We start from the raw sequence: 56,673 nt of genomic DNA on the forward strand, positions 1-56,673 counted from the left end.
GCAGGCGCTGGCCGCGCCAGAGCACCTCGACGGCGGTCATGGTGTGGTCGCGCAGCCGCGCCGCGGTCTCGTAGCGGCGCCGCCCGGCCAGTGCGGTGATCTGCTCGACGGCGGCGGCCAGCGCGGCATCGTCGCGGCCGTCGATCAACGCGGCGGCGCGCTGCACCGTCGGGGCGTACTGCTGGGCGGTCACGTCGCGGCCGGCCGGGCACGGCGACACTTCCCGGTCCGGGCAGGCCGGGCCGTGCGGCGCCGAGCGCGCCAGCCGCGTGGTGCAGGTGCGCACCCCGGTGAACCGGGCCAACAGGGCGGCGGTGTCGGCGGCGTCGGCGCGGGAGCGGAACGGGCCGATCGCTTGCTGGTGCCGGGGCGCGCGCACCACCGAGAATCGCGGAAATGCCTCGTCGCTCAACACAATCCACCACCAGCGGTGGGGGAATCTCGACCGCCGGTTGTACGGCGGGGCGTGCGCGGCCAGCATCCGCAGTTCGCGCACTCCGGCTTCCAGGGCGTGCGCGCATTCGATGTGGTCGACGCTCTCGGCCAGCGCGACCATCTCCTTGGTGCGGCTTCGCGGGTCGGCACCGTTGAAGTATTGAAATACCCTGCGCCGCAAGTCGATTGCGGTGCCGACGTAGAGCACCTCACCGGTGGGCCCGCGGAACAGGTAGACCCCCGGCCGGTGTGGCAGCCGCTCGGCCAGCACCCGTTTGCGGCGCTGGGCGTCGGTGACGCCGGGCAGGTACGAGCGCAGGTCGGTGTAGGTGTGCACGCCCTGGTTGCCGACCCGCTCGATCAGCGCGTGCAACACCTCGACGGTGGCGCGGGCGTCGTCGAGGGCCCGGTGTGTCGGCTGGTTGGCCACCGCGAACAGCCGGGCCAGGGCGGCCAGCCGCACGCTGGGCGCTTCCTCGCGGGTGAGCACACGCCGGGCCAGCCGGACCGTGCACAGCACCTGGGGCCGGGTCCACGGGATCCCGCACCGCTCGGCGGCGGCCCGCAGGAATCCGACGTCGAAGCGGGCGTTGTGGGCCACCAGCACCGCCCCACGGGAGAACTCGAGAAATGCCGGCAGCACCGCGCCGATGGTCGGGGCGTCGCACACCATCGCGGTGGTGATGCCGGTGAGCCGCACGATCTGCGGCGGGATGTCGCGCTGCGGGTCGACCAGCGTGGCGAACTCGCCCAGCACCTCGCCGCCGCGCACCTTGACCGCGCCGATCTCGGTGATGGCGTCGGTGGCGGCGCCGCCGGTGGTTTCCAGGTCGACGACCACGAACGTGGTCTGTCGCAGCGGCAACTCGGCGGCCCGCTCCACCTCGGCGAAGCTCAGCTGCCCGGGGACGCCCATGGCCGAGACGTTAAGCGTTTGCACCGACATGTCGGTGGCAGCCGATAACCTGCGGGCAGATCGGCTACTCGCAACGAAAGGACCAGGCAGATGGCACAAAGCAGGCCAGACGACCCGGGCGGGGTGACCATCGACTGCGACGATTGCGCGGTGCGCGGGCCCGGGTGCCGCGACTGCGTCGTCAGCGTGCTACTCGGGGTACCGGAGACTTTGCTGGACGACGAGCGGGCGGCGCTGGAGGTGCTCGCCGATGCCGGCATGGCGCCGAGGCTTAGGCTGGTGCCGATTCACCGTCAGCGCCCCGGGGTGGCCTGACGGCCCGAAGTCTTGCTGATTTCTTAATGTTCTGCTGTTGGACATTGCCTATACCGTTTCGTAACCTGTCTGAGACCTAAAGCAGATGTGGCGGTTTTGTCGACGGATAAGGACACGAAATCTTGGGGTCGGGGCTAGGCGATGGATGCTGGACTGAACGTGCCCTCAAGCGGTTTGCTGTTACCGCGATAGCTGGGTTCGTTGCTTTCTCCGGCATAGCCGCCGCCACTGTGCTGGCCGACCCGGCTGAAGACGCCGTGGCAAAGCTCAACGAGCTGTCCCGCCAAGCTGAGCAGACCACCGAGGCCATGCACAGCGCCCAGCTAGACCTCAACGAGAAGCTGGCCGCGCAGCGTGCCGCCGAAAAGAAGCACACCGACGACCAAGCCGCCGTGGAAGCCACGAAGTCGCGGTTGGCAACCTTCCAGTCCTCCGTCAACAAATTTGCTGCGGCCATGTACATGGGTGGCCGCACCGATGGCATGGATGCCATCCTGACCGCCGAGTCGCCGCAGAACCTGATCGGCAAGCTGGCCGTGCAGCGGGTGATCGCCAGCGAGATGAAAGCCCAGATGGCCAGTTACCGGGCCGCCGGCGAGCAGGCCGCCAAAGCCGAGCAGGCGTCGGCGAAATCGGCCGCCGACGCCAAGACGGCGGCCGAGCAAGCGGCGGCGGTCCGCGCCGGTCTGCAGGCCAAGCAAAGCAAGTTGCAGCTGCAGATCGCCGTCGTCAAGTCGCAGTACCAGTCGCTGACCCCGGGACAGCGCACCGCGCTGGCCGACCCCGGGCCGACGCCGCCGCCGGCGGCCACGCTGGCCGCGGCCGCTCCCGCACCCGAAGCGCTGCGCCCGGGCGGCGGCCCCGACGGTTCCGCGCCGGAGGCCTTGCCGGGCGGCGGGGGCGGTAGCGGCGAGGGCGCCATCGCTGTGCAGGCGGCCCTGACGCAGGTGGGCCAGCCCTACGCGTGGGGCGGTGCCTCGCCCGGCGGGTTCGACTGCTCCGGGCTGGTGATGTGGGCGTTCCAGCAGGCCGGCATCCCGCTGCCGCACTCCAGCCAGGCGCTGGCGCACGGCGGGCAGCCGGTGGCGCTGTCGGACCTGCAGCCCGGTGACGTGCTGACCTTCTACTCCGACGCGTCGCACGCCGGCATCTACGTCGGCGACGGGCTGATGGTGCATTCCTCTACTTACGGTCAGCCGGTGCGGGTGGTGCCGATGACCTCGTCCGGCCCGATCTACAACGCCCGCCGTTACTGAGTCGCGCCGCCGGCTGCTGGCGGGCATCCTTGTCGCCCAACTGATCCTCGCCGCGGCGGTGCTGATCCGTCCGTCGGCCCCGCCACAGGCCGGACACACCGTTCGGGTGGTCAACCTCGGCGGTTCCGGCAGCGAGCCTCTACTCGCCCGCGTCGCGGCGGAGATTCCCACGGCAGTCGATGCGGTGCAGACATTCTGGGGCGCCGACTGGCCGCGGGAAATCGTCGTGGTGGCCACCGGCTCGCAGCGGCAGTTCGAGGCCCAGGCCGGCGGCGGTCCCGCGGCGCAGTGGTCCGACATCGCGGCGGTGGCCGTTGCCGACCGGGTGGATCCGGCCCGGCGCGAAGCGGTCGGTCAGCGCATCGTGTTCGCCCCCGGCGCGGCCGCCATGAGCGATCCGGCGCTACGAATTGTGTTGCGCCACGAGCTTTTCCACTACGCGGCGCGGGCGGACACGGCGCTGGACGCGCCCCGCTGGCTCACCGAGGGCGTGGCCGACTTCGTGGCCCGCCCACCCGTCGCGGTGCCCGGCACTCGTCCGGCGGCCTTGCCGTCGGACGCCGAGCTGGACACTCCGGGGCCGGCGCGGTCGCTGGCCTACGACCGGGCGTGGTCGTTCGCCCGCTTCGTGGCCGACAGCTACGGTCCGGCGACGCTGCGCGCTTTCTACGTGGCCGCGTGCGGGGCCGGGCATGCCGACCTGCCGACCGCCGTGCACGACGTGCTCGGCACCGACCCGGCCGGGCTGCTGGAGCGCTGGCAGCACTGGCTGTCGCCGACCGGCTAGCCTATCCCGGTGTCCCGGGTCCTGCTGGTTACCAATGACTTTCCTCCTCGGCCCGGCGGCATTCAGTCCTATCTGGAGGAGCTCGTCACTCGGCTGGCCGCTGCCGGATCGCACACCGTGACGGTGTATGCGCCGCAGTGGAAGGGCGCCGACGCGTTCGACTCGCGCGTGGCCGGGTATCAGGTGGTGCGGCACCCCGGCACGCTGATGCTGCCCGGGCCCGCCGTAGACGCCCGGATGCGCCGGTTGATCGGCGAGCACGGTGTTGACACCGTCTGGTTCGGCGCGGCCGCGCCGCTGGCGCTGCTGGCCCGCCGCGCACGCCGGGCGGGTGCCAGCCGGGTGCTGGCCAGTACCCACGGTCATGAAGTCGGCTGGTCGATGCTGCCGGTGGCACGGTCGGTGCTGCGCCGCATCGGCGAGGACACCGACGTCGTCACCTTCGTCAGCCGCTACACCCGGGCCCGCTTCGCTTCGGCCTTCGGTCCCGCGGCGGCACTGGAGTACCTGCCTCCCGGGGTGGACACGGACCGGTTCCGGCCGGATGCGGCCGGCCGCGCCGAACTGCGTGCCCGCTACCGGCTGGGCCAGCGGCCCACGGTGGTGTGCCTGTCGCGGCTAGTGCCGCGCAAGGGGCAGGACATGCTGATCCGCGCTCTGCCGGCGATCCGGCGGCGGGTGGACGGCGCCGCGCTGGTGATCGCCGGCGGCGGGCCTTATCTGGCGTCGTTACGCCAGCTGGCCCATCGCTACGGGGTCAGCGACCACGTGACGTTCACCGGCGGCGTGCCCGCCGCGGAGCTGCCCGCCCACCACGCGATGGCCGACGTGTTCGCAATGCCGTGCCGCACCCGCGGCGCCGGGCTGGACGTCGAGGGGCTGGGCATCGTGTTCCTGGAGGCGTCGGCCACCGGCGTGCCGGTGATCGCCGGATGCTCGGGCGGGGCACCAGAAACCGTGCGGCACAACGAAACTGGGCTCGTAGTCGATGGCCGTTCGGAGCAGCAGGTCGCCGACGCCGTCACCGAGTTGCTGGCCGACCCGGACCGCGCCGCCGCGATGGGCGCCGCCGGGCGGGCCTGGGCGACGGCGCAGTGGCGCTGGGACACGCTGGCCGCGCGGCTGGCCGACCTGCTGTAGTCAGGCGTAGATCGCCTCGATATCGGTGGCGAACTTTTCGGCGACCACTTTGCGCTTAACCTTCATCGTCGGCGTCAGCTCACCGGTGTCCTCGGTGAAGTCGACGGGCAGGATGCGGAATTTGCGGATCGATTCCGCGTGCGAGACGGACTGATTGGCCTGCTTGACGGCGGCATCCACCTCGGCAACCAGATCGGGGTCGGTGGCCAGGTCGCCCACCGAGCTGCCCGACGCCTTGCTGTTGCGCTGCTTCCAGCCCTCGAACGCCTCGGGGTCGATGGTGATCAGCGCACCGATGAACGGCTTGGCGTCCCCGACCACCATGGCCTGGCTGATCAACGGGTGGGCCCGCAACTGGTCCTCGAGCACGGCGGGCGCCACGTTCTTGCCGCCCGCGGTGACGATGATCTCCTTCTTGCGGCCGGTGATCGTCAAGAACCCGTCGTCGTCGATGGCCCCGAGGTCGCCGGTCTTGAACCAGCCGTCGGCCATCGCCTCGGCGGTGGCCTGCTCGTTGCGCCAGTACTCCCGGAAGACCACCCCGCCGCGCACCAGAAGTTCCCCGTCGTCGGCAATCCGCATGCTGTTGCCGGGCAACAACTTCCCGACGGTGCCGATCTTCAGGTCGCCCACCCGGTTGACCGTGATGGCCGCGCTGGTCTCGGTCAGGCCGTAGCCCTCGTGGATGGTCAGGCCGACGCCGCGGTAGAAGTGGCCCAGCCGGGCGCCCAGCGGCCCGCCCCCGGAGATGGAGGCGCGGCAGTTGCCGCCCAGCGCCGCCCGCAGCTTGTGGTACACCAGCCGGTCGAACAGGGCGTGCTTGGCGCGCAGCAGCAGGCCGGGGCCGCCGCGGTCCTGGGCTTCGCTCCAGTCGACCGCGGTCTGGGCGGCCATCTGGAAAATCCGGCCCTTGCCGTCGTTTTCGGCGTTCTGGGCGGCGGTGTTGTACACCTTCTCGAAGACCCGTGGCACCGAGACCACGATCGTCGGCTTGAACACCGAGAACATCGGCACCAGATTCTTGATGTCGCTGGTGAACCCGACGGTGACCTTGTTGGTGAAGGCGGCCAGGGTGATCGCCCGGGCCAGCACGTGCGCCAGCGGCAAAAACACCAGCATCCGCTCGTCCTTGCCCAGCAGCGTCGGCAGCGACTCCTTGGCACCCCGGATCTCGTAGACCAGGTTGGAATGGGTGACCTGGCAGCCCTTGGGCCGGCCCGTGGTGCCGGAGGTGTAGATCAGCGTGGCCGGACCCTCGGCCCGCAACGCCTCGACCCGCCCGGTCAGTTCGGCCGGAGCCACCGACGCGCCTGCTTCGGCGAGCGCCTCGATCGCCTTGGGGCCGGAGCCGTCGATGTGCATCACCCGGCGCAGCGACGGCAGGTCGCCGGTGAGTTCGGTGACGATCTTTGCGTGGGCATCGGTTTCGGCCAGCACCAGCACCGCCCCCGAATCCTGCAGCACCCAACGCACCTGCTCGGCCGACGACGTCTCGTAGATCGGCACGGTGACCGCCCCGACCGCCAGGATCGCGAAGTCGAGGATGGCCCACTCGTAGCGGGTGGCCGAGAAGATGGCCACCCGATCACCGGCCTGCACCCCTTCTGCGATCAATCCGGATGCGGCCGAACGGATTTGGTCTGCCACCTCGGCGCAGGTGACGTCGGTCCAGGCGCCGTCTACCAGGCGTTGGAAGATCACGAAGTCGGGATCGTCGCGCTCATGCTCGAATACCGCAGCGACGACGTTGTCGCGCTCGCCCACGGTGAACGGGGCGGGAACACTGAATTCACGCACTCTTGTGACCTCGCTTGATGTAGGCGGCTGCGTACGGCTCAGCCTAGTAGGCGACGATGCAGGCCGGGCGACGATATGTGAAGCTAGCGCCGTGCACAGCATTCAAGTCGCCGACCAGACGTTTGTCGCCGCCGACGCCGCACGGGTCGGAGCGGCGGTTGCGGACCGGGGCAGCTGGCGTCGGTGGTGGCCTGATCTGCGGCTCGACGTCGTCGAGGACCGCGGCGCGTTGGGAATCCGCTGGGCGGTGACCGGGCCGCTCACCGGCACGATGGAGATCTGGCTCGAACCGGTGCTGGATGGGGTGCTGCTGCACTACTTCCTGCACGCCGAGCCCTCCGGCGCGGCGGCGTGGCAGCTGGCCCGGATGAACCTCGCCCGAATGACGCATCGCCGCCGGGTTGCGGGCAAGAATATGGCGTTCGAAGTCAAGGCGACGCTGGAGCGGTCGCGTCCCGTCGGGGTCGCGCCCGTGGCTTGACCCCCGGCCGGGGCGGCTCAGGGAGTACCGTTTCTGCGACAGACACTGGGGGTTAGCACCCGCGTGCGGGGGAGAGGGAAGCAGCCAGGTGGCGGAGAAGACGGCCCAGACGATCTACATCGACGCCGACCCCAGCACCGTGATGGACGTGATCGCCGACATCGGTTCCTATCCGGAGTGGGTCTCGGAATACAAGGAGGCCGAAGTCCTCGAGGAGGACGCCGACGGTTATCCGAAAGTCGCGCGCATGGTGCTCGACACCACGGTGCTCAAAGACACCCTGGTGTTCTCCTACGACTGGCCGAAAGACCGCGGCTCGGTACGCTGGTCACTGGTCTCCAGCTCTATACTGCGTTCCCTTGAGGGTGCATACTTGTTGTCGCCCAAGGGGTCTGGTACCGACGTGACGTACGAGCTCACGGTCGACCTGGCTATTCCGATGATCGGGTTGCTCAAGCGCAAGGCCGAGCGCAGGCTGACCGACACCGCGTTGAAGGATCTGAAGAAACGAGTCGAGGCTGAGTGAGTCGGCAACGCCCGTCCTGGCCCGGATCAGTCTCTTCGTCGGCAAGGGCGGGGTAGGAAAGTCCACCCTGGCGGCCGCCACGGCCGTCGCCGACGCGCGCGCCGGCCAGCGGGTGCTCGTGGTGTCCACCGATCAGGCGCATTCGCTTGGCGACGTGCTGGGCGTGGCGGTTCCGCCGACCGGTCAGCGCGACCCGGTCCGGATAACGGCCGACGCCGGCGGCGGCTTCCTGGACGCGCTGGCGCTGGACACCCTGGCGCTGCTGGAGGCGCGCTGGCGTGACGTCGTCGACGCGCTGAGTGGGCGTTTTCCCGAGTCGGAGCTGGATAGCGTTGCGCCCGAAGAGCTCTCGGCGCTGCCCGGCATCCAGGAAGTCCTCGGCCTGCATGAGGTCGGCGAGCTGGCCGCGGCCGGTCGGTGGGACCACGTCGTCGTCGACTGCGCCTCCACCGCCGACGCGCTGCGGATGTTGACGCTGCCGGCCACTTTCGCGCTCTACGTGGAGCGCGCGTGGCCGCGCCACCGCAGACTCTCCGGTGCCACCGACGACCGCTCGGCGGCGGTGGTGGAGCTGCTGGAACGCATCAGCGCCAGCGTCGAACGGCTCACGGCACTGCTCACCGACCCGGCGCTGGTCGGCGCGCATCTGGTGCTGACCGCGGAACGGGTGGTGGCCGCCGAGGCGGTGCGTACGCTGGGCTCGTTGGCGCTGATGGGCGTGCGCGTCGAGGAGTTGATCGTCAATCAGATTCTGCTGCAAGACGATTCATATGAATACCGCAACCTGCCCGAGCATCCGGCCTTCGACTGGTACGCCGAGCGCATCGGCGAGCAGCGCGCCGTGCTGGACGAACTGGACGCCACCATCGGCGACGTGGCGCTGGTGCTCACCCCGCACCTGGCCGGCGAGCCGATTGGCCCCAAAGCGCTGGCCGAACTGCTCGACAGCGCCCGCCGGCGCGACGGATCCGCGCCGCCGGGGCCGTTGCGTCCCGTCGTGGATCTCGAATCCGGATCAGGCCTACAGTCGGTGTACCGATTGCGGCTAGAGTTGCCGCAAGTCGATTCCGGCGCGCTCAGCCTGGGCCGGGTCGACGACGACCTGATCATCAGCGCCGGCGGCATGCGGCGCCGAGTCCGGTTGGCGTCCGTACTGCGGCGGTGCACGGTGCTGGACGCCCATCTTCGAGGTAGTGAGCTGACGGTGCGTTTTCGACCCAATCCGGAGGTGTGGCCGACGTGACCGCCGGCGACGATGCAGAGCGGCGCGATGAGGAGGAGCGGCGGAAGTGACCGGCGTGCACCCCGACATCGGTCCAGAATTGCGCAAACTGGCGCAGACCATCCTGGACGGCATCGACCCCGCGGTGCGCGCGGCGGCGATGCGCGCCTCGGGCGGCGGTCCCGGAACCGGCAAATGCCAGCAGGTGTGGTGCCCGGTCTGCGCGCTGGCCGCGCTGGTCACCGGTGAACAACATCCACTGCTGACCGTTATCGCCGAGCACAGCGTCGCGCTGCTGGCAGTCATCCGCGCGATCATCGCCGAGGTCGACGGATCGATGACACCTCCGCCGCCGGAAGGCCCGCCCGGTGGCGGCGTTGCCGCGGAGCCTGCGCCCGAGACCGCCGCGAAAAGTCGCTACGAGCCCATCACGATCACCGTCGAGGAGTAGTGGCGATCGCAAGCGCGGCCAAGCCGGGCGCCGCGGGTCGCCACCGACAAGCTGAGCGCCGCGCTGTGGTCGCATCCACCCTCGATCGGTACAGTTGGCGCAGAATACTATCCGGCGCGGGTGAGAGGGAGGGGCCATGTGGTACTGGCTTTTCAAGTACATCTTCATGGGCCCGCTGCTCGCCCTGTTGGGACGGCCGAAAGTCGAAGGACTGGAAAACATCCCGCAATCTGGGCCGGCGATCCTGGCCAGTAACCACCTGGCGGTCGCCGACAGCTTCTATCTGCCGCTGGTGGTGCGACGCCGCATCACCTTCTTGGCCAAGGCGGAATATTTCACCGGCACCGGCCTGAAGGGATGGTTCCTGCGCTGGTTCTACAGCACCACCGGTCAGGTTCCGATCGACCGCACCGACGCCGACACCGCGGATGCGGCATTGCGGACCGCCGAGCGACTGCTCAAGGAGGGCAAGCTGCTCGGCATGTACCCCGAGGGCACCCGCTCACCCGACGGGCGGCTGTACAAGGGCAAGACCGGGCTGGCCCGCCTGGCGCTGCACACCGGCGTCCCGGTTATCCCCGTGGCGATGATCGGCACCAACACGGTTAATCCGCCCGGCAGCAAGATGTGGCGGTTCGGCCGGGTGACCGTGCGGTTCGGCAAGCCGATGGAGTTCTCCCGGTTCGAGGGGCTGGCCGGCAACCGCTTCATCGAGCGGGCCGTCACCGACGAGGTGATCTACGAGCTGATGCGGCTTTCGGGCCAGGAATACGTCGACATCTACGCCGCCACCGTCAAGGACCGCGGCAACGGATCGGCGCCGGCGAACGAACCGCCGGCCCGCATCCCGGAGACCGCCGCGGGTTAGTCAGCCGACGGGCGCGGGCTCTCGCGTCGTCAATACCCGCGGCGCCGTCCGCGCCGCGACGGCAACTCCGGCCGTCAGGATGGTCGCCAGCGCCCACCACACATAGGACACCCCGACGAGCTGGCGCCAGCCGGCCGCCGTCGTCTCGTGGTGTTTGGGCATCAGGTCGATCGGCGTCCACACCATCACCGCCACCCCCGCAGCGCTGACCACGCCCAGCGCCCGGCTGCGGCGGCGCCACGCCAGCACACCCGTCACCAACACCGCCGGCAGCATCCACACCCAGTGGTGCGACCACGACACCGGCGAAACCACCAACCCGAACAGGGCAATACAGATCACCGCCAGAGTCGGTTCGCCGGCGGCCAGCACCCGCCGCGCCGCCCAGACCGTCAGCGCCAGCACGAGCAGGCACCCGGCCACCCACAGCACGAAGCGTTCGTGCTCACCGAGCCCCAGCCGCGCGAGCGCGCCGGCGACGTTCTGGTTGGTGTTCAGCGAGGCGGCGCCGATGCGGTCGGTCTTGGCCACGGTGTCCGTCCAGTACTCCCACGAGTCGCGCCACGCCAGCGCAAACGCGGCCAGCGTTGCCGCCAGGAACGACGCCAGCGCGGTCAGCGCGGAGCGGCCGTCGCGCCGGAGCAGGAAATACAGCAAGAAGACCGCCGGCGTGAGTTTGAGCGCAATACCCAGGCCCAGCATCAGCCCGCGCGGCCAGGGGGTGCGACGCGGCAGGCAATCGGCGAGCACCAGCGTCATCAGCACGACGTTGATCTGCCCGAACGCGAAGTTCGACCTGATCGGCTCCAGCCAGATCGCCGCCGCCGCCACGACGACCACGGCCAGCCAGGATCGCCGCAGCCAGGCCGGCCCGGGCACCACCTGCGAGCTGTCCCACACGTCGAGGCGGGTCAGCACGATCATCATCGAGGTGATCAAGAGCGCGACCGTCGTCAGCGTGATCGCCACGCTGGCGGCCGGCAGCCCCAACCAGGCGAACGGGCAGAACGCGATGGCCGCCAGCGGGGGATAGGTGAACGGCAGGTCCAGCCCGCTCGGCGTGTGGAACTTCGTGTCGCCGGCGTACAGCGGACGGCCGTCCAGCCAGGCCTGACCGCCCATGCGGTACACGTCGATGTCGATGCGGTACTGCGCGTGCCAGATCAGCTGCCAGGTCGCGTAGCCGAACAGCGCGGCGGCGACCAGCACCAACAACACCCAGACGGCGACCTGCCTGACGGCAACTCGCCCGCGCATACTGCCCACGTCGGGCGACTGCCGTCTACTCATGTCGCAGACAGCCTATCGGTGAGTGTGGCGCCACGCGGTATTGCAACCGGCGATACGTGCCAAGTGGGCGTACTTTTCTTAAGGTGCTCGACTGGTTGCGGCATGACATCATCGACCGCGGTCGATTGCCCTTGTTGTGCTGCCTGGTCGCGTTCATCCTGACGTTTTTTGTGACGCGCACGTTCGTGCGCTACATCCGTCACCGCGCCGACCGCGGCGCCCCGCCGAAATGGTGGGAGCCGCGCAACATCCACATCGGCTCGATGCACATCCACCACGTGGTCGTCGGAGTGGTCTTGGTGATGCTGTCCGGGGTTTCCCTGGTGACATTGGCCCTCGAGGGCAACCAGGCCGAATTGACCACGGCGGCAATCTTTTTCGGTATCGGCGCAGCGCTGGTGCTCGACGAGTACGCGCTGATCCTGCACCTGTCCGACGTGTATTGGGAGGAGGACGGGCGCACGTCGGTGGACGCGGTGTTCGCCGCCGTCGCGGTCGGCGGACTGCTGGTATTGGGTTTGCACCCGCTGATGTTCTTCCTGTCCTTCTGGCAGGACACCCACTCACCATTGCTGCACGCCGCGGTGATCGCCGGGCTGGTGCTCACCCCGCCGCTGGCGATCATCGTGTTGCTCAAGGGGAAAGTCTGGACCGGTCTGATCGGCATGTTCTTCGTGGTGCTGTTGGTCATCGGTGCGATCCGGCTGTCGCGTCCGCACGCGCCCTGGGCACGGTGGCGCTACACCAATCAGCAGGACAAGATGCGGCGGGCGGTGCAGCGGGAACGCCAGCTGCGCCGGCCGGTGATACGCGCCAAGCTGTGGGTGCAGAGCACCATCGCCGGCACGCCGAGCCTTCCCGACGAGCGCACCGTGGATGCGGCGCTGGACCTCGAAGTCCATGCCGCGCCGCCGCCCACCGGTCCACTGCGCGTCCTGGTGCCCGGCGGCCGCGGCTAGGCTTCCGCGTCGTGCGGTACTTCTACGACACGGAATTCATCGAGGACGGCCGCACCATCGACCTGATCTCCATCGGGGTGGCCGCCGAGGACGGCCGCGAATACTACGCCGTATCCACCGAATTCGACCCGCAGCGCGCGGGCAGCTGGGTGCGCACCCATGTGCTGCCGAAGCTGCCGCCTCCCGCGTCGCCGCTGTGGCGGCCCCGCGCCCGGATTCGTTCGGACCTGGAGAGCTTCCTCGGCGTCGGGACCGACGAGCCGATCGAGCTGTGGGCCTGGGTCGGCGCCTACGACCATGTCGCGTTATGTCAGTTATGGGGTCCGATGACCGAGCTGCCCGCGGCGATTCCCCGGTTCACTCGGGAGCTGCGTCAGCTATGGGAGGACCGCGGCCGGCCGCGGATGCCGCGACGCCCGCCGGATGTGCACGACGCTCTGGTCGACGCGCGCGATCAGCTGCGGCGTTTCCGGCTGATCACGGCCGACGCCGATGCGGGCCGCGGGGCGGCCCGCTGGGCGGCCCGCTGAGAAGTCGGCCAGTCAAACACGGCCGAGGGTTAGCGTTCGTCCTGATCAAAGGGCTGCGGCGGCCGGTTACCATGGACCGGTGAGCTGGACCATTGACCTACCGATCGACCAGTTGCCGTCGCTGCCTCCGCTGCCGGAGGATCTGCGGGCCCGGCTGGACGCCGCGTTGGCCAAGCCGGCGGCGCAGCAGCCGAGTTGGCCGGCCGACCAGGCCAAGGCCATACGGACGCTCCTGGAGGCCGTGCCGCCGATAACGGTGCCCTGGGAAATCGTGCGGCTGCAGGAGATGCTGGCCCAGGTCGCACGTGGTGAGGCGTTTTTGTTGCAGGGCGGGGATTGCGCGGAGACGTTCGTCGACAACACCGAGCCGCACATCCGGGGAAACATTCGCGCTCTGCTGCAAATGGCGGTGGTGCTGACTTATGGCGCCAGCGTGCCGGTGGTCAAGGTGGCCCGCATCGCCGGCCAGTACGCCAAGCCGCGCTCCGCCGATGTCGACGCGCTGGGTTTGCGGTCCTATCGCGGCGACATGATCAACGGATTCGCCCCGGACGCGGCCGCTCGCGAACACGACCCGTCGCGGCTGGTCCGTGCCTACGCCAACGCCGGCGCCGCGATGAACTTGGTGCGCGCGCTGACGTCGTCGGGGCTGGCGTCGCTGCATCTGGTGCATGACTGGAACCGCGAATTCGTCCGCACCTCACCGGCGGGCGCCCGCTACGAGGCGCTGGCCGCCGAGATCGACCGCGGCTTGAAGTTCATGAGCGCCTGCGGGGTGGAGGACCGCAACCTGCAGACCGCCGAGATCTACGCCAGCCACGAAGCGTTGGTGCTCGACTACGAGCGGGCGATGCTGCGGCTGTCCAATGTCGAGGACGGCGAGCCGCAGCTGTACGACCTCTCGGCGCATTACCTGTGGATCGGCGACCGCACGCGGCAACTCGACGGCGCGCATGTCGCGTTCGCGGAGGTGATCTCCAACCCGATCGGCGTCAAGATCGGCCCGACGACCACTCCCGAGCTGGCGGTGGAATACGTCGAGCGGCTCGACCCGCACAACAAGCCGGGCCGGCTGACGCTGGTGAGCAGGCTGGGCAACAACAAGGTTCGCGACCTGCTGCCGCCGATCATCGAGAAGGTACAGGCCACCGGTCACCAGGTGATCTGGCAGTGCGACCCGATGCACGGCAACACCCACGAGTCGTCCACCGGATACAAGACACGGCACTTCGACCGCATCGTCGACGAGGTGCAGGGCTTCTTCGAGGTGCACCGCGCGCTGGGCACCTACCCGGGTGGCATCCACGTCGAGATCACCGGCGAGAACGTCACCGAGTGCCTCGGTGGCGCGCAAGACATTTCGGACACCGACCTGGCCGGCCGCTACGAGACGGCCTGCGACCCGCGGCTCAACACCCAGCAGTCGCTGGAGCTGGCGTTCCTGGTCGCCGAGATGCTGCGCGACTAGGGCCTGCCCCAGGCCGAGTGTGGAGTTGTTGTACGTTTATCGCGAAATAGCGTGACACAAGCGCACATTCGGCGCTCAGAGCAGTCCCGCCAGGTTGCTGCCGATCGTCCACGCCGCGGCGGCGACCATGCCGGTGATGGCCAGCACCACCGCTATCCAGATCAGCACCATGCGCTGAGCGTGCTGGCGGGCCCAGACGAACTCGCTGATCTCGATTCCCGCGAATTGCCTTGGAGTTTCCGAGTATTCCGGTTCATCCGACCAGTCGCGAGGGAGTTTGCGGGTCGGGTGCCGTACGTGCTCGGTCGGTTGGCCGGTCCGGCTGCGGCGCACCGCCTCTGACCGGCGCTGGGCCGAGTTGCGGGGCGCGGGCACCCGGAACTCCGGCAGTTCCAGCTCGTCGGCAAGCATGTCCAGCGCAGTGCCCATCTCGAGTGCGTCCGCGAATCGGCGGGCGGGGTCGCGGGCCGTAGCCCGCGCCACGAACGTGTCGAATTGTGTTGGCACACCCGCGATTCGCGCGCTCGGCGGCGGCACGTCGGTGTCGAGTCGCTGATAGGCGACCGACAGCGCGGAGTCGCCGGTAAACGGGGTTTGCCCGGTCAGCAGCTCGTAGGTCACGATGCCCAGCGCGTACACATCGCTGCGGGAGGTGGCTTTGCCGTCGCGGACCTGCTCGGGCGACAGGTAGGCGGCGGTCCCGAGAATGACGCTGGCCGAGGTGATTCCGGCTGCCGCGACCGCGCGGACCAATCCGAAGTCGGCGATCTTGACTTCGCCGTCGTCGGAGATCAACACGTTCTCGGGCTTGACGTCACGGTGCACCAGTCCGGCGTGATGCGCGACGGCCAGCGCGCCCAGTACCGGGCGCAGCACCGCGGCAACGGCGTGCGGCGGCATCGGGCCGCGTTCGGCGAGCAGCTCGCGCAGGGTGCCGCCCTCGATCAGCTCCATCACCAGGAACGGGTGGCGCGCGTCGAGGCCCTGGTCATAGACCGCGACCAGCCCGGGATCCTTGAGCCGGGCGACGCTGCGGGCTTCCAGCCGAAACCGGGTGAGGAATTGCTCGTCGCCGGCGTAGCGCGAGTCCATCACCTTCAGCGCGACCGGTCGGTCCAGCCGTTCGTCGACGCCGCGGTACACCGTCGACGTGCCGCCGGTGGCGATCTTGGCCGCAACGCGGTAGCGCCCTTCGAGCAACGCGCCGACCAAGGGATCCGTCACGGCCTCATCGTAGGCGTCGTCGCGAATTCAGCCCGAAACCTGTACTCAGCGCGCCGGAATCGGCTCTAGACTGGGCGCGATGAGCAGCATTCCGGCCGGCGACGACGTTCTGGACCCCGACGAACCCACCTACGACCTGTCCGACGTCGCCAAGCTTCTGGGTGTGCCCGTGACCAAGGTGCACCAGCAGCTGCGGGAGGGCCACCTGGTGGCTGTGCGCCGCGCCGGCGACGTGGTGGTGCCGCGGGTGTTCTTCACCGAATCCGGCCAGGTGGTGAAAAGCCTGCCCGGTCTGCTGATGGTGTTGCACGACGGCGGTTACCGCGACACCGAGATCGTGCGCTGGCTGTTCACCCCCGATCCGTCGCTGACGATCACCCGCGACGGCACCCGTGACGCCATCACCAATGCGCGTCCCGTCGACGCGTTACATGCCCACCAGGCCCGCGAAGTGCTGCGCCGGGCACAAGCTATGGCGTACTGAGGCTTTCGGCCTCTTCGACGTGGGCCCCGGGCGCCCGATACAGCGTGTACCACGCAATCAGCGCGCAGCCGCTGGCGATGATGACGTGGACCCACGAGTACATGCCATGGGCCCCATCGGGTTTGAAGATGACCATGACCCAGGTGGAAAACCCGGCGATCGCCGCGATCGCCCGTCGCGACTGGGCCAGCGGGGCTACCACCGCCAGCGGCCAGGTGTAGTACCAGGGCAACGCGGCGGGCACGAACAACACCACGACTAGCATGGCCCACGCGATCCCGGTGAGCGCCTCGCGGTCGTCGTGGCGGAATCGCCACCACAGCAGCGGCAACGCCACGGCGATGATCACGATCCCGGCCGCCCGGGTGACTTGGAGCACCGCGTAGAAGTTGACCGGGAAGAACAACCCGCCGATCGCGTGGACCAGGTTGGCCACCGCCGTCGGCACCGTCAACCAGTTGATGATCTTGACCGAACCGGCCAGCGCGGTCAGCCAGCCCAGGCCTACTCGCGCCACCGCGGACAACACCGCGAAGACCGCCACGAAGATCAGCACCGACGTCGCGGTGGCCGCCGCGAAGGCGCGCAGCGACCGGTATCCCCGTCGGGCGCTGAGATCACGCATCCATACCCAGACCAAAAACGGCAATGCGATCCCGGCGGTGGCTTTGACCGCCACCGCGACGGCGACCAGCGTGATGCCCGCAACGTGGTGACGGTCGAGGGTCAGCGCGATGCCGGCCATCATCAGACCCACCATCAGCATCTCGTTGTGCACCCCGCCCATCAGGTGGATGATCACCAGCGGATTGAGTACGCAGATCCACAGCGCGGTGGGCGCATCGGCGCCCAGATGGCGCGCTATTCGCGGTGTGGCCCAGATCAACATCGCCAACCCGGGCAGCATGCACAGGCGCAGCACCATGGTTCCCGCGATCACATGATTGCCGACCAGCATGGTGACCAGCTTCGCGATCAGGATGAACGCGGGACCATAGGGCGCCGTGGTGATGGTCCAGATGGGACTGACGTTGTCCAACAAGGGATTCGGGTTGTCCACCGGGCCGACGGCATACGGGTCCAGGCCGTCGCGAAGCAGCGCGCCCTGAGCCAGATAGGAATAGGTGTCCCGGCTGAAAACCGGTACCGACAGCAGCAACGGCGCCAGCCAGAAGCCGGTGGTGGCGACCATCGTGTATTCGGTTGCTACGCCCGCGATTACCCTGCGCCCCAGCCGAAGCCAGGCGATCAACATCAGCGCGACGCCTAGCCACAGCAGCACGGAGGACAGCACCAGGCCGTGGCCGAAGCGCAACCAGGACAGGTGCAGCGACTCCAGTAGCGGATCGTGCGGTTTGGTGCTGCCCGCGCCGAGTCCGCCCGCGGTGATGAGCACGGCGCCGCCACCACCCAGCAGTGCCGGCCGGGCCTCAGGAGACGCGGCGAATTCGCGGAGCCGCGAAAGATATTGCGTGGCAACAGGTGTCGGAGTGGACATCTGGATCAGGCGGATCGTTTGGCGGTCAGCCTGGCCAGGTCGGACAGCCCTGCTTTGGCCGGCGCGTTGATGGGCGCGGCAGCCAAGGCGGCCAACGCACGCCCGGTCAGTGTGTCGATTTGCTCCTCCACCGCGGCCAGTGCGCCCACCCCTTCGATCACGGCGCGCACGTCGCGCACCTGCGGGTCGGTCAGATCGGTGCCGATCGATGACCGTAATAGGTTGGCCGCCAACGGATCCGACTTGTCGGCCAGTTCGATTGCGGTGCCCAGCAATACGGTGCGCTTGCCCGACCTCAAGTCGTCACCGGAGGGCTTGCCGGTTACCGCCGGATCGCCGAACACGCCGAGCACATCGTCGCGCAGCTGAAACGCCAGCCCTAGGTCGGTGCCGACCTCGTGGAACAGGGTGTGCACGTCGGGGCGGTCCGCGGCCGCGGCGGCGCCCAGCTGCAACGGTCGCGACACCGTGTACGAGGCGGTCTTGTAGGTGTTGACGGTCATTGCCGAGGCAATCGACTCGGCGGCGCTGGCCTCGCCGACGATGTCCAGGTATTGACCGCCCAGCAACTCGGTGCGGATGTCGGCCCAGACCTGCCGGACGCGGCGGCGCGCATCGGTGGGCAGATCGACCCCGGCGACGATGTCGTCGGCCCAGGCCAGGGCCAAGTCGCCGAGCAAGATTGCCGCTGACATCCCGAATCGCTCCGACGAGCCCTGCCACTCCCGGTCACGGTGCAGCGCGGTGAATTTCACGTGTGTGGTGGGCCGGCCGCGGCGGGTGGCCGACCCGTCGATCACGTCGTCGTGCACCAGCGCCGAGGCGTGCAACAACTCCAGCGCCGAAAACAGCAGCAGCACTTGCGCATCCGGGTCTGTGGACGCCACCGCGCGCCAGCCCCAGTACGCAAAGGCCGGGCGCAGCCGCTTGCCCCCGCCGAGCACGAACTCCTCCAGCGCCGCAACGAGCGCGTCGTACTCGGGTCCGATATGGGCAGCGTCCGTGCGGCGAGCGCGCAGATAGGCCCGCAACTGCTCGGTGATGGCGTCGGCGAACTCGACGGTTGCCGCTGCTTCGACGCTCAGCGCGACGCCCCTTTCTCTCGAGCCGCCCTGGGCCGACAGTCTATGTCGCCCGGCGCCTATGCTGTCGTGATGACCTGCGCCAGGTCGCCCGGCGTCTGCGACGACGCGGCGGGGCGAGGCGCCGGCGGTCGGCCTGCCGCGGCGGGAAACCTAGCCATCCGATGAGGAGCAGCCTTGTGAGTCTGAACACCATTGCGCTCGAGCTGGTGCCGCCGAACGTGGATCGCGGTTCGCAGCAGGCGGTCGACGACGCCCGCAAGGTGCTGCAGTTCTCCGCGGATGTCGGGCTCGGCGGACGGATCGGCCACGTGATGATTCCGGGGTTGATCGCCGAGGAGGACGACCGGCCCGTCGAGATGAAGCCGAAGCTGGACGTGCTGGACTTCTGGTCGATTATCAAACCGGAATTGCCGGGGGTGCACGGATTGTGCAGTCAGGTCACCGCGTTCTCGGACGAGGCCACGCTGCGCCGGCGGCTCACCGATCTGGTCGGCGCCGGGATCGAGGGCATTGTCTTCGTGGGTGTTCCGCGCACGATGCAAGACGGTGAGGGCTCCGGGGTGGCGCCGACCGACGCGCTGTCGATCTATCGCGATCTGGTGGCCAACCGGGGCGTGATCTTGATTCCGACGCGGGAGGGCGAAGCCGGTCGCTTCAACTTCAAATGCGAGCAGGGTGCGACGTTCGCGCAGACCCAGCTGCTGTACTCCGATGCGATCGTGCGGTTTCTGGCCGACTTCGCCAAGGAAACCGACCACCGGCCCGAGATCCTCCTGTCGTTCGGCTTCGTGCCGAAGGTCGAGAACCGGGTGGGGTTCATCAATTGGCTCATCCAGGACCCGGGCAACGCCGCCGTCGCCGAGGAGCAGGCATTCGTCAAGACGCTGGCCGGCAGCGAGCCGGCGGAGCGGCGCAAGCTGATGCTCGACCTCTACAAGCGGGTGATCGACGGTGTGGCCGACCTGGGTTACCCGCTCAGCATCCACCTCGAGGCCACCTACGGCGTTACCGCGGCGGCTTTCGAGACGTTCGCCGAGCTGCTGGACTACTGGGCGCCGGGGGTTTAGTCGGGCGGCCCGTCGCCCGGCTCGGCGAAGCGGGGGGAGCGGTCGCGGCTGTACCACGCCAGCCCCGCGACTATCCCAGCGACCGCCAGGGACGCCAGGCCGAGCCACAACGCCGCGCCGCGGAACGAACGGGTGCTGGGGTCGGTGTAGCGGGCCTGGGCCGTCATTGTGCTGACCACGCCCGGCTTGAGCTTCCACGCCACGATGTCGGGGTCCACCCGCTCACCGTTGGTGGACGTCACCGCGCCGGGGAAGGCGACGCTCAGCTCGACGTCGGCGTCGGGATCGGTCAGCGACGTCAGGTCCGCCCGGCCTTCCAGGATCACCAGGTCGCCGGCTCGGCGCAGTGTCAGGTTCACGCCCTGGGCGTCGGGGTTCATGTTGGCCAGCTGCGGAAGCTCGGCGAAGGTCAAATCGGAGAACACCGCCTGCGATCCCACGTAGCCGTCGCGGTCGTATTTGGAGATCGCCACTTTTTGGCTGAACGGGATGTTGGGGTCCAGCTGGGGTCCGGCGTCCTTGTCGTTGCGTGGTTTGGCGGCGGCGACGATCTCTCCGGACACCGTGTCGTCGGGGGAGATGGTCAGCGACGCCTTGACCCGCAGGCAGCCGGTGGCGAGCGGCACCACCACCAGCAACAGGGCCGCGGCAAGCAGGCGTCGGGATGTCAGTCGTCGGGCGAGGGCCTGGATGCCGCGGGCATGCACCAGGTCATCGTGCCAGACCCGTTGCTACAGCGGCAGCGTGCGGCCCAATATCGCGAATGCCCGTGGGTCCCCGGCGAAGTGGTAGCCGCGGATGATGTCGACGAAGCCGAGCCGTCGATACAAGCGCCACGCCCGGTTGGCCTCGCCGTTGGTTTCCGGCGTCGACAACAGGACGTTCGCCTCGCCTCGCCCGGCCAGCAGCCGCCGCGCCAACGCCTCGCCCAGGCCGCGGCCTTGCGCGCGTGGGTGGATATGCAATTCGGTCAACTCGAAGTAGCTGGTCATCAGCCGGGAGATCTCCGGACGCGGCAGACCGAGGCGCTGCAGTCCCGACACCACTTGTTGCTGCCACCACTGGTCGGGTGCGCCGCAGTAGCCGTAGGCCACGCCCAGTAGCGGCGCGTTGCTGAGTTGTTCGGCCGACGGGGTGCCGCCGGGTTCGACGTCAACCTCCACCGCGGCGACGGCCTGCCAGCCGTGGCGCCGAATGTGTTCCAGCCACATAGCGGCGCGCTGGTTTTCAGTGCCGGGGGGATAACGCATGGCGTCGACGTACACGCCCAAGGCGTCATCCAGACGGCGCTGCATATCGTGCGGCGACAGATCGATGAGGAATGTCGCCAACTCGCGGTGTCCTCCTCGGACGGTCAGTGGTGTCGTGCTTCCATCGCCCATTATCTTCACCGGCGGTCTCGGTGCGGACCGGCAATCTGACGTCGTTACAATCTGCTGACGAACCAGTGGTACGGCGCAGATCGACCTCGTATCATCGAAAGTTAGTTGCCCATATAACGGGTATCCTCACGTCACAGCTTGTCGGCAAGGAGGGACGAATGCCACTCTCCGATCATGAGCAGCGCATGCTCGACCAGATCGAGAGCGCTCTGTACGCCGAAGATCCCAAGTTCGCCTCCAGCGTTCGCGGCGGTGGATTGCGCGCACCCACGGCGCGGCGGCGGTTGCAGGGTGCGGCGCTGTTCGTAATCGGTTTGGGCATGCTGGTTTCCGGAGTGGCGTTCAAAGCCACCTGGATCGGAACCTTGCCGATCCTTTCGGTTCTGGGTTTCTTGATCATGTTCGGCGGCGTCGTCTACGCCATCACCGGGCCGCGGCTGTCGGCCAAGCCCGATCTCCCGGGGCCGCGCCAGCGCCGCATCAAGGGCACCGGTAGTTCATTCACCAGCCGGATGGAAGATCGGTTCCGGCGCCGCTTCGACGAGTAAGCGTCAAGTCGACCATGGGGCAGCCGCCGGCTGCCCCTTTTTCGTTGCGCCGAGACCGCGGCGTCAGCGCGAGCTGGTGGACAATCCCACGCTGCAGGCAGGCTCGGTGCCGTCGACGCAGCTCGGGCTCCCCACAACGCCCCACTTCGCCTAAATCGCCAGTGACCTGGGAATTTCTCAACTCCTTTGACTGATCCACGTCGCCGTCATCTGGTTGTCGTGGTGTGGGGGCAAGTAAATCACCCATCCGTAACCCACAAAATGGGGCGAAGTGGGGGATTGTGGGGTATGGTGGCAGAAGTCGTGGGGAGAGGCGGAGCGAAGGCTCCGCCCCGTGGCGGGAGGTGGCCAGATGTTCTTGGGCACCTACACGCCCAAGCTCGACGACAAGGGGCGGCTGACGCTGCCCGCGAAGTTCCGCGACGCGCTGGCAGGAGGGTTGATGGTCACCAAGAGCCAAGACCACAGCCTGGCTGTCTACCCGCGCGCGGAGTTCGAGCAACTGGCCCGCCGGGCCAGCAAGGTGTCCCGAAGCAATCCGGAGGCGCGGGCATTCCTGCGCAACCTCGCCGCGGGCACCGACGAGCAGCATCCCGACGCTCAAGGCCGAATCACGCTGTCGGCCGATCATCGCCGCTACGCCAACCTGTCGAAGGACTGCGTGGTGATCGGATCGGTCGACTACCTCGAGATCTGGGATGCACAGGCCTGGCACGACTACCAACAGACCCACGAAGAGAACTTCTCCGCGGCCAGCGATGAAGCACTCGGCGACATCATCTGAGGCGAATGCCCGTGCACCGTGGCCTCTGCCCGAACCGACCCTGACGTACTTCCCCAACGCCAGGTTCGTGCTCTCGGACAGGGACCTCGATGTGCGGGCGATCGCAAGCGCGGCGAAGCCGGGCGCGGCGGGTCGCCCGCAGACGGGCCGGGCGATCGCAAGCGCGGCGAAGCCGGGCGCGGCGGGTCGCCCGCGGTCTGGCGGGGCGATCGCAAGCCGGCCCATCCTCCGGGGAGGTGATGCCGTGCCTGATGCCACAGGCGATTTCGGCCATGTGCCCGTGTTGGCCGAACGCTGTGTCGCGTTGCTCACCCCGGCGCTGACCCGCCGCCACCCCGACGGATCGGGCGCACTTCTGGTCGACGCCACTGTCGGCGCCGGTGGGCATGCGGAACGATTTCTGACAGCGCTGCCGGGCCTCCGCCTGGTCGGGCTCGACCGCGACCCGACCGCGCTGGACATCGCCCGCGATCGGCTGGCGCGCTTCGCCGGCCGGGTCACGCTGGTGCACACCCGCTATGACGGCATCGCCACAGCTCTCACCGAATCTGGTTACGCTGCAACAGGTTCGGTGGACGCAATCCTTTTCGATCTCGGCGTTTCGTCCATGCAGCTCGACCGGCCTGAGCGAGGCTTCTCGTACGCTCAGGACGCGCCATTGGACATGCGGATGGACCCCGGGTCGCCCCTGAGCGCAGCCGACATCGTCAACAGCTACGACGAGGCCGCGCTGGCCGATATTCTGCGCCGCTACGGTGAGGAGCGGTTCGCGCGTCGCATCGCCGCACAGATGGTCCGCCGCCGCGCGGCCACACCGTTCACCACGACGGGTGAGTTGGTTGAGCTTGTCTACCAGGCGATTCCGGCGCCTGCCCGGCGTACCGGCGGACACCCGGCCAAGCGCACGTTCCAGGCGCTGCGCATCGCGGTCAACAGCGAACTGGATTCGCTGACTGCCGCGTTACCGGCCGCGCTGGACGCCGTGGCGGTCGGTGGGCGCATCGTGGTACTGGCCTATCAGTCGTTGGAGGACCGCATCGTCAAGCGGGCGTTCGCCAACGCCACCGCGTCGCGTACCCCCACCGACCTGCCGGTTGAACTCCCCGGCCATGCAGCGCAATTCACGTCGTTGACCCGTGGCGCCGAACGCGCCGACGACGCCGAGATTCTGCGCAACCCGCGCAGTGCGGCGGTGCGGCTGCGGGCCGTAGAAAGACTGCAGTCAGGGAGGGGGCATTGATGAAGCCCAAACGCGAAGCGTCACAACGCTCCCGCGACGACGATCGTCGCCGCGGGCAGGACAAGGCCCCTCGCCGCAAGGCCGGGCGCCGACCGGTCGAGCCGGCGTCGGGGCGGCGGCCCCGTGCCGGAAAGGCCTCGGCCCCGGCCCGCGAGCCACGAGCACCGAGGTCCGGACCGCAGACGACGCCCATACCCCGGCCCGCCGAGCGGCCGGCCCGGCCCAAGAGCACCAGCCAGGCCAAAGCCCGCGCAAAGGCGCGGAAGGCGAAGGCGCCCAAGGTCATTCGCCCTCCGTTGCGAGAGCGCCTGCTGAATCGGCTGGCGTCGATCGACCTGCGGCCGCGCACGCTGGCGGCCAAAGTGCCGTTCGTGGTGCTGATCATCGGCTCGCTGGGCGCCGGGCTGGGCGTCACGCTGTGGCTGTCCACCGACTCCGCCGAGCGGTCCTATGAGTTGGGCAGTGCCCGCAAGACCACGCAGCTGTTGCAGCAGCAGAAGGAGGCGCTCGAGCGCGACGTGCTGCAGGCGCAGGCCGCGCCGGCGCTGGCGGAGGCTGCCCGCGGCCTGGGCATGATCCCGACGAAGGACACCGCCCACCTGATCCAGGATCCTGGCGGCAACTGGGTTGTCGTCGGCACGCCAAAGCCGGCCGAGGGCGCGCCGCCGCCGCCGCTGAACACCAAGCTGCCGGACGAGAAGCCGACTCCGCCGCCGGCCCGGCCCAATTCGGTGGAGGTGCCGATGCGGGTGACGCCCGTGGTCCCGAGTCTCCCGGGCCAAGCCGGTCCGGAGGTCGTGATCCGCGACCCCAGTGGCGCGACGACACTTGGGAGTCCGCATTTACCGCCACAGGACATGCCGCCGGTGCCCGGCGCACCCCCTGCACCCGGCGTGGCTCCGGCGCCGGGTCCACTGCCCGTGCCAGGCCCGCCGCCCGTCGTACCCGTGGCCCCCGAGCTGGTGCCCCCTGCCGGCGCGGCCGGTCCGCCGGCTGCCGTGCCCGCTGTTCCCGTCGCACCGCCCGCCGCGCCGCCGCCGACCAATGGCGAGCAGTTCGGTCCACTGACGACCGTCACGACCCCGGGCGCGGCCCGGTGAAGGGCAAAAAGCGCTCGCCGCAGTCGGTACCGCGCGGCCATGACGTCCGGAAGCCAAGGCGGGCAATCGAAGCCAAGAAGGCTTCGTCGAGCCACTCGGCACGCCAACGTCGTACTCGCCAGGCCGCCGAATTGGGTGTGCGCGGCGCGTCATTCGTCTTTCGGCATCGCGCCGGCAATGCGGTCATCTTTGTGGCGCTGATTGTCGCGGCCGTCCAGCTGTTCTACCTTCAGGTGCCGCGTGCCGCGGGCCTGCGGGCCGAGGCGGCGGGCCAACTCAAGGTCACCGACGTCGAAAAAGCAGTGCGCGGCAGCATCGTCGACCGCAACAACGACCAGCTCGCGTTCACCATCGAGGCTCGCGCGCTGACCTTCCAACCGCGCAAGATCCGCAAGCAACTGGCCGAGGCCAAACAGAAAGACGCCAAGGCGCCGGATCCCCAACAGCGGTTGCGCGATATTGCCAAAGACGTTGCGGCGCGGCTGAATAACAAACCCGACAACGCGACGGTGCTGAAGAAGCTGCAAAGCGACGAGACGTTCGTCTATCTGGCCCGCGCTGTCGACCCGGCCATTGCCACCGCGATCACGACAAAATTCCCGGAAGTGGGTGCCGAGCGCCAGGATTTGCGTCAGTATCCCGGCGGCTCGCTGGCCGCCAACATCGTCGGCGGCATCGACTGGGACGGGCACGGTCTGCTGGGCCTGGAGGACTCGCTGGACGCGGTGCTGGCGGGGACCGACGGGTCGGTCACTTATGACCGCGGCTCCGACGGCGTGGTGATCCCCGGCAGCTACCGCAACCAGCACAAGGCCGTCAACGGTTCGACGGTGCAGCTGACCATCGACGACGACATCCAGTTCTACGTCCAGCAGCAGGTGCAGCAGGCGAAGAACCTCTCCGGCGCCCACAACGTCTCCGCTGTGGTGCTCGACGCCAAAACCGGTGAGGTGCTGGCGATGTCGAACGACAACACGTTCGACCCGTCGCAAGACATCGGGCGCCAGGGCGACAAGCAGATGGGCAACCTGCCGGTGTCGTCGCCGTTCGAGCCGGGCTCGGTGAACAAGGTGATCACCGCGTCGTCGGTCATCGAATACGGCCTGTCCAACCCCGACGAGGTGCTACAGGTACCGGGCTCCATCCACATGGGCGGTGTTACCGTGCACGACGCCTGGAACCACGGCGTAACGCCCTACACCACCACCGGCATTTTCGGGAAATCGTCGAACGTGGGCACGCTGATGCTGGCCCAGCGCGTCGGCCCGGACCGCTGGTTCGACATGCTGCGCAAGTTCGGGCTGGGGCAGCGCACCGGCGTCGGGCTGCCCGGTGAGAGTGCGGGGCTGGTGCCGCCGATCGACCAGTGGTCGGGCAGCACCTTCTCCAACCTGCCTATCGGGCAAGGGCTTTCGATGACCCTGCTGCAGATGACCGGCATGTATCAGACGATCGCCAACGACGGCTTGCGCATGCCGCCGCGCATCATCAAGGCGACAATCGCTCCGGACGGCACCCGCACCGAAGAGCCGCGGCCGCAAGGTGTTCGGGTGGTGTCGCCGGAGACCGCGCAAACCGTGCGCAACATGTTGCGCGCCGTGGTGCAGCACGACCCGATGGGCACCCAGCAGGGCACCGGGCCGGCGGCCGCGATCGAGGGCTACCAGATCTCCGGGAAAACCGGGACGGCACAGCAGATCAACCCGGCATGCGGCTGCTATTTCGACGACGTGTACTGGATCACCTTCGCCGGCATGGCCACCACCGACAATCCGCGCTACGTCGTCGGGATCATGATGGACAACCCGCAGCGCTCCTCGGACGGTGCACCCGGACACACGGCGGCTCCGCTGTTCCACAACATCGCCGGCTGGCTGCTGCAGCGCGAAAACGTTCCGCTGTCGCCCGATCCCGGCCCGCCGCTGACCCTGCAGGCCTGACAGCCGCCGGGGCCGTCTCCGCGATTCGTGACGTCGCCGGACAGATAAGGTGTCATGGCCGTTAACGGCGTTGATACGACGTCGTAAACAGGCAGCGGACGGAGGTGATGACGGTGCCCACTGCGCTGCGGCCCAGCGCCGGGGCCGGCGTGTCGTTGCCGGCGCTGGCAGCCCAGATCGGCGCCGTGTCCGCGGAGGGCAGCGTGGTGCCCGACGTACGGGTCACCGGGGTGACACTGCGAGCACAGGACGTGTCGGCGGGGGATCTGTTCGCGGCGTTGCCTGGTGCGACAACGCACGGCGCGCGCTATGCCGGCGACGCGGTCGAGCGCGGCGCGGTGGCGGTTCTCACCGATCCCGACGGAGTCGCCGAGATGACCACGGCGGTGCCGGTGCTGATTCACCCGTCGCCGCGCACGGTGCTCGGCGAACTCGCCGCCACCATCTACGGGCACCCGTCCGAGCGGCTTGCCGTGGTCGGCGTCACCGGCACATCCGGCAAGACCACCACGACCTACCTGATCGAGGCCGGTCTGCGGGCGGCCGGGAGGACTGTGGGACTGATCGGGACCATCGGCATCCGCATCGACGGCGCCGACGTTCCCAGCGCCCTGACCACCCCGGAGGCGCCCGCACTGCAGGCCCAGCTCGCGGCGATGGCCGAGCGCGGCGTGGACACCGTGGTGATGGAGGTGTCCAGTCACGCGCTGAGCCTGGGCCGCGTCGACGGCGTGCGCTTCGCGGTGGGCGGCTTCACCAACCTGTCCCGCGACCACCTCGACTTCCACCCGACTATGACCGACTATTTCGAGGCGAAGGCGCGGTTGTTCGACCCGTCCTCGCCGCTGCACGCCCACACCGCGGTGGTCTGTGTGGACGACGATGCCGGCCGCGCGATGGCCGACCGCGCCGACGCCGCGATCACCGTCAGCGCCGAGGGCGCGGCCGCGGACTGGCGCGCCGAAGACATCACGGCCGACGCCGGCGGCCACGACTTCACCGCCGTCGACCCCGCCGGTGTGCATCACCGGGTGCGTATCGGCTTGCCGGGCCGCTACAACGTCGCCAATACGCTTGTCGCACTGGCCATTCTGGATGTGCTGGGGGTGTCGCCGGAGCAGGCGGCGACCGGGCTGCGCGACATCCGGGTGCCCGGGCGGCTTGAACAGATCGACCGTGGCCAGGACTTTCTGGCGCTGGTCGACTACGCCCACAAGCCGGGCGCGCTGAGCGCGGTGCTGATGTCGCTGCGTCGCCCCGGCAGCCGGCTGGCCGTTGTGTTCGGGGCCGGCGGCGAGCGCGACCCGGGTAAGCGCGCGCCGATGGGCAGGATCGCCGCCCAGCTCGCCGACCTCGTCGTCGTCACCGACGACAATCCCCGCGGCGAGGATCCGGCCGCGATCCGTCGCGAAATCCTTTCCGGCGCAACCGAAGGCGCCGCAGAGGTGGTCGAAATCGGCGACCGCCGGGCGGCCATCCGGCACGCGGTCGCGTGGGCGGGCCCCGACGACGTCGTCCTGGTCACCGGCAAAGGCCACGAAACCGGGCAGAGCGGCGGCGGGCAGACCCGCCCGTTCGACGACCGGGTCGAGCTCGCCGCCGCCTTGGAGGAGCGGCGCCGGTGATCGACATGACCGTCGCCGAGATCGCCGAGATCGTCGGCGGCGAACTGGCCGACATCTCGGCCACAGACGCCGCCGGCCTGCACGTCACCGGGACCGTCGAATTCGACTCTCGCAAAATCACGCCCGGCGGGTTGTTCCTGGCGCTGCCGGGCGCGCGGGCCGACGGCCACGACCACGCCGCGGCGGCGGTGGCGGCCGGTGCGGTGGCTGTGCTGGCCGCCCGGCCGGTCGGAGTGCCGGCTATCGTCGTGACGCCCGACGCGCGCAGCGCGTCTAAAGCCGGGGTTCTCGAGCACGACACCGACGGATCGGGCGCCGCGGTGCTGGCCGCGCTGGCCCAGCTGGCCGCTGCGGTCGCGAAAAAGCTGGTTGCCGACGGGCTGACCATCGTCGGGATCACCGGCTCGTCGGGCAAGACCTCGACCAAGGATCTGCTGGCCGCGGTGCTCGCCCCGCTCGGCGAGGTGGTGGCGCCGCCCGGGTCGTTCAACAACGAGCTCGGCCATCCGTGGACCGTGCTGCGCGCCACCGAAAGCACCGACTATCTGATCCTCGAGCTCTCGGCGCGCCATCCCGGCAACATCGCCGCGTTGGCCGCGATCGCCCCACCCGCGATCGGGGTGGTACTCAACGTCGGCACCGCACATCTCGGCGAGTTCGGTTCCCGCGAGGCCATCGCGAACACGAAAGCCGAACTGCCGCAAGCTGTTCCAGAATCCGGGGTAGTCGTCCTCAACGTGGACGACCCGGCGGTGGCGGCGATGGCCGACAAAACCGCCGCCCGGGTGGTGCGGGTGAGCCGCAGTGAACCCGCCGACCTGTGGGCCGGCGCGGTCAGCCTCGACGAACTGGCCCGCCCGCAGTTCAGGCTGCACGCCGGACAACAGGCCGTCGACGTCGGGCTGGCCGTGCACGGCGACCATCAAGTCGGCAACGCCTTGTGCGCGGCGGCGGTCGCCTTGGAATGCGGCGCCAGCCTGGATCAAGTGGCGGCCGCGCTGGCCGCCGCGGGCCCGGTGTCGCAGCACCGGATGCGGGTGACCACCCGCGCCGACGGCGTCACCGTGATCGACGACGCCTACAACGCCAACCCCGACTCGATGCGGGCCGGTCTGCAGGCGCTGGCGTGGATGGCCCGCGGCGGACGGCGCAGCTGGGCGGTGCTGGGCGAGATGGCCGAACTCGGCGACGACACGATTGGTGAGCATGATCGCGTCGGCCGGTTGGCGGTGCGCTTAGATGTGTCTCGACTCATTGTCGTGGGAACCGGGAGGTCGATGAACGCCATGCACCACGGCGCGGTCATGGAGGGCTCGTGGGGAGGCGAGGCCACCATCGTCGCCGACGCCGACGCGGCCCTGGCGCTGTTGCGGGCCGAACTGCAGCCGGGGGACGTGGTGCTGGTGAAGGCGTCCAACGCCGCCGGGCTGGGCGCCCTGGCCGACGCGCTGATCGGTGCCCGATGATCGAAATCCTCATCGCCGTCGCGATTGCGCTGACGGTGTCGATTGTGCTGACCCCGTTGCTGATCCGGCTGTTCACCCGGCAGGGCTTCGGCCACGAGATTCGCGAGGACGGCCCACCGAGCCACAAGACCAAGCGCGGCACACCTTCGATGGGCGGGGTCGCGATCCTGGCCGGCATCTGGGCGGGTTATCTGGGCACCCACATCGCGGGCATGGCTTTCGACGGCGACGGCCCGTCGGCGTCGGGGCTGCTGGTGTTGTTCTTGGCCACCGCGCTGGGCGGCGTCGGGTTCGTCGACGACCTGATCAAGATCCGCCGGTCCCGCAACCTCGGGCTGAACAAGACCGCCAAGACCGTCGGGCAGATCACCGCCGCCGTGCTGTTCGGCGTGCTGGTGCTGGGTTTCCGCAACAACGACGGCCTCACTCCGGGCAGCGCCGAGCTGTCGTACGTACGTGAAATCGCCACTGTCACACTGGCTCCCGCACTGTTTGTACTGTTTTGCGTGGTGATGGTCAGCGCCTGGTCGAACGCCGTGAACTTCACCGACGGCCTGGACGGGCTGGCCGGGGGAGCCATGGCGATGGTCTGCGCCGCCTATGTGCTGATCACGTTCTGGCAGTACCGCAACGCCTGCGCCACCGCGCCGGGGCTGGGCTGCTACAACGTGCGCGACCCGCTGGACCTGGCGCTGATCGCGGCGGCGACGGCGGGCGCCTGCATCGGGTTTCTGTGGTGGAATGCCGCGCCCGCCAAGATCTTCATGGGCGACACCGGATCGCTGGCGCTGGGCGGCATCATCGCCGGGCTGTCGGTGACCAGTCGCACCGAGCTCCTCGCGGTGGTGCTCGGCTCGCTGTTCGTCGCCGAGATCGTCTCGGTGGTCTTGCAGATCCTGGCGTTTCGCACCACCGGTCGCCGGGTGTTCCGGATGGCGCCGTTCCACCACCATTTCGAGCTGGTCGGCTGGGCCGAAACCACGGTGATCATCCGGTTTTGGCTGCTGACCGCGATCAGCTGCGGGCTGGGTGTGGCGCTGTTCTACAGCGAATGGCTCGCCGCGACCGGTGGCTGAGATGACCCTGCACCCGTTGGCGCCCGGCACACAGGTGTTGGTCACCGGCGGCGGAATCACCGGGCAGTCGGTGCTCAGCGCACTCGACGAGCTGGGCGCGACGGCGACGTTGTGCGACGACAACCCGGCTGTGGCGGCCCTGACCCCGTCGGCTGCCGCCGAGCACATCACCGACTACGGCCTGGTGATCACCAGCCCGGGGTTCCCGCCGACCGCGCCGGTGCTGGCGGCGGCCGCGGCGGCGGGCGTGCCGGTCTGGGGCGACGTGGAACTGGCCTGGCGACTCGACGCGTCGGGCCACTACGGGCCGCCGCGCCGCTGGCTGGCCGTCACCGGCACCAACGGCAAGACCACGACCACGTCGATGCTGCATGCGATGCTCACCGCGGCGGGCCTGGACGCCCGGCTGTGCGGCAACATCGGCAATCCCGTGCTGGACGCGCTGCGGGAGCCGGCCGACCTGCTGGCCGTCGAGCTGTCGAGCTTCCAGCTGCACTGGGCGCCGTCACTACGCCCCGAAGCCGGTGTCGTGCTCAACGTCGCCGAGGACCACCTGGACTGGCACGGCAGCATGGCCGACTACGCCGCCGCCAAGGCGCGCGTCCTGCACGGCCGGGTGGCGGTCGTCGGGCTCGATGATCACCGCGCCGCGGCGCTGCTGGACACCGCGACCGCGCCGGTACGGGTCGGCTTCCGGCTCGGCGAACCCGGCCCCGGCGAACTCGGCGTGCGCGACGAGCAGCTCGTCGATCGCGCCTTCGCCGACAGTTTGGCCCTGGCCCCGGTGTCGTCGATACCCGTGCCCGGGCCGGTGGGGGTGCTCGACGCGCTGGCCGCGGCGGCGCTGGCCCGCAGCGTCGGCGTTCCCCCCGACGCGATCCGCGAGGCGCTAGCGAGCTTCCGGGTGGGACGGCACCGCGCCGAGCTAATCGCCGTCGTCGACGGGATCAGCTACGTCGACGACTCGAAGGCCACCAACCCGCACGCCGCCGAGGCGTCCGTGCTGGCCTACCCGCGGGTGGTGTGGATCGCCGGAGGCCTGCTCAAGGGCGCGTCGGTCGACGACGCCGTGGTCAGGATGGCGCCGCGGCTGGTCGGGGCGGTGCTGATCGGCCGCGACCGGGCCAAGGTTGCCGAGGCGTTATCGCGACACGCGCCGGATGTCCCCGTCGTGGAGCTTGTGACAGGCGAGGATGCTGATATGCATGCGACTGCTGAGTCTCCTGTGACTCCTGTGACAAGAGTTGTTGTGCCCGGCGAGCCGTCCGGCAGTCGCGTGATGGCCGCGGCCGTGGCCGCTGCCCGCGACCTCGCCGCGCCCGGCGACACCGTGCTGCTGGCCCCCGCCGGAGCATCCTTCGACCAGTTCAGCGGCTATGCCGACCGTGGCGACGCGTTCGCCGCCGCGGTGCGCGCCACGACCCGGTAGGCGGTGGTGACCAGCGCGCTGGCCCGGTTGCTGCACCGGGATCGCAAGGGTGGGGAAGCGGCCGAGGCGCCGGCCACCACCGCCGTTATGCCCAGGACTCGCTTCGGCAGCTGGCTGGGCCGGCCGATGACGTCGTTTCATCTGATCATCGCGGTGGCCGCGCTGCTGACCACGCTCGGGCTGATCATGGTGCTCTCCGCCTCGGGCGTCCGCTCCTACGACGTCGACGGATCGGCTTGGCTGATCTTCGGCCGCCAGGTGCTGTGGACGGTGATCGGCCTGGTGGCCTGCTATCTGGCGCTGCGGGTGCCGGTCCGGTTGATGCGACGGATGGCGTTTACCGGCTTCGCGATCACGATCGTGTTGTTGGTGTTGGTGCTCGTCCCCGGAATCGGCACCGTCGCCAACGGCTCCAGCAAGTGGTTCGTGGTGGCCGGCTTCTCGATGCAGCCATCCGAGCTGACCAAGATCGCTTTCGCGATCTGGGGGGCGCACCTGCTCGCGGCTCGGCGCATGGAGCGGGCCACACTGCGGGAGATGCTGATCCCGCTGGTGCCGGCCGCGGTGATCGCGCTGGCACTGATCGTCGCCCAGCCCGACCTCGGCCAGACGGTATCGCTGGGCATCATCCTGCTGGCCCTGCTCTGGTATGCCGGTCTGCCGCTGCGGGTGTTCTGCAGCTCGCTGCTCGCGGTCGTCGTCTCCGCGGCGATCCTGGCCATGTCGGAGGGCTATCGGTCCGAGCGGGTGCGGTCCTGGCTGGATCCCGGGCAGGATCCGCAGGACTCCGGCTATCAGGCCCGGCAGGCGAAGTTTGCGCTGGCCAACGGCGGCATCTTCGGCCATGGTCTTGGCCAGGGCACGGCGAAGTGGAATTACCTGCCCAACGCCCACAACGACTTCATCTTCGCGATCATCGGCGAGGAACTCGGCTTCGTCGGTGCCTGCGGGCTGTTGGCCTTGTTCGGATTGTTCGCCTACACCGGGATGCGCATCGCGCGACGCTCCGCCGACCCCTTCTTGCGGCTGCTGACCGCCACCACCACGATGTGGGTGCTCGGCCAATCCTTCATCAACGTCGGCTATGTGATCGGTCTGCTGCCCGTTACCGGGATTCAGTTGCCGCTGATTTCGGCGGGTGGAACATCAACGGCGACAACACTTCTCATGATCGGAATGATGGCCAATGCGGCGCGTCACGAACCCGAGGCGGTCGCCGCGCTGCGTGCCGGGCGCGACGACCGGATGAACCGGCTGCTGCGGCTGCCGTTGCCGGAGCCATACTCGCCGACCCGGGTGGAGGCGCTGCGCGACCGGCTGCGCGCTCGCCCGCAAAGCCCGCCGCCGCCGGCTTGGCCGGCCCGCGCCCGCACCGCCGACCGGCCCGCCCGGCGGTCTGGGGGTACCGCGCGGACCCGGGGGCGGCATGATGGAGGTGGTGATCGCCAGCGCGGCGCAGCCGGGCGCAGCGGGTCGCCACAGCACAACCGTGGTGATCGCCAGCGCGGCGCAACTGGGCGCGGCGGTGGGGCGCCGCCATGGCATGAACAGCGGCACGCACGCGGCGGGCGTGCTCGCGCACTGGAAGGTCAGCGTTACGGGTGAGGGACTCGGTCACAGAGCCGACCAGCGGGGTGAACGCCAACTCCCGGCCGGGCGGCACGTCGTTGTCGGTGGTGCTTGCCGGCGGCGGCACGGCCGGCCACGTCGAGCCCGCGATGGCCGTCGCTGATGCCCTGGTGGCGCTGGATCCACAGGTCCGCATCACTGCGCTGGGCACCCCGCGCGGCCTGGAAACCCGGCTGGTTCCCGAGCGTGGCTACCACCTCGAGCTGATCACCCCGGTTCCCTTGCCTCGCAAGCCGACTGGAGACCTGCTCCGGCTGCCGCCGAGGGTAATGCGCGCGGTCCGGCAAACCCGTGCCGTGCTCGACGGCGTCGCCGCCGACGTCGTGGTCGGGTTCGGCGGATACGTAGCGCTGCCGGCCTACCTGGCCGCTCGGCGGCGTCGTGTCCCGGTGGTCATCCACGAGGCCAACGCCAGCGCGGGGCTGGCGAACCGGGTCGGGGCCCGCTCCGCGCAACGCGTGCTGTCCGCGGTGCCCGATTGCGGGCTCCCGCGCGCCGAAGTGGTCGGCGTGCCGGTCCGCTCGGCGATCACCTCGCTGGACCGTGCGGCGCTGCGGTCGACGGCGCGGGCGCACTTCGGCTTCGCCGACGACGCGCGGGTGCTGCTCGTGTTCGGCGGCTCGCAGGGCGCGGCGTCGATCAACCGGGCCGTCGCCGCGGCCGCCGCGGACTTGGCCGCGGCCGGCGTGTCCGTGCTGCACGCCTACGGCGCCAAGAACACCCTCGACTTGCGCGCTCCGGCGCCAGGCGATCCGCCTTATGTGGCCGTGCCGTATCTGGACCGGATGGAATTGGCTTATGCCGCCGCCGATCTGGCGATCTGCCGGTCGGGGGCGATGACCGTGGCCGAAGTGTCGGCGGTCGGCCTGCCGGCGGTCTACGTGCCGCTGCCGATCGGCAACGGCGAGCAGCGGCTCAACGCGCTGCCGGTGGTCAACGCCGGCGGCGGCATGCTGGTCGCCGACGCCGAGCTGACGCCGGGCTTCGTTGCCGAGCAGGTAGCCGGGCTGCTCACCGACACGCCGCGGCTGGCGGCGATGACGACGGCCGCGGCGCGGGTGGGGCACCGCGACGCGGCCGAGCAGGTCGCACGTGTCGCGCTGGACGTGGCGTGCGCCGTGCGGCGGGAGCGGCGATGACCGCCGAGCCGTTGCCCCGCGAGCTGCAGCGTGTCCACATGGTCGGCATCGGGGGAGCCGGCATGTCGGGCATCGCCCGCATCCTGCTCGATCGCGGGGGGATGGTCTCGGGGTCGGATGCCAAGGAGTCGCGTGGAGTGCGCGCGCTGCGGGCCCGCGGTGCAGTGATCCGGATCGGCCACGACGCGTCGTCGCTGGACCTGCTGCCGGGCGGCGCCACCGCGGTGATCACCACGCACGCCGCGATCCCGAAAACCAACCCGGAGCTCGTCGAGGCCCGTCGGCGCGGCATCCCGGTGGTGTTGCGCCCGGCGGTGCTGGCCAAGCTGATGGCCGGGCGCACCACGCTGATGGTGACCGGCACGCACGGTAAGACCACGACGACGTCGATGCTCATCGTCGCGCTGCAGCACTGCGGCAAAGACCCGTCGTTCGCGGTCGGCGGCGAGATGGGGGAGGCCGGCACCAACGCCCACCACGGCAGCGGCGACTATTTCATCGCCGAGGCCGACGAGAGCGACGGATCGCTGCTGGAATACACCCCGAACGTCGCCGTGGTCACCAACATCGAATCGGACCACTTGGACTTCTTCGGCAGCGCCGACGCCTACGCGGCGGTGTTCGACTCGTTCGTGGAACGGCTCGCGCCGGGCGGTGCGCTGGTGGTCTGCACCGACGACCCAGGCGCGGCGGCATTGGCCGAACGCACTGCGGCGCTGGGGATTCGGGTGCTGCGCTACGGCTCGTCGGGCGACCAGTTGGCCGGCACGCTGCTGTCCTGGGAGCAGCAGGGCACCGGTGCGGTGGCGCATATCGAGCTGGCCGGCGAAACCCGCCCGTGGGTGATGCGGCTGTCGGTGCCCGGCCGGCACATGGCGCTCAACGCGCTGGGCGCGCTGCTGGCCGCCGTCGAGATCGGTGCTGCGCCGGATTGCGTGCTCGACGGGCTGGCCGGCTTCGAAGGAGTGCGTCGGCGCTTCGAGTTGATCGGCACCGCGGCGTCGGTGCGGGTGTTCGACGACTACGCGCATCACCCGACTGAGATCAGCGCGACGCTGGCCGCGGTCCGCACCCTGCTCGAGCAGAGCGGCAGCGGTCGGTCGGTGGCGGTGTTCCAGCCCCATTTATACTCCCGCACAAGGGATTTCGCGGCGCAGTTCGGCCGGGCGCTCGACGCGGCCGACGAGGTTTTCGTGCTTGACGTCTACGCGGCGCGCGAACAGCCGCTGGCGGGCGTCAGCGGCGCCAGCGTGGCCGAGCACGTCAGCGTGCCGGTGCACTACGTACCCGACTTCTCCGCGGTCGCCGAAGCGGTGGCCGCGGCCGCCGGGCCGGGCGACGTCGTCGTCACCATGGGCGCAGGCGACGTGACCATGCTGGGGCCAGAGATCCTCGCCGCGCTGCGGGTGCGCGCCAACCGCAGCACGCCGGGGCAGCCGGGGATGTTGTTGTGACCGAGCCGAACGATGCGCCGGCCGAGGTCGTGACCGAACCGATCTTCGCGGCCGGGCCGCCGCCGGAGGGGCCTCCCCCCGGGGAATTCGAGGGGCCCCGTCGGCGGGCTCGCCGGGAACGCGCCGAGCGCCGTGCGGCGCAGGCCCGCGCGCGGGCGATCGAGCAAGCCCGCCGCGAAGCCAAACGCCGGGCCCGCGGAGGCGACGGCGAGTCGAAACCCGTTCCGCGAGGGGCGGTTCGGGGGCTGAAGATGGCGCTGGCGACCATCCTGTTGTCGGTGCTCGTCGTCGGGCTGGGACTGATTCTGTATTTCACGCCGGTGATGTCGGCGCGCAGCATCGTCGTCACCGGAACGGGGGTGGTCACCCGCGAGGAGGTGCTCGACGCTGCCAAGGTGCGGCCGGGCACGCCGTTGCTTCAGATCGACACCGGCGCAGTCGCCGACCGGGTGGCGGCCATCCGCCGGGTGGCCAGCGCGCGGGTCCAGCGCCAGTACCCGTCGGCGCTGCGGATCACCATCGCTGAGCGAATCCCGGTGGTGGTCAAGGATTTTCCCGACGGTCCGCATCTCTACGACCGCGACGGCGTCGACTTCGCGACCGCGCCGCCGCCGCCCGCGTTGGCCTACCTCGACGTCGACAACCCCGGCCCGAGCGACCCCGCGACCAAGGCCGCCCTGGAGGTGCTGACCGCGCTGCGACCCGAGGTGGCCGGACAGGTCGGTCGGGTAGCGGCGCCGTCGGTTTCCTCGATCACGCTGACCCTGACCGACGGTCGCACGGTGATCTGGGGGACCACCGACCGCACCGAGGAGAAGGCCGAGAAGCTGGCGGCGCTGCTGACCCAGCCCGGGCACACCTACGACGTGTCCAGCCCCGACTTGCCGACGGTCAAGTAGGCGCCGAACCGCCCAAAAATTTGCGTGCGCCGCGTCGGCGCGCCTGCGCGGATAGCGCGCGCCGTGCCCATACCGTTCTGTTTGCGCGGAACTACTTGACATAACTCTAACCCTTTACTTGAGGTTTAGGTTTGCCAGGCGGTGACGCCACCAGGCCAAAGTCCCACAGGGAGGAAGACGGAATGATGACCCCCCCGCATAACTACCTGGCCGTCATCAAAGTCGTGGGTATCGGGGGCGGCGGTGTCAACGCCGTCAACCGGATGATCGAGCAGGGGCTCAAGGGCGTGGAGTTCATCGCCATCAACACCGACGCCCAGGCGCTGTTGATGAGCGATGCCGACGTCAAGCTCGACGTCGGGCGCGACTCCACCCGCGGCTTGGGCGCCGGCGCCGACCCCGAGGTCGGGCGTAAGGCCGCCGAGGACGCCAAGGACGAGATCGAGGAGCTGCTGCGCGGGGCCGACATGGTGTTCGTCACCGCCGGCGAAGGCGGCGGCACCGGAACGGGCGGGGCACCCGTCGTCGCCAGCATCGCTCGCAAGCTGGGCGCGCTGACCGTCGGCGTCGTCACCCGGCCGTTCTCCTTCGAGGGCAAGCGGCGTGGCCTGCAGGCCGAGACCGGCATCACCACGCTGCGGGAAAGCTGCGACACCCTGATCGTGATTCCCAACGACCGGCTGCTGCAGATGGGCGATGCCGCGGTGTCGCTGATGGACGCCTTCCGCAGCGCCGACGAGGTGCTGCTCAATGGCGTGCAGGGCATCACCGACCTGATCACCACGCCGGGGCTGATCAACGTCGACTTCGCCGACGTCAAGGGCATCATGTCCGGCGCCGGCACCGCGCTGATGGGCATCGGCTCGGCCCGCGGCGACGGCCGGGCGCTCAAGGCCGCCGAGATCGCGATCAACTCGCCGCTGCTCGAGCAGTCGATGGAGGGCGCCCGCGGTGTGCTGATGTCGATCGCCGGCGGCAGCGACCTGGGTCTGTTCGAAATCAACGAGGCCGCCTCGCTGGTGCAGGACGCGGCCCACCAGGACGCCAACATCATCTTCGGCACGGTCATCGACGACTCGCTGGGCGACGAAGTCCGGGTGACGGTGATCGCGGCCGGGTTCGACGCCGCCGGGCCGGGCCGCAAGCCGATCGTCGGCAGCGGCCAGGGCCAAACGATCGCGCCCGGGAAGGCCGGCAAGGTGGCCTCGCCGCTGTTCGAGCCCGCGGACGCGGTCAGTGTGCCGCTGCAGACCAACGGCTCAACCTTGGACATCGGCGGGGAGGACGACGAGGACGTCGACGTGCCGCCGTTCATGCGGCGCTAGCCCCTCGCCGCCGCACGGATACTGGGCACGTGAGCGTTCGCATCCGGCGGGTGACGACCACCCGGGCGGGCGGTGTCTCTGCGCCGCCGTACGACAGCTTCAACCTCGGCGACCACGTGGGCGACGACCCCGCTGCGGTGGCGGCCAACAGGACCAGGTTGGGCGCGGCCATCGGGCACCCGCTGGTTTGGATGAACCAGGTCCACGGCGACCGGGTCGAGGTCGTCGACGGTCCACGCGACAGTGCGGTCGACGCGACCGATGCACTGGTCACCGCGAAGCCTCACCTGGCGCTGGCGGTGCTCTCCGCCGACTGTGTGCCGGTGCTGATGGCCGATGCACGCGCCGGGGTGGTGGCCGCGGTGCACGCCGGTCGCGTCGGGGCGGCCGCCGGCGTGGTGGCCCGCACCCTGGAGACGATGCTGGCCGTCGGCGCGCACACCGAAGACATTTCCGCTCTGCTCGGGCCCGCGGTCAGCGGCCGCAACTACGAGGTGCCCGCCGCGATGGCCGACGAGGTGGAAGCGACGCTGCCGGGAAGTCGCACCACCACCGCGGCCGGTACCCCTGGTTTGGACCTTCGCGCCGGAATCGTCTGCCAGCTCAAGGATTTGGGGGTGAGCGCCATCGACGTCGACCCGCGTTGCACGGTCGAGGACACCAGCCTGTTCAGCCATCGCCGCGGCGCGCCGACCGGGCGGATGGCGTCGGTGGTGTGGATCGAATGACCGCCGTGCTGCGCAACCGGGAATCCGAATTGGCCGACGCCTTGAGCGCACTGCGCAGGCGCCTTGCGGCGGCCGCCGAGGCAGCCGGACGCAATGTCGACGAAATTGAACTTCTGCCGATTACCAAATTCTTTCCGGCAACCGATGTGGCGATTTTGTCGCGATTGGGATGCGCGGCGTTCGGCGAATCCCGGGAACAGGAAGCGTCGGCGAAGGTGCGACAACTCCAGGAGTTGCTGGGGCCCGCCTCGGCCGCGGTGCGCTGGCACATGGTGGGCCAGATCCAGCGCAACAAGGCCCGGTCGCTGGCCACGTGGGCGCACACCGCCCACTCGGTCAGCAGCACCCGGGTGGTGACGGCGCTCGAGCGGGCGGTGGGCGCGGCGCTGCAGGAGGGTCGACGCGAACATCCGCTGCGGGTATACGTGCAGGTCAGCCTGGACGGCGACGTGTTGCGCGGCGGCGTCGACATCTCCCAGCCCGACGCCGTCGACGAAATCTGTACCCGGGTCGAGGCCGCCGATGCGCTGGAATTCGTCGGGTTGATGGCCATCCCGCCGCTGGACTGGGATGCCGAGACCGCGTTCGCGCGGCTGCAATCCGAGCACCGTCGGGTCCGACAGTCGCACCCGAACGCGATCGGATTGTCGGCCGGGATGTCAAACGACCTGGAAGCGGCTGTCAAACATGGTTCGACCTGTGTGCGTGTCGGTACCGCGTTAATGGGCCGCCGACCGTTACGGTCACCGTGAACTAGTCACTCCAGTCACATCTTCATCACAGACACCGAATCTTCAGCCGCCAAGAAGGGGTCCCGAGATGAGCACACTCCACAAGGTCAAGGCCTACTTCGGTATGGCGCCGATGGAGGACTACGACGACGAGTACTACGACGACGACCGTGCTCCCACCCAGCACGGCTACTCGCGCCGCCGGTTCGGCGACGACGGGTACGACCGCTACGAGGGGCGCGACTACGACGACCCCCGCGGTGAGCCCGCCGACTACCCGCCGGGCAGCTACCGCGGCGGCTACGGCGACGACCACCGCTTCCGGTCCCGCGACTACGAGCGCACCGAGCTGGCCCGGCCGCGGTTCGGCGCGCTGCGAGGGTCGACGCGCGGCGCTCTGGCGATGGACCCGCGCCGGATGGCCATGCTGTTCGAAGAGGGCAGCCCGCTGTCGAAGATCACCACGCTGCGGCCCAAGGACTACAGCGAAGCCCGCACCATCGGCGAGCGCTTCCGCGACGGCACCCCGGTGATCATGGATCTGGTGTCGATGGACAACGCCGACGCCAAGAGGCTGGTCGACTTCGCGGCAGGGCTGGCCTTCGCGCTGCGGGGCTCGTTCGACAAGGTCGCGACCAAGGTGTTTCTGCTCTCGCCCGCCGACGTCGACGTGACTCCGGAGGAACGTCGCCGGATCGCCGAAACCGGTTTCTACGCCTACCAGTAACCGGGCCCGCTAGCCCTGGCCGGGTAGGCTGACACTCACCGCGCCGGCCACCGTCGGCGCAGTCGTGAATGTCACATCCTCATCAGTAAGGTCGGGCTCTCGTTGGCGGTGTTCTTCAAAATCCTGGGCTTTGCGCTGTTCATCTTCTGGCTCCTGCTGATCGCCCGGGTGGTCATCGAGTTCATCCGGTCGTTCAGCCGCGACTGGCGGCCCCGTGGCGCCACCGTGGTGGTCCTGGAACTCATCATGTCGCTCACCGATCCGCCGGTGAAGCTGCTGCGCCGGCTGATCCCGCAGCTCACCATCGGCGCCGTCCGCTTCGACCTGTCGATCATGGTGCTACTGCTGGTGGCGTTCATCGGCATGCAACTGGCCTTCAGCGCCGCCGTCTGACCCGGCGCTCTGCGAGTAAGACCGTTTGCGGCAGCAGCATTTTGGATTCTTAAGGCAGTGATTTCGACTGCTCTTAAAGTTTGAAATTCGGTCTTAATTATCGGGCGAATCGGCAACCGGCGGGTCTGGTGTGACAGGATGGGCGGCAGTTGCAGTACGGCTACGACACTGTTCATGCCGATCTACACTTTCCAGATCGGTTTGACCGTCCAGACTCGAGGGGGCAAACAATGCCGCTTACACCAGCCGATGTCCACAATGTGGCCTTCAGCAAGCCGCCGATCGGCAAGCGCGGCTACAACGAAGACGAGGTCGACGCCTTCCTCGACCTGGTGGAAAACGAGCTGACCCGCCTCATCGAGGAGAACTCCGATCTGCGTCAGCGGGTCGCCGAGCTGGACCAGGAACTGGCTGCCGCCCGCGCCGGCGGGGGTGGCAGCGCACAGCCCAGCCAGGCGATGCCGCTCTACGAACCGGAGCCGGAGCCCGCGCCCGCCCCGGCGCCGCAGCCTGCGCCGGCGGCCGCCGCATCGGTCAGCGAGGACCAGGCCATCAAGGCCGCCCGAGTACTCAGCCTGGCGCAAGACACTGCAGACCGGCTGACCGGCACCGCCAAGGCCGAGGCCGACAAACTGCTGGCCGACGCCCGCACCAACGCCGACCAGATCCTGTCCGAAGCCCGCCGCGAGGCGGAAACCACCGTGGCCGAGGCGCGGCAGCGGGCCGACGCGATGCTGGCCGACGCGCAAACCCGCTCGGAAGCCCAGTTGCGGCAGGCCCAGGAGAAGGCCGACGCGCTGCAGGCCGACGCCGAGCGCAAGCACTCCGAGATCATGGGCACCATCAACCAGCAGCGCACCGTGCTGGAGGGCCGACTCGAGCAATTGCGCACCTTCGAACGCGAATACCGCACCCGGCTCAAGACGTACCTGGAGTCGCAGCTCGAGGAACTTGGCCAGCGCGGCTCGGCGGCGCCCGTCGACTCCAGCGCCACCAACGATGCCGGAGGGTTCAACCAGTTCAATCGGGGCAATAACTAACAGATCGAAGGTGCCGGGCCCGACGGGCGGTAGCGTGCTTGGCAGTCTTTGGTGTCTTGCCCCGTCGGCTGGAGGTTGAGCGATGCTGATTATCGCGCTGGTGCTAGCGGTGATAGGCCTTGCCGCTTTGGTGTTCGCCGTCGTCACCAGCAACGAGTTGGTGGCCTGGGTATGCATCGCCGCCAGCGTGCTCGGCGTGGTGCTGCTGATCATCGATGCCCTGCAGGAACGCCAGCGTCGCGAAACGGGCGCCCCCGCCAACAAATCGGCAGACGCTCCCAAGCCGCTTCCCGAGGAAGCGGGCGCCGACTACGACTACGCGGACTATCCCGAGGATGCCTCCGGTGAGGCGAGCACTGCCGGCGCCGACGAAGAGACCGGGGTGCCGGCCGAGCACGACCGCGGCAGCGGCGGCGACGACCGTTAGGTCGGGGTGGCCAGCAGTTCGCGAACCTCGTCGTCGGTCACTTGATGAAAGTCGACGAAAACCTGTCCCACCGCTTCGAAATCCGGCGGCATCGTCGCGCAGACCACGTCGTCGGCCTCCTGCGCCAGCTGCTGACACGCTGAGGGCGGTCCGACCGGAACCGCGACGACGATCGCCTCGGGGCCCAACTCCCGCAATGCTCGCACGGCGGCCAACATGCTGGCGCCGGTAGCGATGCCGTCGTCCACCAGAATCACCGTTTTGCCATGAGGGTCGGCGAGCGGCCGTCCGCCGCGGTAAGCCTGCTCGCGCCGGGTCAGTTCGGTGGTCTCGCGGTCGATCACCGCGCGGACCTGCTCCTCGCTGATGCGCAGGCTCGACACCACATTGTCGTTCATCACGACGCCACCGCCGCTGGCGAGGGCGCCCATCGCCAGCTCGGACCATTGCGGCACGCCAAGCTTGCGGACCAGGAAGACGTCCAGCGGGGCGTGCAGCGCCGACGCGACTTCCCACGCCACCGGAACACCGCCACGGGCCAGGCCGAACACCAGCAGGTCGTGGTTCCCGCGGTACGACGCCAGCTCCTCGGCCAGCACCCGGCCGGCTTCCCGGCGATCACTGAACGTGCGCCGGGATGCTCGCCGCAAAAAGCCGCTCGGTCGATTCATTCGTCGTATCCGCCGTTGTCACGCCGGCCCTACCAGCCTACGGCTTCCCGCCCGGCATCTGAACGAAACCGCAGCGTGGCTTTTGAAGACAGCACATCAGGGCAATGCGAAGCGGCAAGACGGCCAGTGCAATTCGTTTCCGTGGCGTGTGCTCCATGCGGGTCGGGCAGTCGGGCTAGGGGGCGAGTTGGGCGGGGGCGACTCGGCACCCGGCGGCTTGGGCTCCGGCGTGCATGCGTCGGTCCCAAACGGCGACGATCAGGCCGGGATCGCCGACTGCCAACGCGCTGGCCAGATGGACAGTGCTGTTCGACCGTTGCGGTGAGCTCGACTGGGCGGGTAGCGGCCCAGAAGTTCTCCCAGTCACGCTCGATGTCGGCGAGCTCGGATTTGGTTAGGTCGTGATTGCGGGCCGCTGCGGCGAGCGCGGCGCGGACTTCAGGGTAGGCCAGGCGGCTGGACAATGCGGCGTCGCAGCCGTCCCATGGCGCTGAGGCCAGCGAGCTCCCAGTCTCGGTGGTGAGAAGTTTGACGAAGGCGCTGGCGTCGAAGTAGACGAGCGGCACTGGTCAGCGCCGCTGGTCGCTGACCCGGTCAGACACCGGCCGTCGCGGTCGGGGCCTGGAACGGCTCGCAGCGACGGGCCGCTGCGCGGTGGCCTTGCCGATCACGCCTTCAGTCGTGAGGCGCTCCAAAGTGCCTGCGCTGTCCAGCGCGGTCAGCCGCGCGACGGGAATCCCGCGGTCGGTGATGACGACCTCGCCACCGGCCCGAGCTCGATCGAGCCAATCGCTGAGGTGCGCGCGCAACTCGGTCACGGATACATCCATACTGTGAACGGTATATTCCCTGCACCCGTGATTTGTACATGTCACTACCGAGCGCGGCAATGACCCGGACAATCGATGTCATGCTGGCTCATCGCCTTGGTCCAAGATGCATCCGAAGATGTTGCGGCGGAAGCTGTTTGCCGTCCTAGTGGGACGTTGTTGTCGCCTCAATCGCGTGTGCTCCACGCGGGTCGGGCGACCCGCTCGTCGCCACCCGCCATCGCCTCGGAATGGAATGCGAACATTCCATTCCTCTCGGCTCAGTTGGGTGTGATCGCGGCTTCGCCGCTCAACACGCTCCATCGGCTCGGATATGAATGCGAGCATTCATATCGCTCGCCTCAATCGCGTGTCCGAGGGGGGACTTGAACCCCCACGCCCAGTAATAGGGCACTAGCACCTCAAGCTAGCGCGTCTGCCATTCCGCCACTCGGACCGACCTAAGTTGGCAGCCAAGGCTATCGGATAGGGAAGGCCCGACCCAAACCCGGCGACCCGTGTCAATGGTAGGAAAGGTGACTATGACCGTCGCAACCGGCGTTGGGCCTGACCCCGTCGACGACGTCGTCGAAGTCGTCAGCAGGCTGATCCGGTTCGACACCAGCAACACCGGCGAGCTGGACACCACCAAGGGCGAGGCCGAATGTGCCCAGTGGGTGGCCGCCCAGCTGGAAGATGTTGGCTACCAGGTTGAATACCTGGAGTCGGGCGCGCCCGGACGCGGCAATGTGTTCGCCCGGCTGGCCGGCGCCGACAGTTCGCGCGGTGCGCTGCTGATCCATGGTCATCTCGACGTGGTGCCCGCGGAGGCGGCCGACTGGAGCGTGCATCCGTTCTCCGGCGCGGTCGAGGACGGCTATGTCTGGGGCCGCGGAGCCGTCGACATGAAAGACATGGTGGGCATGATGATCGTGGTCGCCCGCCAGTTTCGCCGCGCCGGGATCGTGCCGCCCCGCGACCTGGTATTCGCTTTTTTGGCCGACGAGGAGAACGGGGGCAGATATGGCTCGCACTGGCTGGTCGACAACCGCCCCGACCTGTTCGACGGCGTCACCGAGGCGGTCGGCGAGGTCGGCGGGTTCTCGCTGACGGTGCCCCGCCGCGACGGCGGGGAGCGGCGGCTCTACCTGATCGAAACAGCCGAGAAGGGCCTGCAGTGGATGCGGCTGACCGCCCGCGGCCGCGCCGGACACGGCTCGATGGTGCACGACCACAACGCCGTCACCGCGCTTGCCGAGGCGGTCGCCCGGTTGGGCCGTCACCGGTTTCCGTTGGTGCCCACCGATACCGTCATGCAGTTCTTGACCGCGATCGGTGAGGAGGCCGGGCACAGCTTCGACGCCGATTCCCCCGACTTGGAGGGAGCGATCGAGAAGCTGGGGCCGATTGCCCGCATCGTGAAGGCCACGCTGCGTGACACCGCAAACCCCACGATGCTCAAGGCCGGTTACAAGGCCAATGTGGTGCCGGCGATCGCCGAGGCCATGGTGGACTGTCGCGTGCTGCCTGGCCGCCAGGCCGCGTTCGAGGCCGAGATCGACGAGCTGATCGGGCCCGACGTCACCCGCGAATGGGTGACCGACCTGCCGTCGTATGAGACGAGTTTCGACGGCGACCTGGTCGACGCGATGAACTCCGCGCTGCTGGCGGTGGATCCCGACGCCCGCACGGTGCCGTATATGCTGTCCGGCGGGACTGATGCAAAGGCCTTCGCGCGCTTGGGAATTCGCTGTTTCGGGTTCACCCCGTTGCGGTTGCCACCGGAATTGGATTTCTCCGCGCTGTTCCACGGCGTCGACGAACGGGTACCCGTCGAGGCGTTGAGGTTTGGCGCCGACGTGATGTCGCGCTTTTTGACACACTGCTAGCCGCAAAGACGAGAGGACTGATCATGATCACACCGCCCGACCCGTACGCGACGCTGCCCAAGCTGCCGTCGTTTCAGCTGCAGTCGAAGTCGATCACCGACGGGCAGCCGCTCGCGACGGCCCAGATCAGCGGCATCATGGGCGCCGGCGGCGAGGATGCCAGCCCGCACCTGAGCTGGTCGGGCTTCCCGGAGGAGACCCGCAGCTTCGCGGTCACCGTCTACGACCCCGACGCGCCCACCCTTTCCGGCTTCTGGCACTGGGCGGTCGCGAACCTGCCGGCGACGGTCACCGAGCTGCCCGAGGGCGTCGGCGACGGCCGCGAGTTGCCGGGCGGCGCGCTGACCTTGGTGAACGACGCCGGCATGCGCCGCTACGTGGGCGCCGCGCCGCCGCCGGGGCACGGGCCGCACCGCTACTACGTCAGCGTGCACGCGGTGGACGTGGAGAAGCTCGACCTCAGCGAGGACGCCAGCCCGGCGTTCCTGGGATTCAACCTCTTCCAGCACGCGATCGCGCGCGCGGTCATCTACGGCACCTACGAGCAGAGGTAGTCCCGGCTCGGCACCGCTAATCCGACCCCACCGCCTCGCTCAGCGCCGCGAACCCGCCCTCGCGCAGCCGGCGGGCGATCCCGTCGTGAATGTGCTTGGCCCACAAGCCCCCGCCGTAGATGAAACCGGTATAGCCCTGCAGCAGCGAGGCGCCCGCGGTGATGCGTTCCCAAGCGTCGTCGGCGGTCTCGATGCCGCCGACGCTGATCAGCACCAGCCGGTCACCGACCCGGGCGTAGAGCCGGCGCAGCACCTCGACGGACCGCCGCGCCAGCGGCGGCCCGGAGATCCCGCCCAAGCCGAGCGCCTCGACGCCCGGCGTCAAAAGGCCGTCGCGCGAGACGGTGGTGTTGGTGGCGACGATCCCGGCGAGGCCCAAATCGACCGCTAGGTCGGCGATTTCGTCGATATCGGAGTCGGCCAAATCCGGCGCGATCTTGACCAGCACCGGCGTCGAGGTCTCCTCCAGCACAGCGGACAGGATGGGGCGCAGCGATTCGACCGCCTGCAGGTCGCGCAGCCCGGGCGTGTTCGGCGAGCTCACGTTGACCACCAGGTACGACGCCAGCGGGCCGACCAGCCGGGCGCTGGCCCGGTAGTCGTCGGCGGCCTGTTCGACCGGTGTCGACTTGGTTTTGCCGATGTTGACCCCGATCGGCACGTCGGGCGCTTGGCGCGCCAGCCGGGTCGCCAGCTTGCCCGCACCCTCGTTGTTGAAGCCCATCCGGTTGAGCAGAGCCCGATCTGCGGGCAGCCGGAACATCCGGGGCGGCGGGTTGCCCGGTTGCGGTTGGGCGGTGACGGTGCCCACCTCGGCGTAGCCGAATCCCAGCGCTCCCCACGTCTTGAGCCCGACACCGTCTTTGTCGAAACCGGCCGCCAGCCCGAGCGGTCCGGGGAAGCGCACCCCGAATACCGTGCTGGCCAGTATCGGGTCGGTCGGAGCCAGCAACCGGTGCAGCGGTTGTCGCAGCGGCGCGCCGGCGGTCACACCGCGCAGTCCCGCGAACACGATCGTGTGGATGCGCTCGGGCGGCACCAGAAACAGCGCCCGGCGAAGCGCGCCGTACACCGTCAGAGCGCGGGCTGGTCGGGGCGCCCGCCCTGTTCGATGCGAGTTTTCTTGCGCCGCAACAAGACTCGTCGGCTGCCGTCGGTGTAGAGCCGGACCCGTGTCAACTCCCAGCCGCGATACTCCGCTTCGATGGACAGCCGGGTGGAGGCGCTGACCCGGGTCACGTCCGGCGGGAGCCGCAGCGGCGCCCACTCGTATTCGTCGGACATTTCGGCGTCCCAGCCTGCCGGCAACCGGCCGCGCCGCGCCGCGCTCAACGAGGGCCCGCCGCGTGCTCGATGACCTGAACTCCGGCACCCGAACCCGACACCACATACAGCGTGTCCGACGTGTCGTCGAACGCCAGCGTGTTGGGTTGCCGCACGGTTGGGTAACGTACCTTTTCGACGGGGATTCCGGTGGACAGATCGTAACCAATTACCAAATTCGCAGCGGTTTGCGACACCCAGGCCAGTCGGCGCGACCCGGCCACACCGTACGGCGACTGCTTGACCGGGTAGGCCTGCCGCAAAATCAGCGGGTCGACGCCGTAGACCAGCAGCTGGCCGCCGCGGGTGTCGGTCACCAGCACCCGGCCCAGCGGATCGGCGGCCAGCATGGTGGCACCCTGCCCGGCCCGCAATGCCTGCCCCACCGTTCCGTCGGCGTCGACGGTGGTGACCAACGTCTGCCCCCGATCCAGCGTGATCACTGTATTGCCTTGTGCCACAAGGGAATCGATGCGGCCGACGATCTTGGACCGGTTGGCGACCGTTGTCCCGGAGGACAGCGTGTAGACCGTGCCGTCGGCGGTACCCAGCACCAGCTTGTGATCGGCCCGGCGGGCGATGGCCGTGAAATCGATGTCCCGTGCCTCGCCGATCTCGGCTCGGGAGACATGGCCAGCGGACAGGTCGACGGCAAAATAGCCGCCCCGGGTGGACAGATAAGCGTTGCCCGCGCCGTCGCCGGTCAACGCGCTCGCCGGGCCGGGCAGGGCGATCACCCGCGACGGCGTTTGCCCAGCGCCCAGCACGGTGACTGACCCCGACCCCAGTAAGACCAGCGCCGCGGTGCGCTGATCGAAGATCGCCGCGTGGGGGCTGCCGCCCATTGCCCGCACAGCGCCGGCCGGAACCGTCGACACCGGTGGGGACTCGGCGGGCCGCGCGGGCTGGATCGTCGGCGGTGCTGCGTCCAGGGTCTTCGGCGAGCAGCCGAGCACCAGCCCCGCGAAAACCAGCAGGCCAGCGACGTGGCGGTGAACTGCGGGTTTACAAAAACTGGGCAAGGGGTAACTCTCGAGGTATGCGACGGGTAGCCGGATTGAATTCCAAGTCTAGGGAAGATCCCTGGTCGGGACGCGGCGCCGTCGCGGCTGCGACAAGTCGTTGGAGAGGTATGGTCGCCGCATGACCGTCGCCGAAGACCGTCAGTACGCCGACTCGGATTTCGTCATCGAGGACATGTGGACCGGCGTGTTTCCGGCCAGGGCGTTCGCCAGTGGATTCGGGCATGTCGGGGACGGCCGCAGTTTCGCCTTCCGCGTCGAGCGGCGGTGGCTGCTGGTCGAGGTCTACCGGCCGCGCCTTTCCGGGCCGGTCCCGCAGCCCGAGGACGTGATCGCCAAGTCCAAGCGAAGCGTCGTCGACATCGACATCACCGACGAGCGCAGTCTTGCCGCGGCGGTGCGTGACTCCGTCGCGGTCGCCGAGCCCGTCTAGCCTCGCCGCAGTCACCAGGTACGGTCGTCGTCGTGTCTGCGACGGCGGCGATGTCTTGGTGGCAGGTAATCGTTTTGGCCGTGGTGCAGGGACTGACCGAGTTTCTTCCGGTGTCCTCTTCGGGTCACCTGGCGATCGTGTCGCGGCTGATGTTCGACTGTGACGCCGGCGCCTCGTTCACCGCCGTCACCCAGCTGGGCACCGAGGCCGCGGTGCTGGTGTATTTCGCCCGCGACATCGTGCGCATCGTCAGGGCATGGTTCAACGGCTTGGTGGTCAAGTCGCACCGCGGCGCCGACTACCGGCTTGGCTGGTATGTGATCATCGGCACGATCCCGATCTGCGTGCTGGGCCTGGTGTTCACCGACGAGATCCGCTCCGGGGTGCGCAACCTGTGGGTGATTGCGACCGCGTTGGTGGCGTTTTCGGCGGTGATCGCGGCCGCCGAGCACCTCGGGCGACAGACCCGCCACATCGACCAGCTCACTTGGCGCGACGCCATTGTCGTCGGCGTAGCGCAGACGCTGGCGCTGGTTCCCGGGGTTTCCCGGTCCGGTGCCACGATCAGCGCCGGGCTGTTCCTCGGCCTGGAGCGCGAGCTGGCCGCCCGGTTCGGCTTTCTGCTGGCCATCCCGGCGGTGTTCGCCTCGGGGCTGTTTTCGCTGCCGGACGCCTTCCACCCGGTGAGTGAAGGGATGAGCGCCACGGGCCCGCAGCTGTTGGCGGCCACCGTCATTGCGTTCGTTGTCGGACTCTCCGCGGTGGCCTGGTTTCTGCGGTTCCTGGTGCGCCACAACATGTACTGGTTCGTCGGTTACCGGATAATCGCCGGGGTGACCGTGCTCATCCTGCTGGCAACCGGGGTTGTGGCGGCCCTATGACCGTCATCCTGTTGCGGCACGGGCGTTCCACCTCCAACACCGCACATGTGCTGGCCGGCCGTTCCGAGGGCGTCGACCTCGACGACAAGGGCCGCGAGCAAGCCGCCGGCCTGATCGACCGGCTCGCCGAGCTGCCGATCCGGGCGGTGGTGTGCTCCCCGCTTCTGCGCTGCCGGCGCACGATCGAACCGCTGGCCGCGGCGCTGGGTCTGCAGCCCGTCGTCGACGAACGCCTTTCCGAGGTCGACTACGGCGAATGGACCGGCCGCAAGATCGCCGACCTGACCAAGGAGCCGCTGTGGGCGGTGGTGCAGGCGCATCCCAGCGCGGCGGTGTTCCCGGGTGGGGAGGGTTTGGCGCAGGTGCAGACTCGTGCGGTGGCCGCGGTGCGCGACCACGACCGGCGGCTGGCCGACGAGCACGGCGGCGACGCGCTGTGGCTGGCCTGCACCCACGGCGACGTGATCAAGGCCGTCGTCGCCGACGCGCTGGGCCTGCACCTCGACGGGTTCCAGCGTGTCACCGCCGATCCCGCGTCGATGAGTGTGATCCGCTACACGCAGCTGCGCCCGTTCGTGATGCACGTCAACCACACCGGCGCCCGGCTGACGTCCGCGCTGACCGCGCCGCCCTCATCGGACGGCGAAGCACCGCCGAGCGACGCGGTGGTCGGCGGCTCGACCGACTGAAGGCATTACGGCACAGCGGCAACTGCCGGTATTTTGGGAGTTGCCATGCCTCGCGCAATTCACGTCTTCCGCACACCCGACCGCTTCGTCGCCGGGACTGTCGGCCAGCCCGGCAACCGGACGTTCTACCTGCAGGCGGTCGGTGACTCGCGCGTGGTGTCGGTGGTGCTGGAGAAGCAGCAAGTCGCGGTGCTCGCCGAGCGCATCGGCGCGCTGCTGCTCGAGGTCAACCGTCGCTTCGGCACCCCGGTGCCGCCGGAGACCACCGAGGTCGAGGATCTCAGCCCGTTGATCACCCCGGTCGACGCCGAGTTCCGGGTCGGCACAATGGGCCTCGGCTGGGATTCCGAGGCGCAGACCGTGGTGGTGGAGTTGCTGGCCGTCACCGACACCGAGTTCGACGCGTCGGTGGTGCTCGACGACACCGACGAGGGTCCCGACGCCGTGCGGGTGTTCCTGACGCCGGAGTCGGCGCGGCAGTTCGCAACTCGCACCAACCTCGTCATCTCCGCGGGTCGCCCGCCCTGCCCGCTGTGTGACGAACCGCTGGACCCGGACGGACACATCTGTGCGCGCACTAACGGCTACCGGCGTAGCGCGTTGCTCGGGTCTGACGATGACGTCGAGGGCTGACGATCGTGAGGTGTTGCGGCGCGGCGAGCTGACCGTCCTCGGACGCATCCGCTCTGCCAGCAACGCCACCTTCCTGTGCGAAGCGACGCTGGGGGAGCGCAGCGTGCACTGCGTCTACAAGCCGGTCGCCGGCGAGCAGCCGCTGTGGGATTTCCCCGACGGCACGCTGGCCGGCCGCGAACTCGGCGCCTACCTGGTTTCGACACAGCTGGGCTGGAACATCGTGCCGTACACCATCATTCGTTACGGGCCGGCCGGCCCCGGCATGCTGCAGCGCTGGGTCGACCAGCCCGGCGACACACCGGGGTCAGAACCGGCGCCGGGCCCGGATCTGGTCGACCTCGTCCCGGCCGACCATTTGCCGCCCGGTTACCTGCCGGTGCTGCGGGCGTACGACTATGCCGGCGACGAAGTCACCCTGGTGCACGCCGACGACATCCGGCTGTGGCGGATGGCGGTGTTCGACATCCTGGTCAACAACGCCGACCGCAAGGGCGGCCACGTCCTGCGCGGCGTCGACGGCGACGTCTACGGCGTCGACCACGGGGTGTGCCTGCACGTGCAGGACAAACTGCGCACGGTGCTATGGGGCTGGGCCGGCAAGCCCGTCGACGACGACACGCTGGACGCGATCACCCGCCTGGTCGACGCCCTGAACGGACCGCTCTGCGACGAGCTGGCCGAGCACATCACCGCCGGCGAGATCGCGGCGCTGCGGCTGCGCGCCCGCGCGCTGCTGGACAACCCGGTGATGCCCAGCCCGGACCGGCATCGTCCTATTCCCTGGCCGGCGTTCTGATATGCCGCGGTCATTCGAGGCGTCGGCGGAGTCCCCGGCGGGGGTCGACGAGATCCTGGCGGCGTTCGGCGACGAGAGTTACTGGCGGGCAAGGCTCGCCGCCGCCGAGGACGCCGCCAAGCTCGAGTCGCTGATCGTCGATCCGGCCGGCCGCGTGCAAGTCGGAGTCACGATCAGCCTCGTCCGCGCCCAGCTGCCCAAGCCGATTGCCCAGTTGCCGCGCGGGGATCTGCGGATGGTGCACAACGAGGTGTGGAGCCGGATCGGCGACGATCAGGTGCGCGGGGAAGTCGACGTGGCCGTTCGCGGCCTGCGGATGTCCGCGTTCGCGCAGGCGTTGCTGGTGCCGGTGCACACCGGTTCCCAGCTAAGAGTCACCGTGACCTTAGCGGTCAAAATCCCATTGGTCGGACGGCAGATCGAAAACATGATCGGCGACCAACTCAGCGAAGGGATCACCGCGACGCTGGGCTTCACCAGCGACTGGATTGCGGAAAACCGCTAAGCATTGGCAATACTGGACCGGGTGAGCCCGAAGTTGACCGATGCGGCGCTGGCTGCCGACTTGGCCGCCGAGGCCGGGCGGCTGCTGCTGGCAGTGCGCGACGAGGTCGGCTTCGACTATCCGTGGCGACTCGGCGACGCCGGCGACGCCTACGCCAACACGCTGCTGCTGCGACGGCTGCGCGCCGAGCGGCCGGGCGACGCGGTGCTCTCCGAAGAGGCCTACGACGACCTGAACCGGCTGCGGGCCGACCGGGTATGGATCGTCGACCCGGTTGACGGCACCCGCGAGTTCTCCACGCCCGGCCGCGACGACTGGGCCGTGCACGTGGCGTTGTGGCGGCGCGACGGCGGGCCGCACGGGGCCATCACCGACGCCGCCGTCGCGCTGCCCGCGATGGGGGAGCTGTACCGCAGCGACACCGTCCGCGCCGGCACAGCAGCCCATTCCGGGCCGATCCGGATCACCGCCAGCTCCACGCGGCCGCCGGCGGTGCTCTACCGGCTGGTCAAGCTGCTCGACGTCGAGGTGGTGCCGATCGGTTCGGCCGGAGCCAAAGCGATGTCGGTGGTGCGCGGCGACGTCGACGCCTACGTCCACGCCGGCGGGCAGTGGGAGTGGGACTCGGCGGCGCCGGCGGGGGTAGTGCTGGCGGCCGGTTTGCATGCGTCGCGGCTGGACGGCTCCGAGCTGATCTACAACCGGCCCGATCCGTATCTGCCCGATTTCCTGATGTGCCGCCCGGACCTCGCCGACGTGCTGCTGGCGGCGATCGCAAGCGCGGCGTAGCCGACGCTTAAAGTCGACGGTATGCAGTCCTGGCCCTCGGTACCGTTGCCGGCGCTGCCGGGACGCGGCCCGGAGCTACGGCTCTACGACACTTCCGACCGCCAGGTACGCCCGGTGGCCGCTGGGCCCACCGCCAGCATGTACGTCTGCGGGATCACCCCGTACGACGCCACCCACCTCGGCCATGCCGCCACCTATCTGGCGTTCGACCTGATTCAGCGGCTATGGCTGGATCTCGGGCATGAGGTGCACTACGTGCAGAACGTCACCGACGTCGACGACCCGCTGTTCGAGCGCGCGGACCGCGACGGGGTCGACTGGCGTGACCTCGCCGCCCGCGAGGTCAGGTTGTTTCGCGACGACATGGCGGCGCTGCGGGTGCTGCCGCCGCGTGAGTATGTCGCGGCGACCGAGGCCATCGAAGAAGTAATTGAGCTCGTCGAAAAGATGCTGGCGTCGGGGGCGGCCTACGTCGTCGACGGCGACTACCCGGACGTCTACTTCCGCGCCGACGCCACACTGCAATTCGGCTACGAGTCGGGCTACGACCGCGACACCATGCTGGCCTTGTTCGCCGAGCGCGGTGGCGACCCGGACCGGGCCGGCAAGACCGATCCGCTGGATGCGCTGATGTGGCATGCGGCGCGGCCGGGGGAGCCGAGCTGGGATTCGCCGTTCGGCCCCGGCCGGCCGGGCTGGCATGTGGAGTGCGCGGCGATCGCGCTCAGCCGCATCGGCACCGGCCTGGACATCCAGGGCGGCGGCACCGACCTGATCTTCCCGCATCACGAGTTCACCGCCGCGCACGCCGAATGTGTCAGCGGCGAGCGGCGATTCGCCCGCCACTACGTGCATGCCGGCATGATCGGCTGGGACGGCCACAAGATGTCCAAGAGTCGCGGCAACCTGGTGCTGGTGTCGGCGCTGCGCGCGCAGGGCGTCGAGCCGTCGGCGATCCGGCTGGGTCTGCTGGCGGGGCACTACCGCGCCGACCGCTACTGGAACACCGAGCTGCTCGACGACGCCACCGCGCGGCTGCACCGGTGGCGTGCCGCGACGGCGCTGCCCGCCGGCCCGGACGCCGCCGACACCATCGTCCGGCTGCGCCGCTATCTGGCCGACGATTTGGATACCCCGAAAGCCCTTGCCGCCGTTGATGGTTGGGTCACCGATGCGCTCGACTACGGCGGCCACGACGACACCGCGCCGCAGGCAGTAGCGACCGCGGTGGACGCCCTACTGGGCGTGCAGCTTTAGCGCGAGCGTGCGCGTCTGTACAGCGACACGCCGGGTTGGACGGCATTCTGTGCACGCTCGCGCCGGTGGTAATTCCACCAGTTTCCGTCCGTTACCCGACGACGACCGTCGTAGGCTTTGCGTGTGCGCGTGGGTCGGCATGCCATCGGTGTGATTGTCAGCATTGGGTCGGTTGGCATGGCGGCGACGGGATGTACCGACAAGATCAGCGGAACACCGGTGGCAGACACGAACGGTGGTCCGCTGACTTCGCAGATCACAACGACATCGACCGTGCCAACGGGCAAGCCGGTCGGCACCGCGGTGATGAAGGTCAGTGGGGGCAATGGCCCTGTGACGATCCGCTACCGGATCAACGGAGGCTCGCAGCAGACGGAGAGCAACGTCATGCTGCCTTGGGAGAGGCAGTACACCGTCTCCGAGGAAGTGGAGTCGGAGGTAACCGCCGACGGCGGGGACACGATTCTGGTCTGCAGCATCATCATGGATGGTGACAAGCTGGCGTCCTTCAAGAACGAACCGCGGCCCACATGTAGCTTCGCCTACTACGGCTGATCCCCTAATCCGCGCGGTCGCCGCGAGTGATGTCAGCAGCGTTGAAATTGCCGGCGCAGTTCGTTTTCCAGTGGAGACGATGTGTGGCGCGGATCGGGACGGTCGCACCCACCGAGGGTGAATTCGATCTGGTCCACATAGGCCATCAGGCGAAACGAGATCGGCAAGCCGAGACCCGGCAATAGAGGCGTCACGGTGTGGGCGATGTGTTCGAATCGCTGTTGCTCGTCGCGTCCGGATGCAACGTCGATCTCCACCCGGGTCGGCGCTACTTCGGGGTGGACTTCGATGGTGTCGGTGGTAGCCTGCGCGCCGTCGTCCGGACCGATCTGGTTGAGGATCTGCTGCCATAGTTCGCGTCGACGTTGATCCGGGAAGGGGCCGCGCACTGCATATGTCCGCGGTTGACCGAACCGATTCGCGGCTGGGCTGTTGACTTGCCAGGTCGCGCGGGCCAGTTCTGAGTGAGCATGGATGAGGTCGGCGATGGCCGCGTCCGTGACGGATGGGGGCAAGTAGACGGTGATGCTTCGCGAGCTGGGCGGGCCGCCCCAGGAGGGCTGATTGAGTAGGACTCCCGTCGTCGCCGGTGACTGACCGACTTGAAGCCACAAGGCCAGGCTGTCAGCGACTTGGCTGCTTGACGGACCTCCGCGGCCGGTGCGGCTGAACTGATACGTGAAGGTGGCACTCGAACCGGGCGCCGTGGTATTGGCGTCGCTGCTGGCCTTATACGTAACCGCGAGCTCGACATGGAACTCGGCGAAGTCGGCTGCCCGCATGCGGTCGACGAATGTTCGCCCCACGTCCGCAGCTTGCGTGTCAGAAGCGTTGTCGGCGAGGGCAACATACAGCTTGAAATGGGCGCCGCCGTCGAAGCTGGTGTGGTAATCGACTTCAGCGGAGGTGACGCCGGGCATCGCGCGGATCGCGTCGCCGATGGTGTTGGCCGCGCCGCGGCGGTCCGGAAATCCACACCCACT

At 69.0% G+C, this 56,673-nt stretch carries 56 protein-coding genes, 1 tRNA gene and 4 pseudogenes (2 of these 61 only partly in view); 45 read left to right on the forward strand and 16 right to left on the reverse strand.

From position 1 onward, the window contains the following. Positions 1–1,381: pseudogene (locus G6N47_RS18155) on the reverse strand (DEDD exonuclease domain-containing protein); its annotated part reaches 428 nt to the left of the window's first position; the annotation flags it as partial. A 60-nt stretch (positions 1,382–1,441) separates the two neighbouring features. On the opposite strand from G6N47_RS18155, the gene G6N47_RS18160 reads away from it, so the two are divergent. The 4 genes from G6N47_RS18160 to pimB all read left to right on the forward strand — a co-directional run bounded on the left by G6N47_RS18160 (position 1,442) and on the right by pimB (position 4,849). Beyond that, positions 1,442–1,666 (forward strand): hypothetical protein, encoded by a 225-nt coding sequence (locus G6N47_RS18160; RefSeq protein WP_083131988.1) that lies wholly within the window; start codon positions 1,442–1,444, stop codon positions 1,664–1,666. A gap of 122 nt (positions 1,667–1,788) precedes the next feature. Continuing rightward, the gene (gene ripC, locus G6N47_RS18165) at positions 1,789–2,922 is read left to right on the forward strand and encodes a peptidoglycan hydrolase RipC (protein ID WP_083131987.1); all 1,134 of its coding nucleotides are present in this window, start codon (positions 1,789–1,791) and stop codon (positions 2,920–2,922) included. A 58-nt stretch (positions 2,923–2,980) separates the two neighbouring features. Continuing rightward, complete coding sequence (locus G6N47_RS18170) at positions 2,981–3,709, forward strand: hypothetical protein (protein WP_232080235.1); 729 nt, start codon at positions 2,981–2,983, stop codon at positions 3,707–3,709. Positions 3,710–3,718: 9 nt separating this feature from the next. Beyond that, positions 3,719–4,849 (forward strand): GDP-mannose-dependent alpha-(1-6)-phosphatidylinositol monomannoside mannosyltransferase, encoded by a 1,131-nt coding sequence (gene pimB, locus G6N47_RS18175; RefSeq protein ID WP_083131985.1) that lies wholly within the window; start codon positions 3,719–3,721, stop codon positions 4,847–4,849. Here the strand turns inward: pimB and G6N47_RS18180 are convergent, their stop codons facing one another. Further along, entirely contained in the window at positions 4,850–6,646 is a 1,797-nt protein-coding gene (locus G6N47_RS18180; RefSeq protein ID WP_083131984.1) for an AMP-dependent synthetase/ligase, read from the reverse strand. Between the two features lie 91 nt (positions 6,647–6,737). Between G6N47_RS18180 and G6N47_RS18185 the strand changes: the two genes are divergently transcribed. The 5 genes from G6N47_RS18185 to G6N47_RS18205 all read left to right on the forward strand — a co-directional run bounded on the left by G6N47_RS18185 (position 6,738) and on the right by G6N47_RS18205 (position 10,194). Then, the gene (locus G6N47_RS18185) at positions 6,738–7,127 is read left to right on the forward strand and encodes a polyketide cyclase / dehydrase and lipid transport (RefSeq protein ID WP_083131983.1); all 390 of its coding nucleotides are present in this window, start codon (positions 6,738–6,740) and stop codon (positions 7,125–7,127) included. Between the two features lie 88 nt (positions 7,128–7,215). Next, a complete protein-coding gene (locus G6N47_RS18190) occupies positions 7,216–7,653 on the forward strand; it encodes an SRPBCC family protein (RefSeq protein WP_083131982.1) in 438 nt (145 codons plus the stop codon). Beyond that, positions 7,646–8,896 (forward strand): ArsA family ATPase, encoded by a 1,251-nt coding sequence (locus tag G6N47_RS18195; RefSeq protein WP_083131981.1) that lies wholly within the window; start codon positions 7,646–7,648, stop codon positions 8,894–8,896. Before G6N47_RS18190 ends, G6N47_RS18195 begins: the two co-directional genes overlap by 8 nt. 46 nt (positions 8,897–8,942) lie before the next feature. Further along, positions 8,943–9,326 (forward strand): hypothetical protein, encoded by a 384-nt coding sequence (locus G6N47_RS18200; RefSeq protein WP_083131980.1) that lies wholly within the window; start codon positions 8,943–8,945, stop codon positions 9,324–9,326. A gap of 136 nt (positions 9,327–9,462) precedes the next feature. Next, complete coding sequence (locus G6N47_RS18205) at positions 9,463–10,194, forward strand: lysophospholipid acyltransferase family protein (protein WP_083131979.1); 732 nt, start codon at positions 9,463–9,465, stop codon at positions 10,192–10,194. On the opposite strand, the gene G6N47_RS18210 is transcribed toward G6N47_RS18205, so the two are convergent. After that, complete coding sequence (locus G6N47_RS18210; protein WP_083131978.1) at positions 10,195–11,484, reverse strand: glycosyltransferase 87 family protein; 1,290 nt, start codon at positions 11,482–11,484, stop codon at positions 10,195–10,197. An 83-nt stretch (positions 11,485–11,567) separates the two neighbouring features. Here G6N47_RS18210 and G6N47_RS18215 point away from each other — a divergent pair, with 83 nt between their 5' ends. The 3 genes from G6N47_RS18215 to G6N47_RS18225 all read left to right on the forward strand — a co-directional run bounded on the left by G6N47_RS18215 (position 11,568) and on the right by G6N47_RS18225 (position 14,441). Next, positions 11,568–12,443: a hypothetical protein gene (locus G6N47_RS18215; RefSeq protein WP_139799506.1), complete on the forward strand. Its 876-nt coding sequence runs from the start codon at positions 11,568–11,570 to the stop codon at positions 12,441–12,443. An 11-nt stretch (positions 12,444–12,454) separates the two neighbouring features. Further along, positions 12,455–12,973 carry a polyadenylate-specific 3'-exoribonuclease AS gene (locus G6N47_RS18220; protein WP_163659683.1) on the forward strand — a complete coding sequence of 173 codons (519 nt, stop codon included), beginning with the start codon at positions 12,455–12,457 and terminating at the stop codon, positions 12,971–12,973. Between the two features lie 79 nt (positions 12,974–13,052). Beyond that, positions 13,053–14,441, forward strand: a complete 1,389-nt coding sequence (locus G6N47_RS18225) for a class II 3-deoxy-7-phosphoheptulonate synthase (protein WP_083131975.1) — start codon at positions 13,053–13,055, stop codon at positions 14,439–14,441. Positions 14,442–14,516: 75 nt separating this feature from the next. On the opposite strand, the gene G6N47_RS18230 is transcribed toward G6N47_RS18225, so the two are convergent. Then, a complete protein-coding gene (locus tag G6N47_RS18230; protein ID WP_179966396.1) occupies positions 14,517–15,665 on the reverse strand; it encodes a protein kinase domain-containing protein in 1,149 nt (382 codons plus the stop codon). 79 nt (positions 15,666–15,744) lie between these two features. Here G6N47_RS18230 and G6N47_RS18235 point away from each other — a divergent pair, with 79 nt between their 5' ends. Beyond that, complete coding sequence (locus G6N47_RS18235; protein ID WP_083131974.1) at positions 15,745–16,149, forward strand: Rv2175c family DNA-binding protein; 405 nt, start codon at positions 15,745–15,747, stop codon at positions 16,147–16,149. On the opposite strand, the gene G6N47_RS18240 is transcribed toward G6N47_RS18235, so the two are convergent. Continuing rightward, positions 16,136–17,647, reverse strand: coding sequence for an alpha-(1->6)-mannopyranosyltransferase A (locus G6N47_RS18240; RefSeq protein ID WP_083131973.1), 1,512 nt, complete (start codon positions 17,645–17,647; stop codon positions 16,136–16,138). The genes G6N47_RS18235 and G6N47_RS18240 overlap by 14 nt on opposite strands. Before the next feature lie 5 nt (positions 17,648–17,652). Beyond that, positions 17,653–18,732 carry a bifunctional (2E,6E)-farnesyl/geranyl diphosphate synthase gene (idsA2, locus tag G6N47_RS18245; RefSeq protein ID WP_083131972.1) on the reverse strand — a complete coding sequence of 360 codons (1,080 nt, stop codon included), beginning with the start codon at positions 18,730–18,732 and terminating at the stop codon, positions 17,653–17,655. A gap of 176 nt (positions 18,733–18,908) precedes the next feature. Here idsA2 and G6N47_RS18250 point away from each other — a divergent pair, with 176 nt between their 5' ends. Beyond that, positions 18,909–19,799: a mycobacterial-type methylenetetrahydrofolate reductase gene (locus tag G6N47_RS18250; protein WP_083131971.1), complete on the forward strand. Its 891-nt coding sequence runs from the start codon at positions 18,909–18,911 to the stop codon at positions 19,797–19,799. On the opposite strand, the gene G6N47_RS18255 is transcribed toward G6N47_RS18250, so the two are convergent. Both G6N47_RS18255 and G6N47_RS18260 read right to left on the reverse strand, forming a co-directional pair. Beyond that, the gene (locus tag G6N47_RS18255; RefSeq protein ID WP_139799511.1) at positions 19,796–20,470 is read right to left on the reverse strand and encodes an LppM family (lipo)protein; all 675 of its coding nucleotides are present in this window, start codon (positions 20,468–20,470) and stop codon (positions 19,796–19,798) included. The genes G6N47_RS18250 and G6N47_RS18255 overlap by 4 nt on opposite strands. A gap of 60 nt (positions 20,471–20,530) precedes the next feature. Further along, complete coding sequence (locus G6N47_RS18260) at positions 20,531–21,130, reverse strand: GNAT family N-acetyltransferase (RefSeq protein ID WP_083132023.1); 600 nt, start codon at positions 21,128–21,130, stop codon at positions 20,531–20,533. A gap of 209 nt (positions 21,131–21,339) precedes the next feature. Here G6N47_RS18260 and G6N47_RS18265 point away from each other — a divergent pair, with 209 nt between their 5' ends. The 20 genes from G6N47_RS18265 (at position 21,340) to G6N47_RS18360 (ending at position 42,881) form a co-directional block, all read left to right on the forward strand. After that, positions 21,340–21,729 carry a DUF3040 domain-containing protein gene (locus tag G6N47_RS18265; protein ID WP_083131970.1) on the forward strand — a complete coding sequence of 130 codons (390 nt, stop codon included), beginning with the start codon at positions 21,340–21,342 and terminating at the stop codon, positions 21,727–21,729. Positions 21,730–22,081: 352 nt separating this feature from the next. Next, entirely contained in the window at positions 22,082–22,513 is a 432-nt protein-coding gene (mraZ, locus tag G6N47_RS18270; RefSeq protein ID WP_045382941.1) for a division/cell wall cluster transcriptional repressor MraZ, read from the forward strand. Next, complete coding sequence (gene rsmH, locus G6N47_RS18275) at positions 22,488–23,753, forward strand: 16S rRNA (cytosine(1402)-N(4))-methyltransferase RsmH (protein ID WP_139799504.1); 1,266 nt, start codon at positions 22,488–22,490, stop codon at positions 23,751–23,753. Before mraZ ends, rsmH begins: the two co-directional genes overlap by 26 nt. Further along, entirely contained in the window at positions 23,753–24,853 is a 1,101-nt protein-coding gene (locus tag G6N47_RS18280) for a hypothetical protein (RefSeq protein WP_083131968.1), read from the forward strand. The genes rsmH and G6N47_RS18280 overlap by 1 nt, the downstream gene beginning before the upstream one ends. A 65-nt stretch (positions 24,854–24,918) precedes the next feature. After that, positions 24,919–26,793, forward strand: coding sequence for a peptidoglycan D,D-transpeptidase FtsI family protein (locus G6N47_RS18285; protein ID WP_232080361.1), 1,875 nt, complete (start codon positions 24,919–24,921; stop codon positions 26,791–26,793). Between the two features lie 107 nt (positions 26,794–26,900). Next, positions 26,901–28,418, forward strand: coding sequence for a UDP-N-acetylmuramoyl-L-alanyl-D-glutamate--2,6-diaminopimelate ligase (locus tag G6N47_RS18290; protein WP_083131966.1), 1,518 nt, complete (start codon positions 26,901–26,903; stop codon positions 28,416–28,418). Next, a complete protein-coding gene (locus G6N47_RS18295) occupies positions 28,415–29,884 on the forward strand; it encodes a UDP-N-acetylmuramoyl-tripeptide--D-alanyl-D-alanine ligase (protein ID WP_083131965.1) in 1,470 nt (489 codons plus the stop codon). Before G6N47_RS18290 ends, G6N47_RS18295 begins: the two co-directional genes overlap by 4 nt. Next, positions 29,881–30,960: a phospho-N-acetylmuramoyl-pentapeptide-transferase gene (mraY, locus tag G6N47_RS18300; protein WP_083131964.1), complete on the forward strand. Its 1,080-nt coding sequence runs from the start codon at positions 29,881–29,883 to the stop codon at positions 30,958–30,960. The genes G6N47_RS18295 and mraY overlap by 4 nt, the downstream gene beginning before the upstream one ends. Before the next feature lies 1 nt (position 30,961). Next, positions 30,962–32,389 carry a UDP-N-acetylmuramoyl-L-alanine--D-glutamate ligase gene (murD, locus tag G6N47_RS18305; RefSeq protein ID WP_083131963.1) on the forward strand — a complete coding sequence of 476 codons (1,428 nt, stop codon included), beginning with the start codon at positions 30,962–30,964 and terminating at the stop codon, positions 32,387–32,389. Positions 32,390–32,395: 6 nt separating this feature from the next. Next, positions 32,396–33,994, forward strand: coding sequence for a putative lipid II flippase FtsW (gene ftsW, locus G6N47_RS18310; protein WP_083132021.1), 1,599 nt, complete (start codon positions 32,396–32,398; stop codon positions 33,992–33,994). Next, a complete protein-coding gene (murG, locus tag G6N47_RS18315; protein ID WP_083131962.1) occupies positions 33,991–35,157 on the forward strand; it encodes an undecaprenyldiphospho-muramoylpentapeptide beta-N-acetylglucosaminyltransferase in 1,167 nt (388 codons plus the stop codon). Before ftsW ends, murG begins: the two co-directional genes overlap by 4 nt. Further along, entirely contained in the window at positions 35,154–36,611 is a 1,458-nt protein-coding gene (gene murC, locus G6N47_RS18320) for a UDP-N-acetylmuramate--L-alanine ligase (RefSeq protein WP_083132020.1), read from the forward strand. The genes murG and murC overlap by 4 nt, the downstream gene beginning before the upstream one ends. Further along, positions 36,608–37,510 (forward strand): cell division protein FtsQ/DivIB, encoded by a 903-nt coding sequence (locus tag G6N47_RS18325; RefSeq protein ID WP_083131961.1) that lies wholly within the window; start codon positions 36,608–36,610, stop codon positions 37,508–37,510. Before murC ends, G6N47_RS18325 begins: the two co-directional genes overlap by 4 nt. A 185-nt stretch (positions 37,511–37,695) precedes the next feature. Continuing rightward, positions 37,696–38,835: a cell division protein FtsZ gene (ftsZ, locus tag G6N47_RS18330; protein ID WP_062540813.1), complete on the forward strand. Its 1,140-nt coding sequence runs from the start codon at positions 37,696–37,698 to the stop codon at positions 38,833–38,835. Positions 38,836–38,864: 29 nt separating this feature from the next. Further along, complete coding sequence (gene pgeF / locus G6N47_RS18335; RefSeq protein WP_083131960.1) at positions 38,865–39,563, forward strand: peptidoglycan editing factor PgeF; 699 nt, start codon at positions 38,865–38,867, stop codon at positions 39,561–39,563. Next, the gene (locus G6N47_RS18340) at positions 39,560–40,315 is read left to right on the forward strand and encodes a YggS family pyridoxal phosphate-dependent enzyme (protein ID WP_083131959.1); all 756 of its coding nucleotides are present in this window, start codon (positions 39,560–39,562) and stop codon (positions 40,313–40,315) included. The genes pgeF and G6N47_RS18340 overlap by 4 nt, the downstream gene beginning before the upstream one ends. Positions 40,316–40,382: 67 nt before the next feature. After that, positions 40,383–41,021 (forward strand): cell division protein SepF, encoded by a 639-nt coding sequence (locus tag G6N47_RS18345; protein WP_083131958.1) that lies wholly within the window; start codon positions 40,383–40,385, stop codon positions 41,019–41,021. A gap of 102 nt (positions 41,022–41,123) precedes the next feature. Continuing rightward, positions 41,124–41,414: a YggT family protein gene (locus G6N47_RS18350; RefSeq protein ID WP_045385578.1), complete on the forward strand. Its 291-nt coding sequence runs from the start codon at positions 41,124–41,126 to the stop codon at positions 41,412–41,414. A gap of 230 nt (positions 41,415–41,644) precedes the next feature. Continuing rightward, positions 41,645–42,454: a DivIVA-like cell division protein Wag31 gene (wag31, locus tag G6N47_RS18355; protein ID WP_083131957.1), complete on the forward strand. Its 810-nt coding sequence runs from the start codon at positions 41,645–41,647 to the stop codon at positions 42,452–42,454. 82 nt (positions 42,455–42,536) lie between these two features. After that, the gene (locus G6N47_RS18360) at positions 42,537–42,881 is read left to right on the forward strand and encodes a hypothetical protein (protein WP_083131956.1); all 345 of its coding nucleotides are present in this window, start codon (positions 42,537–42,539) and stop codon (positions 42,879–42,881) included. On the opposite strand, the pseudogene G6N47_RS18365 reads toward G6N47_RS18360, so the two are convergent. From G6N47_RS18365 to G6N47_RS18380, 4 genes and pseudogenes are all read right to left on the reverse strand, one after another. Continuing rightward, positions 42,878–43,570: pseudogene (locus G6N47_RS18365) on the reverse strand (phosphoribosyltransferase); the annotation flags it as partial. The gene G6N47_RS18360 and the pseudogene G6N47_RS18365 sit on opposite strands and share 4 nt — an antisense overlap. A gap of 157 nt (positions 43,571–43,727) precedes the next feature. Next, positions 43,728–44,118: pseudogene (locus G6N47_RS18370) on the reverse strand (type II toxin-antitoxin system VapC family toxin). Positions 44,119–44,121: 3 nt separating this feature from the next. Continuing rightward, positions 44,122–44,428, reverse strand: a pseudogene (locus G6N47_RS18375) (type II toxin-antitoxin system Phd/YefM family antitoxin); the annotation flags it as partial. 304 nt (positions 44,429–44,732) lie between these two features. Next, positions 44,733–44,818 (reverse strand) — tRNA-Leu (locus G6N47_RS18380). 85 nt (positions 44,819–44,903) lie between these two features. On the opposite strand from G6N47_RS18380, the gene G6N47_RS18385 reads away from it, so the two are divergent. Both G6N47_RS18385 and G6N47_RS18390 read left to right on the forward strand, forming a co-directional pair. Then, positions 44,904–46,250, forward strand: a complete 1,347-nt coding sequence (locus tag G6N47_RS18385) for a M20/M25/M40 family metallo-hydrolase (RefSeq protein ID WP_083131954.1) — start codon at positions 44,904–44,906, stop codon at positions 46,248–46,250. A gap of 23 nt (positions 46,251–46,273) precedes the next feature. Beyond that, complete coding sequence (locus G6N47_RS18390) at positions 46,274–46,804, forward strand: YbhB/YbcL family Raf kinase inhibitor-like protein (RefSeq protein WP_083131953.1); 531 nt, start codon at positions 46,274–46,276, stop codon at positions 46,802–46,804. Positions 46,805–46,820: 16 nt separating this feature from the next. Here G6N47_RS18390 and G6N47_RS18395 read toward each other — a convergent pair whose 3' ends face one another. From G6N47_RS18395 to G6N47_RS18405, 3 genes are read right to left on the reverse strand one after another with little or no spacing between them, the layout of a single operon-like run. Then, a complete protein-coding gene (locus G6N47_RS18395) occupies positions 46,821–47,876 on the reverse strand; it encodes a quinone-dependent dihydroorotate dehydrogenase (protein WP_083131952.1) in 1,056 nt (351 codons plus the stop codon). A gap of 2 nt (positions 47,877–47,878) precedes the next feature. Beyond that, positions 47,879–48,136 carry a DUF5703 family protein gene (locus tag G6N47_RS18400; RefSeq protein WP_083131951.1) on the reverse strand — a complete coding sequence of 86 codons (258 nt, stop codon included), beginning with the start codon at positions 48,134–48,136 and terminating at the stop codon, positions 47,879–47,881. Then, the gene (locus tag G6N47_RS18405; protein WP_139799503.1) at positions 48,133–49,149 is read right to left on the reverse strand and encodes a YncE family protein; all 1,017 of its coding nucleotides are present in this window, start codon (positions 49,147–49,149) and stop codon (positions 48,133–48,135) included. Before G6N47_RS18405 ends, G6N47_RS18400 begins: the two co-directional genes overlap by 4 nt. Before the next feature lie 121 nt (positions 49,150–49,270). On the opposite strand from G6N47_RS18405, the gene G6N47_RS18410 reads away from it, so the two are divergent. From G6N47_RS18410 to G6N47_RS18450, 9 genes are all read left to right on the forward strand, one after another. Further along, a complete protein-coding gene (locus G6N47_RS18410; protein ID WP_083131950.1) occupies positions 49,271–49,582 on the forward strand; it encodes a hypothetical protein in 312 nt (103 codons plus the stop codon). 50 nt (positions 49,583–49,632) lie between these two features. Next, the gene (locus G6N47_RS18415; protein ID WP_083131949.1) at positions 49,633–50,463 is read left to right on the forward strand and encodes an undecaprenyl-diphosphate phosphatase; all 831 of its coding nucleotides are present in this window, start codon (positions 49,633–49,635) and stop codon (positions 50,461–50,463) included. Beyond that, a complete protein-coding gene (locus G6N47_RS18420; protein WP_083131948.1) occupies positions 50,460–51,152 on the forward strand; it encodes a histidine phosphatase family protein in 693 nt (230 codons plus the stop codon). The genes G6N47_RS18415 and G6N47_RS18420 overlap by 4 nt, the downstream gene beginning before the upstream one ends. 45 nt (positions 51,153–51,197) lie before the next feature. Next, positions 51,198–51,785: a DUF3090 domain-containing protein gene (locus G6N47_RS18425; RefSeq protein WP_062539429.1), complete on the forward strand. Its 588-nt coding sequence runs from the start codon at positions 51,198–51,200 to the stop codon at positions 51,783–51,785. Next, complete coding sequence (locus G6N47_RS18430; protein WP_083131947.1) at positions 51,769–52,584, forward strand: SCO1664 family protein; 816 nt, start codon at positions 51,769–51,771, stop codon at positions 52,582–52,584. Before G6N47_RS18425 ends, G6N47_RS18430 begins: the two co-directional genes overlap by 17 nt. Position 52,585: 1 nt before the next feature. Further along, positions 52,586–53,089: a DUF2505 domain-containing protein gene (locus G6N47_RS18435; RefSeq protein ID WP_083131946.1), complete on the forward strand. Its 504-nt coding sequence runs from the start codon at positions 52,586–52,588 to the stop codon at positions 53,087–53,089. A gap of 21 nt (positions 53,090–53,110) precedes the next feature. Then, positions 53,111–53,878 carry a 3'(2'),5'-bisphosphate nucleotidase CysQ gene (locus G6N47_RS18440; RefSeq protein WP_269476094.1) on the forward strand — a complete coding sequence of 256 codons (768 nt, stop codon included), beginning with the start codon at positions 53,111–53,113 and terminating at the stop codon, positions 53,876–53,878. Between the two features lie 21 nt (positions 53,879–53,899). Next, positions 53,900–55,135 (forward strand): cysteine--1-D-myo-inosityl 2-amino-2-deoxy-alpha-D-glucopyranoside ligase, encoded by a 1,236-nt coding sequence (mshC, locus tag G6N47_RS18445; protein ID WP_083131945.1) that lies wholly within the window; start codon positions 53,900–53,902, stop codon positions 55,133–55,135. 177 nt (positions 55,136–55,312) lie between these two features. After that, positions 55,313–55,690, forward strand: coding sequence for a hypothetical protein (locus tag G6N47_RS18450; protein WP_232080237.1), 378 nt, complete (start codon positions 55,313–55,315; stop codon positions 55,688–55,690). Positions 55,691–55,722: 32 nt separating this feature from the next. On the opposite strand, the gene G6N47_RS18455 is transcribed toward G6N47_RS18450, so the two are convergent. Continuing rightward, positions 55,723–56,673 carry the 3' portion of a hypothetical protein gene (locus G6N47_RS18455; RefSeq protein ID WP_139799502.1) on the reverse strand. It continues 117 nt past the right edge of the window, so 951 of the gene's 1,068 nt are visible here — the last part of the coding sequence; its start codon lies off the right edge, out of view; its stop codon occupies positions 55,723–55,725.

The organism is Mycobacterium branderi, from assembly GCF_010728725.1.
In the GTDB taxonomy this organism is placed as follows: Bacteria; Actinomycetota; Actinomycetes; order Mycobacteriales; family Mycobacteriaceae; genus Mycobacterium; species Mycobacterium branderi.

Bases quoted from the DNA above. Each gene is read 5' to 3' on its own strand.
- G6N47_RS18160 (WP_083131988.1), top strand. From the start codon at position 1,442: ATGGCACAAAGCAGGCCAGACGACCCGGGCGGGGTGACCATCGACTGC.
- G6N47_RS18205 (WP_083131979.1), top strand. From the start codon at position 9,463: ATGTGGTACTGGCTTTTCAAGTACATCTTCATGGGCCCGCTGCTCGCC.
- G6N47_RS18210 (WP_083131978.1), bottom strand. From the start codon at position 11,484: ATGAGTAGACGGCAGTCGCCCGACGTGGGCAGTATGCGCGGGCGAGTT.
- G6N47_RS18235 (WP_083131974.1), top strand. From the start codon at position 15,745: ATGAGCAGCATTCCGGCCGGCGACGACGTTCTGGACCCCGACGAACCC.
- G6N47_RS18240 (WP_083131973.1), bottom strand. From the start codon at position 17,647: ATGTCCACTCCGACACCTGTTGCCACGCAATATCTTTCGCGGCTCCGC.
- G6N47_RS18265 (WP_083131970.1), top strand. From the start codon at position 21,340: ATGCCACTCTCCGATCATGAGCAGCGCATGCTCGACCAGATCGAGAGC.
- mraZ (WP_045382941.1), top strand. From the start codon at position 22,082: ATGTTCTTGGGCACCTACACGCCCAAGCTCGACGACAAGGGGCGGCTG.
- rsmH (WP_139799504.1), top strand. From the start codon at position 22,488: ATGAAGCACTCGGCGACATCATCTGAGGCGAATGCCCGTGCACCGTGG.
- G6N47_RS18280 (WP_083131968.1), top strand. From the start codon at position 23,753: ATGAAGCCCAAACGCGAAGCGTCACAACGCTCCCGCGACGACGATCGT.
- G6N47_RS18290 (WP_083131966.1), top strand. From the start codon at position 26,901: ATGACGGTGCCCACTGCGCTGCGGCCCAGCGCCGGGGCCGGCGTGTCG.
- mraY (WP_083131964.1), top strand. From the start codon at position 29,881: ATGATCGAAATCCTCATCGCCGTCGCGATTGCGCTGACGGTGTCGATT.
- murD (WP_083131963.1), top strand. From the start codon at position 30,962: ATGACCCTGCACCCGTTGGCGCCCGGCACACAGGTGTTGGTCACCGGC.
- murC (WP_083132020.1), top strand. From the start codon at position 35,154: ATGACCGCCGAGCCGTTGCCCCGCGAGCTGCAGCGTGTCCACATGGTC.
- ftsZ (WP_062540813.1), top strand. From the start codon at position 37,696: ATGACCCCCCCGCATAACTACCTGGCCGTCATCAAAGTCGTGGGTATC.
- G6N47_RS18340 (WP_083131959.1), top strand. From the start codon at position 39,560: ATGACCGCCGTGCTGCGCAACCGGGAATCCGAATTGGCCGACGCCTTG.
- G6N47_RS18345 (WP_083131958.1), top strand. From the start codon at position 40,383: ATGAGCACACTCCACAAGGTCAAGGCCTACTTCGGTATGGCGCCGATG.
- wag31 (WP_083131957.1), top strand. From the start codon at position 41,645: ATGCCGCTTACACCAGCCGATGTCCACAATGTGGCCTTCAGCAAGCCG.
- G6N47_RS18360 (WP_083131956.1), top strand. From the start codon at position 42,537: ATGCTGATTATCGCGCTGGTGCTAGCGGTGATAGGCCTTGCCGCTTTG.
- G6N47_RS18385 (WP_083131954.1), top strand. From the start codon at position 44,904: ATGACCGTCGCAACCGGCGTTGGGCCTGACCCCGTCGACGACGTCGTC.
- G6N47_RS18390 (WP_083131953.1), top strand. From the start codon at position 46,274: ATGATCACACCGCCCGACCCGTACGCGACGCTGCCCAAGCTGCCGTCG.
- G6N47_RS18410 (WP_083131950.1), top strand. From the start codon at position 49,271: ATGACCGTCGCCGAAGACCGTCAGTACGCCGACTCGGATTTCGTCATC.
- G6N47_RS18415 (WP_083131949.1), top strand. From the start codon at position 49,633: ATGTCTTGGTGGCAGGTAATCGTTTTGGCCGTGGTGCAGGGACTGACC.
- G6N47_RS18420 (WP_083131948.1), top strand. From the start codon at position 50,460: ATGACCGTCATCCTGTTGCGGCACGGGCGTTCCACCTCCAACACCGCA.
- G6N47_RS18425 (WP_062539429.1), top strand. From the start codon at position 51,198: ATGCCTCGCGCAATTCACGTCTTCCGCACACCCGACCGCTTCGTCGCC.
- G6N47_RS18430 (WP_083131947.1), top strand. From the start codon at position 51,769: ATGACGTCGAGGGCTGACGATCGTGAGGTGTTGCGGCGCGGCGAGCTG.
- G6N47_RS18435 (WP_083131946.1), top strand. From the start codon at position 52,586: ATGCCGCGGTCATTCGAGGCGTCGGCGGAGTCCCCGGCGGGGGTCGAC.
- mshC (WP_083131945.1), top strand. From the start codon at position 53,900: ATGCAGTCCTGGCCCTCGGTACCGTTGCCGGCGCTGCCGGGACGCGGC.
- G6N47_RS18450 (WP_232080237.1), top strand. From the start codon at position 55,313: ATGGCGGCGACGGGATGTACCGACAAGATCAGCGGAACACCGGTGGCA.